A 56,673-nucleotide genomic window follows, 5' to 3' on the forward strand; every position below is an offset into this window, starting at 1 on the left:
CGAACCGGTTGACCCCGTGCCTGCCCGGGATGACGACGAAGACGCCTACGGGCCGGCCGGGTCAGCCGCGGCTGCCGAACAGTGAACGGCGCAACCGGCGCAGCGGCGCGAACAGCGACACCCGCGCACTCCGGCTGTTCTTCACGCGCGCGTGGTCGCGCGCGGTCAGCTCCTGCATCAGCACCGCCGCACTCTCCGCCTCCCGCTGCGGGACGGCAGGGCCGCCCATCACCGCGAGATGGCGCTCGAGGCGCGCACTGGACGCACCGCTTCCGCAGTTGATCGCAGGCACTCGTGGCCTGCTCCGTACCGTTATCTGCTCCATGACACTCCCCACCCGTACGAGGGCACCCGCCCCGGGCAGAGTAACCCTACCTCCCCGAGCCGTCACCCACGCATCCCAGGTTCCGGATTCACCACCACGTCAAGGGTGTTGACGATACCTATCACGCGCAAACAAATTTCCGGGCCGACCAATCCATTCGTCCGCCGGGTCCGAATAGCCGCATGAAGGACTGCTCCAACAAGCGTGCGAAGGACCTACAGGATGACCGCAATCACCAAGAGCTTGGCCACGCTGGTCAGCTGCGCACTGGCCGCCGGCGGGCTCACGGCCGCCGGAGTGGCCGTACTGCAGCCCGGGACGGCGCAGGCTTCGAGCCACCGCGAGGCGCCGCTGATCTCCGGTCAGCCGCAGTACGACGCCACGGACGTCTACGCGTTTGTCAGCCCGGACAAGCCGGACACGACCACCATGGTCGTCAATGTGCTGCCGTTCCAGGACCCCGCGGGCGGCCCCAACTTCTACAAGTTCGCCCATGACGCCCGCTACGACCTGCACGTCGACAACGACGGCGACGGCCAGGGCGATCTGCTCTTCCGGTGGACCTTCAAGGACCACCTCAAGAACGGCGACACGTTCCTCTACAACACCGGGCCGGTGAACTCGATCGAGGACGCCACCCTCAACTTCACCCAGACATACGACCTCGAAGTCATCAAGCTGAAGCATCAGAAGGCCGTCGCCCGCGCCAAGCTGGGCAGCGATCTGCCGGTCGCGCCGTCGAACGTCGGCAAGGCGTCCATGCCCGACTACTCCAAGCTCCGCGACCAGTCGGTGCAGAAGATCGGCTACAGCGGGGGCTCGACCGCCTTCGCCGGTCAGGCCGACGACCCGTTCTTCCTCGATCTGCGCGTCTTCGACCTGCTGTACGGCGGCGACATGTCCGAGGTGGGCAACGACACCCTCAAGGGCTACAACGTCCAGTCGATGGCCCTCCAGGTGCCGACGTCGGCGCTGACCGAGTCCAAGGACCAGCCGGTGATCGGCGTCTGGGCCACCACCCACCGGCAGACCGCCGACGGCGACTGGACCCAGGTCTCCCGGCTCGGCAGCCCGCTGGTCAACGAGGTGGTCATCCCGCGCAAGGACAAGGACAAGTTCAACGCCTCCTCGCCGTGGGACGACGGGCAGTTCCTGAAGTTCGTCCAGGACCCCGAACTCCCCAAGCTGGTCGAGCAGATCTACAAGATCAAGGCGCCGGACACCCCGCGCGACGACCTGGTGCAGGCGTTCCTCACCGGTGTGCCCAAGCTCAACCAGCCACCGAACGTCCGCCCCGCCGAGGAGCTCCGGCTCAACACCTCCATAGAACCCAACGGCAGCCCCAAGCGGCTGGGCGTCCTGGACGGCGACAACGCGGGCTTCCCCAACGGCCGCAGGCTCTCCGACGACGTCCTGGACATCGCGCTCCAGGCCATGGAGGGCGAGCTGCTCGGCAAGAAGAACGACTTGGGCGACGCGGTGGACGAGAACGACCAGAAGTTCGGCGGCTCCTTCCCGTATCTGGCGCTGCCCAGCTCCGGCTCGGACGCCAAGGCCGTCTCGAAGAGCGCCGGGCAGTCGCTGCTGAACGGCGGCTCGGGCGTCGGCTCCTCCTCCGACGACAACATGCTGCTGGCCGGGTCCGCGGCGGCCGGTGGCGGGGCCGTGTTGCTGCTGGGCCTCGGATTCCTCTGGATGCGGTCGCGCCGGCGGGCTCCGCGCGTGCGCCGGCACTGAACCGCGGGTGCCACCGGGCCCGTACCACCGGGCGCGGCCCCGCCGAAACCCGCGCGGCGGCCGCGCCCAGGCTCCTCCTCACCCGTTCGACCCTTCCGTCCGTCCGCCCGTCCGTCCGCCCGCCCTTCCGTCCGTCCGCCCGTCCGTTCCGCGCGTTCGTAGCTCAGCGAAAGGCAGCTGTCACCATGGCTCTACGGCCATCCCTCCCCCCCACGGCCCGGACCGCGGCCGTGGTGTTCGCGCTCGCGGCCGGGCTGACCGCCGCCTCGATCGTGATCGACGCCTCGGACGGGCCGGGCGGATCCGGCGGCGGCCCGGACGCCGCCCGCGCGGTGCACCCGGCCGCCGCGCGGTACGAGCAGCTCAGCGGCGACGGCCTCGCCCGGCAGATCGACGCGATGCAGACCCATCTGCGCGGTGAGCCGAAGGACGCGGAGAGCTGGGCCGGTCTCGGCTCGGCCTATGTCGAACAGGCCAGGACCAGCGGCGACCCCACCCGCTATCCGCAGGCGGACAAGGCGTTCGCCCGCTCCCTGTCCCTCGAGCCGCGCGACAACGACGTGGCGCTCGCCGGGCGCGCCTCGCTCGCCGCCGCCCGCCATGACTTCCGGGGCGCGCTGCGCGACGCCGACAAGGCCCTGAAGGTGAACTCCTACAGCCAGGGGGCGCTGGCCGTCCGGGTGGACGCCCTCGTCGAACTGGGCCGCTACAAGGACGCGTACACGGCCGCCAAGAAGGCCGACTCCCTGCGCCCCGGCATCCCCGTCTTCACCCGCCTCGCCTACGTCCACGAACTGCGCGGCGACCCGGCCGGGGCGCGCCGGGTGCTGCTGCGCGCCCAGGACTCCGCCACCTCGCCCAGCGATATCGCCTATGTGTCGACGGCGCTCGGCCAACTGGCCTGGAACCAGGGCGAGTACGGCACCGCGCGGCGCGCGTACGGCACCGCGTTGCGCGCCGTTCCCGGCTATCTCCCGGCGCTGGAGGGCCAGGGCCGCACCTCGGTCGCGGACGGCCGCCAGAAGGCGGGGATCCGCGATCTGGAGGCGGTCGTACGGCGCTATCCGCTGCCCGCCGAGCTCGCGGCCCTGGGCGAGGCGTACGAGGCGCGGGGCGACCGCTCCAAGGCGCGCGGGCAGTACTCGGTGGTCGACACCTGGATCGCGCTCGCACGGGCCAACGGGGTGGCGACCGACCTGGACAGCGCGCTGGTCGCGGCCGACCACGGCGATGTGAAGGAGGCGCTGAAGGCGGCCCGCGCCGAGTGGGACCGGCGGCGGACCGTACACACCGCCGACGCGCTGGCCTGGGCCCTGCACCGCAACGGCAAGGACGAGGAGGCCCTGAAGTACGCCAAGGACGCCGCCGAACCGGGCTACCGCAACGCGGCGTTCCTCTACCACCGGGGCGTCATCGAGAAGTCCCTGGGCGACGACGCATCGGCGCGCCGCCGCCTGAAGGCCGCACTCGACCTCAACCCGGGGTTCTCCCCCACGGGCGCGAGGGCGGCGAAGGCGGCGCTGAAGGAGCTGGAGGCCGCCCGATGACACTCCCCCACCCCGCCCCTTCCCGAACCGGGGACGACCAGCTCCCCGCCCCCCGCCCGGCGCTCCGCACCCGATACCCCGCCGACGAAACCGAGAGGCCCCGGCAGCGCGGCCGTGAAACCCAGAGCCCTGGGCAAGGGACCCATTGGCGGCTCGCGGCCGCATCTCCGACCCGGAGCCCTGGGCGGCGTGCCCGTTGGCGGCTGGGGGCGTTCGGGGTGCTGGTGGGGGCCGTGGCGATGGTGGTGTTGCCTGCGGGGAGTGCCGAGGCGCATCCGCTCGGGAACTTCACCGTCAACCGTTACGACGGGCTCGTGGTCACCCCCGGGACGCTGCGGGTCGACCATGTCGAGGACCTGGCCGAGATCCCCGCCGCCCAGGCGAAGCCGGAGATCGACCGCGACGGCGACGACGCGCTGTCCGGGCGGGAGTTGGGCGCGTGGGCGGCGCGGCGGTGCGCCGGTGCGGCGGAGGGGGCGCGGCTGACGGTCGACGGGCGCGAGGTGCCCGTACGCGCCGGGCGCGCGCAGGCCCGTCAGCGCCCCGGACAGGCCGGGTTGCCGACGCTGCGGGTGGAGTGCCGCCTCACGGCCGCGCTGGGCGACGGCGAACGGGCGACGGTCGCGTATCGCCCGCGCGACATCGGTACGGGCCCCGGCTGGCGGGAGGTGACGGCACAGGGCGACCGTATGACGCTCACCGATGCCAACGTCCCCAAGACCTCCGCCTCCCACCGGCTGGTCCGCTACCCGGCGGGGCAGCTCTCCTCGCCGCCCGACCAGCGGTCGGCCGCCCTCAAGGTCGAGGCGGGCGGCCCCGCGCTGGCGAGCGCGGCGGAGTCCGACCGGGACGAGGCGGTGGGCTCGTCGGTGCTGCCGCGCGGGGTGGACCGGTGGACGCAGGCGCTCACCTCGATGGTGGCGCGCCATGACATCACCTTCGGCTTCGCCCTTACGGCCTTCGCCACCGCCGTCCTGCTGGGCGCGATGCACGCCCTGGCCCCCGGCCACGGCAAGACGATGATGGCGGCGGCGGCCGCGGCGGGCGGGCGCAGCGCGCTGCGCGACATACTGACGCTGGGCGCGTCGGTGACGGTCACCCACACCTTGGGGGTGTTCGCGCTGGGCCTGCTGGTCACGGCGGGTTCGGCGGCCGCCCCCTCGGTGATCTCATGGCTGGGCATCGCGAGCGGTGTGCTGGTGGCGGTAGCCGGGGCGGGACTGCTCCGCAAGGCGCTGCGCCGCCGTCGGCACATGCGAGCCCACCACCACAGCCACGACCACGACCACGACCACGCGCATAAGGACGACCACGCCCACGCCCACGGGCATACGCACACCCATGACCACGGCGACGGTCACACCCACACCCACGAGGTGCGCCCCACCCTGCGCGGCACGCTGCTGCTCGGCTTCGCCGGGGGCATGGTGCCCAGCCCCTCCGCCGTCATCGTGCTCGTCGGCGCGGCCGCGCTGGGCCAGGCGTGGTTCGGCTTCGTCCTGGTGGTGGCGTACGGGCTCGGGCTGGCGCTGACGCTCACGCTGGCCGGGTTCACCGCGGTGCGCCTGGGTGTGCGGGCCACGGAGCGGCTGGCGGCGCGCAAGGGGTCCGGGGGCCGGATCGACCAGCTGCTGGGGGCGGTGCGCCGCGCCTCGCCCGTCGGAACCGCCGCCGTCGTCCTCGCGTTGGGGTGCGGATTGGTGCTCAGGGGGGCGGCAACCACGCTCGGTTGAGGTACATTCAGCCCGAATTGCTCGGTTGAGGGGGAGGGGCTCGGCCATGGGCGAAGAGGGTTTCGGGCGGCAGGGCGAGCGGGTGGGCGGCGGCCGCTATCGCCTGCTGGGCGAGCTGGGCCGGGGCGGCATGGGCATGGTGTGGCGCGCGTACGACGAGGCGCTGGGCCGCGAGGTCGCCATCAAGGAAGTGCGCGCCCCTGCCGGGCTCGGGGACCGCGACATCGACCGGCTGTACGCGCGGATGGAGCGCGAGGGCCGGGCGGCGGCGCGGGTGTCGCATCGCAATGTGGTCACCGTCCACGACGTGGCCATGGAGGGCCGCCCGTGGATCGTGATGGAGCTGGTGCGCGGGCTGTCGCTGGCCGATGTGCTCGACGCCGAGGGGCCGCTGCCGCCCGCGCGGGCCGCGCGCGTCGGCGCGGAGGTGCTGGCCGCGCTGCGTGCCGCGCATGCGGTGGGCGTGCTGCACCGGGACGTGAAGCCGGGCAATGTGCTGATGGCCAACGACGGCCGGGTGGTGCTCACGGACTTCGGGATCGCGGTGGTGGAGGGCGATGCGGCGCTGACGCTGACCGGGGAGCTGGTGGGCTCCCCGGAGTTCCTCGCCCCGGAGCGCGCCCTGGGGCGGTCGCCGGGGCCGGAGGCGGATCTGTGGTCGCTGGGCGTGCTGCTGTACGCGGCGGTGGAGGGGTTCTCGCCGTTCCGCCAGGACACCCCGCTGAGCACGCTGCGCGCCGTGGTGGACGAGTCGCTGCCCGAGCCGCGCCGGGCCGGACCGCTCACCTCCGTACTGGAGGGGCTGCTGGACAAGGATCCGCGGCGGCGGCTTCCGGCGGCGGAGGCGGAACGGCTGCTGCGGCTGGTGGCCGCGGGAGGCACACCGGCGGGCGGCTCGGTGTCGTCCTCGAACGCCTTCGGGCCTGTGGCCACGGCGGAGACGGAGCCCCTGGGCCGGTTACCGGAGCCCGGTGCGACGCCCGCGAATCCCCCGGCCCCGGACGGTCCGGCGGGGCCCGCCGATGAGCCACCGCCGCCACGGCGGCAGCGGGCCGCGGTGGCGGCCTTGGTCGCCGGGGCGCTGCTGGCCGTGCTGTCGCTGGGCGGGTTGGCCTGGGCGCTGCTGAACAACGGCGGCTAGGCGCGTCCAACGGACCGTGACGCCTGCGGCGGGCTGCTCCCCGCCCCTCCCCGCCCCTTCCCACAACTGGGGCTCCGCCCCAGACCCCGGGCCGGACGACCGCGATGTGCGCGGGCGCCCGCCCGGTCATCGGCCCCCGGGGTCCAGGGGCGAAGCCCTTGGTAGCGGGGGCCCGGGGTCTGGGGCGGGGGGCCACAGGCGCGGCGAAACCGCGTGCCCGCGACGGCGGAGGGGCCCGCGAGGAGGCCCCGGCGGACGGGGCCCCCTCCCCTGCGAGTGGTGGCGGCCGCGGGTCAGGCGGCTGAGCTGAAGACCGGGAGGTAGCCACCGGACTGGCCGGCGGCGGTGGGGTGGTAGGACTCGTCGATGGGGAAGGTGACGCTGTTCAGCCAGGCGCTGCCGGAGCAGATCTCATGCCCGGTGAAGGTCGCGGTGACGTCGCCGAAGCTGAAGCCGTGGTCGGCGGCGCGCTTGGCGGTGACGGAGTTCAGAACATCCGCGCCGCTGTTGATCGCGGCGCGCTCGGCCTCGCTGAGGCCCACGACGCAGGAGCCGCTGAGCTTGTAGAACCGCGGGTAGCCGAGGACGACGACATGCGCGGAGGGGGCCTTGGCGCTGATGGTGTTGTAGACCTGGTCCAGCTTGCCGGGCAGGGTGTTCTGGACGAAGTTCTTGGCGCTGTTGACCGCGTTGATGCAGGTGGACTCGGACTGCAGCACACAGGTCATCATGATGTCGGCGAAGCCCGCGTCATTGCCGCCGATGGAGATGGAGACGAGGCCGGTGCCGGAGTTCAGCGGACCGAGCTGGTTGTTCAGCACATCGCCGGTCTTGGCGCCGGAGCAGGCGGTGAAGTTGAAGCTCGAGGGGGCGTGCGAGGCGGCCCAGAGGGCGGGGTACGCCTTGGTGCTGCGCTTGCAGCTGCCGCTGGCGCCGTCGTAGCTGCCCGCGCCGACGCCGGATGAGTAGGAGTCGCCCAGCGCCACATAGGCGGGGCCCGCGCTGTTCTCGGTGGCCTGGGCCGTGCCGGTCCCGGTGAGGGCGAGGACGGCACCGACGGCGAACGCACCCATCGTCGCCGTGAATCTGGACAGTTTCATTCGATCTCCCTAGCAGGATCACTGCTGTGCCGATGTGAGGCGCGATAGCCCGAAAAATGGGTAATCGCGTTCGAAACCGTCAGTCACACCGCGGGGATCGATTGCGATGGTGTGACATGGATATGTCATCCCGCGCAACGGGCCGATCTATGCGGGTAGTTGGCAAAAATCTTTCGATACGCGGCTGATACATCCATAGGTCGGATGGAATCCGGATGAGTCACCATGTGACGCCCGAACACCCCACCCGAACACCCCGCCCGAACACCCCCCGGTCACCCCACTCGAACACCCCCGGCGCACGACCGGCGCACACGGCGCGACCAGCCCTGATGAGGGCTCAACCGTCCGCCCGTCTACGGCGCGTTCGCACACTTTCTCCGTCTTGACGGCATCCGTCGACTGCGCGACATTGAAGCCCGGCATCCGGCGCTTCGGGGGGCAAAGTCGCCAATGCATACCATCACTGACAACAGACCGGCGGGTGGGGATTCGCTGCCGGTGATCGTGGGCGCCGCGGTGGGCATCGCGGGCCTCGGCGCGGCACTCGCGCTGGCCGACGTCCACTCACCGCTGCGGGCGCCGTTCACGCTGTTCTTCCTGCTCGCGGCGCCCGCGCTGGCCATAGGCAGCGCGCTGCGCGGGCTGGACGCGCTGACCCGTCCGGTGCTGGCGGTGGCGGGTGCGCTCGCGCTGGATCTGCTGGTGGCGGAGGCGATGCTGGCGCTGCGGATGTGGTCGGCGCGCGGCGGGGTGGCGGCGGTGGGGGCCGTGAGCCTGCTGATCCTGGTGCCGACGCTCTTCACCCGCCTCGCACGGCGGCGACGCATGACACGAAGTCAGGACTGAAACAACGTGGACATCGGTGTGTATCGTCCGGGCGAGCTGACGGCGGCCGACCGGGCGGTGTGGACGGCCATGCAGTCGCAGGCGCATCTGCTGGGCGCGCCGGAGCTGGCGAACCCCTTTCTGTCACCGGAGTTCACGCTGGCCGTCGGCCGCTGCAGACGCGGGGTGCGGATCGCGGTGGTCCGCGAGGAGGGGGAGCCGGTGGCGTTCTTCCCCTTTCAGCGCACCCGGCTCGGGGTGGGGCGGGCGATCGGTCTCGGCCTGTCGGACGCCCAGGGCCTGGTGCACCGGCCCGGGTTCCAGTGGGACGCCCGGGAGCTGCTGCGCGCCTGCGGCCTCACCGTCTGGGAGTTCGACCATCTCGTGGAGGGGCAGAAGCCGTTCGAGGTGGGGGCCCGCGGCTCCTTCCCCTCCCCCGTGATCGATGTGGAGCGCGGCTACGAGGCGTATCTGACCCGGCTGCGCGACCGGTCGCCGAAGTTCACCCGCACCACGCTCGCCAAGGAGCGCAAACTGGGCCGGGACGCGGGCGAGGTGCGCTATGTGCACGACGAGCGCGATCCGGCCGTGCTGCGCACCCTGATCGGCTGGAAGTCCGCGCAGTACCGCAGGACCGGGCGCAGCGATCGGTTCGCCCGTCCCTGGATCATCCGGCTGGTGGAGCAGCTCTTCCACACCCGCGCCGCCTCCTGCCAGGGGCTGTTGTCGGTGCTGTACGCGGGCGGACGGCCGGTGGCCGCGCATTTCGGGCTGTGTTCGGAACGGGTGCTCGCCTGTTGGTTTCCGGCCTACGACCCGGCATATGCCAAATTCTCGCCCGGACTTGTGCTGCATCTGCGGATGGCGGAGGGGGCCGCCGCGCAGGGTATGGACTATCTCGATCTCGGGCGCGGTGAGAAGGAATACAAGGACTCTCTGAAAACACGCGATCTCAGCGTGTCGGAGGGGTGGGTGACGCGCCGCCATCCGGTGGCGCTCGGTCATCGGGCGCGGCGCGCCCCGGTGCGCGCACTGCGGAATACGGTGGTTTCCCGGCCGGAGCTCTTCGGGCCGGCCGACCGACTGCTCAAACGCATGGGCAGCCTTCGGGAAAGGGACCCACAAGACTGACGAACAAAATTACCAAGGGGGGTGTAGCCGCAACAGGCTTGCCATAGAGTTTACGACGTCAATACCGTCGTACTTCCACCCGTGCCGGAACCATCATTCCAGGCGGCTCCAGGGGAGGGGCTTCACAGCGTCGCGATGGTTCCCGGGGCGGGAAACGCGGTAGGGGGGTGCCGCGTCCGGCTGTCCCGGTGCTTTTCGGGGTGTGCCGTGCACGCGGGCCGCGAGGCCAGTAACACCAGCCAGCTCACTTTTCCTTGTGCGGTGGTCGATGCCGTCATGGGCGGGTGAGAACCCCCCTTTCGAACCGGATACACCAAAGGACCGTCCGTGGGGCGGACGGTCCACCGGACGAGAGGGAAAACAGACTCATGAGCTCCTTTCTGCGCCCGGCCGTGCCGGAAATTGGTCCGGCGGCCGGTACGCATCCGTACCGCCCGGTGTCCTCTCATCTCGCGATAGCGCCACCGGTGAGCGTCGTGATTCCGGCGATGAACGAGGCCGAGAATCTTCCGTACGTTTTCAAAACCCTTCCCGACTGGATCCATGAAGTGGTCCTGGTCGACGGCAATTCCACCGACGACACGGTCCGGGTGGCCCGGGAACTGTGGCCCGAGGTGAAAGTCGTCGCACAGTCCGGCAAGGGCAAGGGGGACGCGCTCATCACCGGATTCGCCGCCTGCACCGGCGAGATCGTGGTAATGATCGACGCGGATGGCTCCGCCGATGGTGCGGAGATCGTCAGCTATGTGTCGGCGCTGGTTTCGGGCGCCGATTTCGCCAAGGGCTCGCGCTTCGCCAACGGCGGTGGCACGGACGACATGACGACGATCCGCAGGCTCGGCAATCGCGCGCTCACCTCGATCGTCAACCGCAAGTTCGGCGCCCGCTACACCGATCTCTGCTACGGCTACAACGCCTTCTGGCGCCACTGCCTCGATGAGATCGCGCTGGACTGCGCCGGGTTCGAGGTGGAGACGCTGATGAACATCCGGGTGGTCAAGGCGGGGCTGCGGGTCCAGGAGATCCCCAGCCATGAGTACGAGCGCATCCACGGCGCGAGCAATCTGCGGGCCGTCCGCGACGGGCTGCGGGTGCTGAAGGTGATCCTGCGCGAGCGCGGCGCCCGGCGACCGCGCCGCCCCGCGGTGGCGCCCGCGGCGGTCCGGGGGGAGGCGTCTTGACGGTGCGCCCGGTCCCGGCGCCCGAGGAGGGGACGGCGCCGAGGGTGCGGATCTCCGTGGTGATCTGCGTCTACACCGAGGACCGCTGGGACGACATCCTCGCCGCGGTGGACTCGGTGCGGGCCCAGTCGCTGCCCGCCCACGAGACGCTCCTGGTGGTGGACCACAACGCCCGTCTGCTGCGGCGGCTGCTGGACCGCTACGAGGACGAACGGGGGGCCACGGCGGCGACGGGCCAGGCGGAGACGGATCAGGGGGAGACGGGCCAGGCGGAGACGGGTCAGGCAGAGACGGGTCAGGGGGTGCGGGTGCTCGCCAACGCGGGCCCCCGCGGCCTGTCCTCCGGCCGTAACACCGGCATCGCGGCCTCGCACGGCGAGGTGATCGCCTTCCTCGACGACGACGCGGTCGCAGAGCGGGACTGGCTGCGCCACTTCGCCGCCGCGTACGCCGACCCACGGGTCATGGCGGTCGGCGGGCGCACCGTCCCGGTGTGGGCGTCGCGCCGCCGCCCGGCATGGTTCCCCGATGAGTTCGACTGGGTGGTGGGGTGCACCTACCGGGGGCTGCCGCCGGGGCGGGTGCGGGTACGCAACGTCCTGGGCGGGAACGCCTCGTTCCGCAGGGAGGCGTTCGACGCCGCCGGGGGCTTCGCGAGCGGGATCGGCCGGGACGGCGACCGGCGCCCACTGGGCTGTGAGGAGACCGAGCTGTGCATCCGGCTCGCCCGCGCCCGGCCGGACGCGCTGCTGCTGATCGACGACCGTGCGGTGATCCACCACAAGGTGCCCGCCGCGCGCGAACGCTTCGCCTACTTCCGGTCGCGGGCGTACGCCGAGGGCCTCTCCAAGGCCCTGGTGACGCGCAGCGTGGGCGCCCAGGCGGGCCTGGAGACCGAGCGCCGCTACACCACCCGGGTGCTGCCCGCGGGAATCGCCCGCGGGCTGCGGGACGCCCTGCTCGGCCGCGCGGGCGGGGCCGGTCGGGCGGGCGCGATCGTGGCGGGCGTCGCGGCGGCGGCGGGCGGCTATGTGGTGGGCACCGCACGCGCCCGCCGCGGCGGCCCCCGCTTCACGATCGCGGCGGTGCCGGACCCATCGGTGCCAGGCCCTGCGGTGCCAACGGCGGTGCCGGACCCCTCAGCGCCAAGCGCCCGAGCCGACGACGGACCAGCCCGATCGGGACACGAGGGGGCGGCATGAGCGGAAGAGTCGGGCCCACCGGACCGCGAAGGGCCTCGGCGGGCGACGCACCGGGCGAAAGCCCGGTGGGCGGCACGCCCAGCCGGAGCCCGGCGAGGGCCACGCCCGGCGGGAAACCGGCGAGCGCCACACCCAGCCGGAAACCGGCGAGCGCCACACCCAGCCGGAAACCGGCGAGCGCCACACCCAGCGGGAAACCGGTGGGCGGCACGGTCGGCGGGAGCCCGGCGAGCGCCACACCCAGCGGGAAACCGGCGAGCGCCACACCCAGCGGGAAACCGGCGAGCGCCACACCCAGCGGGAAACCGGTGGGCGGCACACCCGGCGGGAGCCCGGTGGGCGGCACGGTCGGCGGGAAACCGGGCGGTGGCGCGCCGGGCGGTAGCCCGGTTGGCGGCCCGCCCGGCGCCCGCCCGGCATGCGTCACGGTCGGCGCCAGAGCGGCACGCGTCACGGTCGCGGCCGTGGGCCGTGGCGGCGTCGGTCGGGGAGGCTCCCCGTGACGACAGGGCCGGTGCCGATCCTGATGTACCACGCGGTGGCCCACACCCCCGCGCGGGCCACCCGTGCGCTGTCCGTCGCGCCGGGCGCGTTCGCCGAGCAGATGGCGCTGCTCGGCGAGCGCGGCTTCACCCCGGTCAGCTGCGCGCGGCTGGCCGACGCCTGGCGCGGCGGCTCCTCGCTGCCGCCCAGGCCCGTGGTGGTGACCTTCGACGACGGCTACGAAGGCGTGCACCGCCACGCCCTCCCCGTCCTCGACCGCCACGGCTTCGCGGCCACGCTCTTCGCGGCCACCGGCTGGCTGCGCGGTCCGCACCAGGCGGCCGGGGCCCTGGACCTGATGCTCGACTGGGGCCAGGTGCGCGAACTGGCCAAGGCGGGGGTAGAGATCGGCGGGCACAGCCACACCCACCCGCAGCTGGACCAGCTCTCCGACGCCCGGCTGTGGTTCGAGGTGGCCCATTGCCGGGATCTGCTCACCGCCGAACTGGGCCGTCCGCCCGTGTCGTTCGCGTACCCCTACGGCTACTCCAGCCGCCGGGTGCGCCGGGTGGTGCGCTCGGCCGGGTTCGGGGTGTCCCTCGCGGTGGGCAACGCGCTTGCCGCGCGCGGTCAGGGCCCGTACGCGCTGCGCCGGGTCACCGTGCGGCGCTCCACCGGCATCGAGGAGTTCGAGCGGCTGGTGTCCGGGCGGGCGCTGTGCCGCGACTTCGCCCGGGACCGGGCCCTCACCAAGGGGTACGCCCTGGTGCGCCGATCCCGTCAGCTCTCCCGGCTTCCACGGCAGGTTCTACGGAAGGTGACGTAAGCCCGTGTCCGACACGACCATCCGGACCGAGGAGCGGACGGCCGCCGAGCGGCCGTCCGGCGGCCGGAGCGGCGAGCACGCCCCGCTGTTCCGCAACGCCTACGCGCTGATGCTCAACACGGGCATCTCCGCGGTCCTCGGCCTCGGCTTCTGGCTGGCCGCCGCCCGCTACTACACGGAGGACGCGGTCGGCCAGGGCTCGGCGGCCATCGCCGCGATGAAGCTCCTCGCGGGGCTCACCGCGGTCACCCTCACGGGCGCGCTGGCCCGGTTCATCCCGGTCGCCGGGCGGACCACGGGCCGGCTGGTGTTCTCCACCTACGCGGCCAGTTCGGTGGTCGTGGCGCTGGCCGCGGTGGTCTTCCTGCTCACGCTGAACTCCTGGGGGCCGTCGTACCGCTTTCTGCACGGCACGGTGCACGGCCTCGGCTTCATCGTCGCGGTCGTCGGCTGGTCGCTGCTGACCCTCCAGGACGGGGTGCTGACCGGGCTGCGCAGCGCGGTCTGGGTGCCGGTGGGCAATACGGTGTTCTCCGCCGCCAAGCTGCTGCTGCTCATCGCGCTGGCCGCCGCGATCCCGACCGCCGGGGTGTTCGTGTCCTGGGTGGCCTCGATCGCGGTGTCCGTACTGCCGCTGGGCTGGCTGGTGTTCCGCCGTCTGGTGCCCCGGCATATCAGGGCGACGGAGGGGCGGGCCCGGCCCGCGGGTCCCCGGGAGATGGGCCGCTTCCTCGCCGGGGACTACACCGGGTCGCTGTTCTCGCTCGCGGTCGTCTACGCCGTGCCGGTGATCGTCGCCTCGCAGGTCAGCGCGGCCGACAACGCGTACTTCTACATCACGACCACCATCGGCGGCACCACGAATCTGCTGGCCGTCAACATGGGCTCCTCGCTGACCGTCGAGGGCTCGCACGACCCGGCCCGGCTCGCCGAGAACTGCCGCGCGGCGCTGCGCCGGATGGCCCGCATCATGGTCCCGGTCTGCCTCTTCCTCTTCGTCTTCGCACCCCAGATCCTCGGCGTCTTCGGCGACGGCTACGCGGAGGCGGCGGCGCCGCTGCTGCGCTGGCTCGCGGTGGGTGCGGCGCTGCGGGTGGTCATCGAGGTGTACTTCGCGGTGCTGCGCGCGCAGAGCCGTACCTCGGGTCTCGCGGTGCTCCAGGGGCTGCTGTGTGTGCTGGTGCTGGGGCTGACGTTGCTGCTGCTGCCGCGGATGGGGCTTACGGGGGCCGGGGTCGCGGAGATCTCCAGCCTGGCGGTGATCGCGACGATCGCGGCGGTAAGGCTGCGCCGCGTGCTCAAGGGGGAGGCGGGGGCGCCGGTCGCGGAGCCGCCATCGACTCCCTCGTCCCCGGCGCCGCTGCCGGAGCAGCGCACCGCGCCGGACGGCGATCTGGCGGACCTCGCGGTCGACGGCGACCGCCGCCGCAAGCACCACCACGCGGACCACTACGGCACCCGCTGGGCCCTCCGCGCCGCCCTCGACACGGACACCCTCGCGCTCGGCATCCGCATCCGCATGCGCTTGCCGTCCGCGGCCCCGCTGTCTGCCGACGGCACGGGCTCGGACTTGGACTCGGAGTCGGAGTCGGACTCGGGCTCGGGCTCGGGCTCGGAATCCGGCCCCCGGGCCCGCGCCGAGCGCACGGACCGCCCGACCGGCGAACGTCACACGGCACGAAACGGCCCGGCTCCCGGGCCCCTCGGCCCCGTCAACGGCCCCGTCAACGGCCCGGTCAAGGGCCCGGACGACGACGCGGGTCCCGCCGGGGCGTCCGCCGGGGACGCGGCCGGTGCGCCGCGCATCCCGGCCGCCGGGGGTACGGCCGGGCCCAAGGACCGGTGGCCGGTGCTGAAGCCGGGCCCCTTGGGGACGGCGGATGCGAAGCTCCGGCAACCCGGTGCGGAACGCGGCCCGGCCGAGCCTCCCGAGGCCAAGCGGAGGTGGTCGATCGCCGATTCGCCGCACGGCGAGCCGATCGGCCAGGGCAGTGCCAACGCGTCGCAGGCGCGGAGCGGGGCTGGTGGGGTGCTGTCGGGGGCCGGGGCCTCGGCTCTCGCCGGGGCCGGGCCGCAGGCGATGATGGCCTCGGCCGCACCGCCCGCCGCCGAACCCGCAGGACGGCAGCGGGGCCAGGGGCCCACGGGACCCACAGGACCCACGGGACCCGCGGGCCTACCCGCCGCCGGGTCCGCCGGACCCGCCGGACCCGCCGAGTCCGCCGGGCCACGAGCAGGGCGGAAAGGCGCGGCCGTCCTGTGGGCGGTCGCGGGCTCCGGGCTTGCGCTCTACTGGGTGCCGCTGTTGCGCCTGGACGACGGCGATCTCGACCGTATGGGTGGGCTCGGGCTTGTCTCGGTGCTGCCCAAGGCCACCCTGCTCGGGGCCGCGCTGCTGATCGCCGCCTTCGCGGGTGCGCTGCGGCTCGCGCGGCCGCGCCGCGCCCTGCTGACCGTCGTCCTCCTCGCGACCGTCGTCTCTCTGCACGCCGTGCCCGCCGTGCTGGAGGCGCAGCCGCGGTTCCCGACCGCGTGGCAGCATCTGGGGTTCCTGGACTACATCGGCCGGACCGGTCACGCCGTGCCGGATCTCGACGCGCGCTGGAGCTGGCCCGGATTCTTCGCCGGGGCCGCGTTCCTCGCCCAGGCGGCCGGGGTGCACGACCTCTCCGAGGTGCTGCGCTGGTGGCCGACGCTCCTCCAGTTGCTCTGTCTCGCCCCGCTGATGGTGCTGTTGCGCGCCCTGCGGGCGAGCTGGCGGGCGAAGTGGACGGCGGTGTGGCTGTTCGGCTTGAGTGGCTGGGTCGGTCAGGACTACTTCTCGCCGCAGGGGTTCACCTACCTTCTCTACCTCGTCTTCGTCGCCGTGCTCCTGGTGTGGTTCCGCGAACCCCGGGTGCTGCCCGGTAAGCGGTGGCCGGGCGAGGCCGAGGCCGCGCGGGCCACGCCCGCCCAGCGCACAGCCCTGCTCGGCCTGCTGATCGCGCTCTTCGCGGCGTCGGTGGCGGCCCATCAGCTGACCCCGTTCGTGATGCTGGGCGTGGTGACCGCGCTGGTGCTGCTGCGCCGGTCGAATCTGTACGGGCTGCCGCTGCTGTGCGGGGTGATGGTGGCCATGTGGGTGGGGTTCCTGGCCGAGCCGTACTGGTCGGGCCACTGGAACGAGCTGTTCGGCGGCGTCGGCGGGGTGGGCGGCAATGTGTCCTCGTCCGTCTCGGGCCGGATCGAGGGCGGCAGCAGCGTGCACAAGCTGGTGCTGTACGTCCGCGTGGCGCTGGCGGGCGGGGTGCTGGCGCTCGCCTGCTGGGGGGTGCTGCGGCGGCGCGCCGCCGGGTTCGCCGAGCGGTCGCTGCTGGTACTGACCTTCGTGCCGTTCCTGGGCTTCGGGATGCAGTCGTACGGCGGTGAGATGGCGCTGCGCGTCTTCATGTTCGCGCTGCCGGGCGCCTGCGTGCTCGGCGCGCTGGCGGTCTTCCCCGGCGTGGGCGCGAACCGTGGAGGTGCGAACCGTGGGGGCGCGAACCGTGGGGGCGCGAACCACATGGGCGCGGCTCCCACGGGGCTGGGCCCGCTGGCCGCGCTGCTGGCCGGGCTGACCCTGATGTCCGGGTTTCTGGTGGCGCGCTGGGGCAATGAGACGTTCGAGCGGGTGCGGCCGGGCGAGGTGGCGGCGATGGAGTACGTCTACGCCCACGACAAGCCGACCGTACGGGTGCTGTGGATGAGCGACGACCCCATCAACAACGTCACCCCCGCGATGCCGTGGGGCGCCCGCGACATGGAACGGGTCCGCTACGAGCCCACCCTGGCCCCGCGCGATCCGGTGCTGGTCGGCAGCCTGGTCACGGCGCTGCGCAAGGCCGGGCCGCACTCGTATCTGATGGTGGGCCGCGGCCAGTCCACCTATCTCACCCTCGACTCCGGCTATGACGAGCACTGGCAGGAGCGGCTGCGGCGCTCCCTGGACCAGCGCGCCGAGCTGCGCCGGGCGTTCGCGAACGGGGACGCCGCGCTGTACGAGCTGAAGCGGCAGCCGCGCGGGGCCGTGCCGGAGCCCGCGCCGGGGCCGACCGGTCCGCTGGTCACCTGGACCCCGTGGTCGGTGGTGGGGGCGCTGGCGGCGGTGGCGCTGATGCTGCTGCTGGCGGCGCGCGAGGTGGTGCGGGTGGCGGTGCGGCCGAGCGTACGGCGGCTGCACTGGCTACAGGGCTCGTTCTGGTTCGCGGTGCCGCTGCTGGTCGTGGTGGTGGCGTCGCTGGTGCAGCGCTTCGTGACGATGGCGTAGCCGAAGCCGTAGCCCTATCCCTATCCGTAGCCGTATCCCTAGCCCTAGCCGTACGGCGGGCGGCCGCGGGGTCACCGCTTCAGCCAGCGCACCTCGTATCCGTCCATCCCGAACGACCGGCCGTCGATCTTCGCCTTGATCGGCCGGTTGAGGGTGTTCACGACCAGCACCGCGTCATCGTCGGCGAGGACTTGGACGTTGGGCCGGTCGTCGGCGGCGATCTTCACGGAGCGGAAGGCGGTGCCGGGCGGGAACTCCTTGGCGAACCGGCTCAGCAGCTTCATCATCGGCAGCGCACGGCCGCCGTCGTCCAGTTCGGTGGGGCGCCACAGACAGCCGGGGCAGTCGGGGGCCGTCGTCTCCGGGTTCCAGTAGAAGGCGGCGGAGGTGCCGCCGCGGGCCAGCCGCGTCATCGCGGTGGCCTGGACGGCGATGCGGCGGTCCTCACTCCAGCGCGCCCGGCCGCCGTCCCCACCGTCCCCGCCGTCCCCATCATCCCCGTCATCCCCGTCGTCCGGTTCGACATACCACTCGGCCCACCACACCGGCAGCCCGGTGGTCGTACGCAGCCAGCGGGTGACGTCCTGGAACTTCCGCGTGGCCCCGAACGCGTCCGGGATGAGCCGGTCGTCCTCGCGGGTGTAGCTGGAGCCGTCCACGACGACGAAGTCCGCGCCCGCCTTGTGCTCGTTCCAGTACGTGATCGCGTCGGCGGACCGCTGATCGAGGGTGCCCCAGGGGCCGCTCACCTCGGCGTCGCCGTCGCCCTCGCCCTCGCCCGGGGCGTCGCTGTCGGCGACCACATACGGGCCGCCGACCTGGTTCTTGGGGTTCTGCTTCTTCAGCTCGCGGTAGACCAGGTTGTAGAGCCGGGTGTAGCCCTCGTAGTTCCAGCGCTTCTTGGCGTCGTCGTAGAAGCCCTTGAACTCGTTCCAGACGATGAAGTGGCGAACCTGCGGATAGCGCCGGGCGATCTTCCCCACGAGCGCGGCGAAGTCCTTGTAGTGCTTTGGGGTGGGCGCGGTCTCCAGGGACTTCTGCGACCAGTCCGTACGCCCCGGCTTGCCGCCCTTCATCCAGTCGGGCGCGCAGCACAGGGTGAGCACGGGCGCGGTGCCGGTCTTGCGCATCAGGGCGATACGGCGGTCGAGGTCCGCGAAGTCGTAGTCGCCCGGGGACGGCTCGGGGTTGCCCGCGCCCCAGCCCATGATGTGCTGGTTCTGCGGCATCGGGTGGCGGGACAGCAGGTCCGCCGCGGCCCTACGGCCGCCGTCCGTGCCCTGGTCGGCGCTGTACTGGGTATGGGTGAATCCCCAGCCCGGACCTCTGATGTCGGCCGTGCCGCGCGCCGACTCCGATCCGTGCCGCCCGCCGTCCCCGCCGGGCCGACTGGAGCAGGTGGTCACCAGCAGCGCCAGCGTGGTCATGCCGACGCCGAGCAACGCGCCGGTCCGCCGGCGCCTCTTTTGCCATAACCTGGCCAACCCGCCCCGTTCCCTTCCCTAAGGCCCCACAACGGGTAAGAGTATCCGTGAACGCCCCCATTCCGGTGGGCTTCCGTGGAACAGCTCGGTAAACGGCGACAAACCTTGGTGCGCCTTCGCCCTCCGTCCTGGATCATGGGGGCGGGTGCGCTGACCGACGCACCAGGCCCCCCGTTCTCAGGAGGCAGACCCTGCCTACGACACCCGCCGAAAAGTCCCTTCCCATCCGGCTGAACGTCGATGACAGCGATTCGCCGTCGGATGTCGTCGACGCGCTCTTCCTGGGGCGTTTCGCGACCGGCGAGCAGCCGTACGCCCGCAGTCACTCCGTCGACCGGGTGAGGTCGGGCGCCACGCTGCTGCCGCCGTCCGCGACCGTGCTGCGCGCGGCCCGTGACGACGACCGCAGCGCGACGCTCGCCGAGGGTGACGGCTGGACCCTGCTGATCTCCCGGTGGAACCGGGGGGCGGATGTGACCGTGACCGCCGTCGATGACGCCCTGGCCGAGAAGGTGCTGCACCAGGCCGTGGACGGCGCGGAGGACGAGCCGGAGCCGCAGCCGGAAAACGTGGCGATGGGATTCTGGTACGTCTCGCCGCGGCGCGGTCCGCACCGCACCACGCGGCAGATCTCGGCCGGGACCTGGGAGGAGATCCGCGACAATTACACGGCGCCGGTGGCCGAGGCCATGGACGGGCTGATGAAGGTCACCCCGGACGACATCGCCGGCCGCCTCCTGCTGCTGCACGGCCCGCCCGGCACCGGCAAGACCTCGGCGCTGCGCACCCTGGCCCGCTCCTGGCGGGACTGGTGCCAGGTGGACTGCGTCCTGGACCCGGAGCGGCTGTTCACCGACGTGGGCTATCTGATGGACATCGCGATCGGCGAGGACGACGGCACGGCCAAGGGACGCTGGCGGCTGCTGCTCCTGGAGGACTGCGACGAGCTGATCCGCGGCGAGGCCAAGCACACCGCGGGCCAGGCGCTGTCCCGGCTGCTGAACCTGACGGACGGTCTGCTCGGGCAGGGGCGCAATGTGCTGGTCGGGGTGACCACCAACGAGGATCTGGAGCGGCTGCACCCGGCGGTGGTCCGGCCCGGCCGGTGTCTGGCCCGGATCGAGGTCGGCAAGCTGACGCGGCCGGAAGCGGTCAACTGGCTCGGTGGGGAGATCGACGACCGGGAAGGTGTCATCGGGCGGGACGGGGCGACGCTCGCGGAGCTGTACGCGCTGCGGCGCGGCACCCGGCCGCCCGCCGTGCCGTCGCAGTCGGCGGAGTCCAACGCGGGGCTGTACCTCTGAGACGCCGTACGCCGAGGGGAGGGTACGCCGGGGGGCTGCCTGGTTGCCGAACTGCCCGGCTGCCCGGCTGCTCAGGCGTACGGCTGCCCGACTGCCCCGCTGCTCAGGCGTACGGCTGCCCGGCTGCTCAGCCGTACAGCTCCCGCAGCCGTACGGACAGACACGTCACACAGCCCTCCATCTTCTCGAACTCGCTGATGTCCACCGGCACCGGCTCATAGCCGAGGTCGGCGAACAGCTCGGCGCTGCGCGGCGCGCTCGCCGCCATCAGCAGCTTGCCGCCGCCGAGCAGCACCACATGGGCGCCGGACTCCTCGGGGACGGGGAGGAAGCGGGGGAACGCGGCCGGGTCGTCGACGAGGGGCGGGTAGCCGATGACGGTGCCGTCCGGCAGCGCGGTGACCGCCGACTTCAGGTGGAGCACCTTGCTGACCGGTACGGCCACCACCCGCGCGCCCAGCGGCTCCAGCGCGGCGCGCAGCTGGCGGATGCCGTCGCCGTTGGTGCGTCCGCCGCGTCCCACGTAGAGGGTGTCGCCGATCTTCAGGACGTCCCCGCCGTCCAGCGTCCCCGGCTCGCGGATCCGGTTCAGCGAGCAGCCGAGGCCGGTCACGGCCTCCTCGACGGTCGCGGTCTCGGGCCTGCGGGACTCGGCTCCGGGGCGGCCGATCACCGCGACGTTCCGGTGGACGACCATGGTGTCCTCGACGAACACCCCGTCCGGGCAGTCGTCCAGCGCGGGCAGCTCGACCGTCTCCCAGCCGTGCGCGCGCAGCGCCACGACGTAGACCTCCCACTGCCGCAGGGCCAGCCCGGGGTCGACCGGGGTGCGGTCGATATGGGTGACGAGCCCGTCGGCGAGGCGCGGGCTGGGGCGCCGGACGAGGGCTTTGCGGCTGGTCGTACGGCCGGTCATGGGGTTGGGCAGCGCGCTGGTCATGGGGGACAGCATGTCAGGCGGGGTCGCTGCCGGAGCTACCCGGCCGAGTCACTCGGAGTCGCCGTAGACCGCCCGCAGTGCGTCCTCGACGGTGGCGAGGGCGGCCGTGCGGTCCAGGCCCAGGCGCCGCGCCCGCTGGGCGTAGGTCTGGGCGGCCTCGGCGGCCCGGCGCAGGGTCGCGTCGCCCGCCGCCGCGATGAAGGTGCCGTGGCGGCCGCGGGTCTCGATCACACCGTCCGACTCCAGGGCCCGGTACGCCTTGGCGACGGTGTTCGCGGCCAGCCCCAGCTCCTCGGCGAAGCCGCGTACGGTGGGCAGCTTGTAGCCCACGGGAAGCGCGCCGGAGCGGGCCAGCTCGGCGATCCGCGCGCGGATCTGCTCGAAGGGGGCGGTCGCCGCGTCCTGGTCGACGGTGATCTGCAAGGCCACGTTGGGGCTCCTGGGGCGTGGGGGCGGGACGGTGTTTGTGGCACCCATTGTGTGCCAGGTCGAGGGGAGCCGCACGGCCCCGGTGATCTAGCCCACGAGCTGCGGAAATTGGGGGGCGGGCCGGGCTGACAGGCCGTAACCTGCGCAACCATGACCATGACTGTGCGCGATTTCCGGGCTACCGACGCGGAGGCCGTGGCGGCGGCGCGGCGCTCCGCCTTCCCCTATCTGGTGACCACGCCCCGGACGGTGGTCTGGGAGTCGGAGAGCGCGCCCGTCGAACAGCACTACCGGCTGCTGGTCGCCGAGGTGGACGGACAGGTGGTGGGCTCGAGCGGGGTGGGCGTCTTCCACGACAGTGACGAGCCTGGGCTGGCCTTCGCCAATACGACGGTGGGCGCGGGGGCGCGGGGGCGGGGCGCGGGTTCGGCGCTGGTGACCGCCGCGGAGGAGTATCTGTCCGGGCTGGGCACGGCGAAGATCTTCTCCTGGACGCTGGGCGAGCCGCGGTCGGTGACCTTCGCCGAGCGGCGCGGCTATCGGCGCGGCCGCTGCTCCCGTGTCCAGCGGCTGGACCTGACGGCGGCGGCGCTGCCGCCGCTGAGCTTGGGCGGCCTCCTGGACGGCGTGGAGCTGCGCACGGCGGCGGACTTCGCGGACGATCCGCGTCCGCTGTACGTGGCGGATGTGGAGTGCGCGGCGGACGAGCCGGGCGACGTGGACACGGCCGCGCCGCCGTACCCCGAGTGGCTGGCTCTGACCTGGGAGCATCCCGCGCTGGACCGCGAGCTGACGTCGGTGGCCGTGGTGGACGGCGCGGTGGCCGCCTACAGCGTGGCCCACACGGACGGCCGGGGCCGCTACTGGTCCGGTATGACCGGCACCCGCCGCGCCTTCCGCGGCCGCGGTCTGGCCAAGCTGGCCAAGAACGACTCGCTCCACCGCGCCCGCTCGGCGGGCTGCCGGGAGGCGTTCACCGGCAACGACTGCGACAACGGTCCGATGCTGGCGGTCAACAAGTGGTTCGGCTACGAACCGGCGGCCACGGAGTGGCGCTACGTACGGGAGCTCTCGGCGTAACCGCGTCAGCGCGCTCGGCGCAACCCCGAGATGAGCAGCCCGACGAGATGACGAGCGTCGTAGCGGGGGTTGCTGCCGGCGCCCGCGCAGAGGCTGCCGACGCCGCGCATCAGCTCGTAGGCATCCTGGCCGGAGCGGATCTCACCGGAGGCGACCGCGGCGTCGAGCAGCTGGGTGCAGACGGGCAGGAGCCGGTCGATGAAGTACGAGTGCAGGGGGTCGAAGCAGGGGTCGTCGGACTGGAGCACGGCGGCGAGGCCGTGCTTGGTGACCAGGAAGTCGACAAAGAGGTCGATCCACTGGCCCAGTGCGGTGTGCGGGGTCCCGCCGCTCGCCAGCAGCGCGGGAGCGGCCTCGGCGAGGGCCTCGACCTGGTGCCGGTAGACGGCGACGATGAGGTCGGCTCGGGTCGGGAAGTGGCGGTAGATCGTGGCCGTCCCGACACCGGCCTTGGCCGCGATATCGCGTATCGGCGCTTCCACGCCCGAGCTGACGAACACCGCGGCGGCGGCCTCGAGCAGCGCCTTCTCGTTGCGCCGCGCGTCCGCCCGCTTGGGCCGGGCCGCGCGCTCCGCGTCTCGATCGTTGTCGTTCACCGCATCCTCCCTTCGCGCTCGAGTCTAGCTAACCGGGACAACGTCCCAGAACCTCGCCCCAGAGCCTCGTCCCAGAACCTCGCCCCAGAACCTCCGTCCGTCAGAGCGGGGCCAGCCGGTCGGGCCCCTCGGGGGCGTACGCGATGGGGTCGTCCGGCTCATGCCAGTGGAGGGCGAAGCGGTGCCCCGCGCGATACGCCTCGAGGCCCGCGCGGCAGTACGCCACCATGTCGTCCGGCAACGCGTCCAGCGGGAACCAGCCCAGCTCGGAACACTTCTCCGGCTCCCGATTGACGGGCTCGAGCCCGCCCTCGCCCCTCTCCCCCAGCTCCGCCTCGAAGAACCACCCCGTACGGGCGCCCCCGGTCGGCGCCTTGTGCTGCAGCACGAGAACGGCCCGCACCTCGTCCGGGCCGAAGCTGATCCCGATCTCCTCGGCCGCCTCCCGAACCATCGCGGCCCGCACGTCCTCACCGTCCTCGACATGCCCGGACGGGGCGTGCAGCAGCCCATCCGCATAGCCCGTGTTCGCCCGGCGCGCGAGCAGGACGTCCCCGCCCCGGCGCAGGATCAGATGCACATCGACGATCTCCCGATGCCGCCGAACCGGCGCGAGGTCGGCCACCAGGGCATACCGCTCGTCGCGCACGACCCGCCCCCACAGCGCCGCATCCGGCGCGAGCTCCTCGACCGACAGCCGCTCCGTCAACGGCCCGACCAGCGCGGACAGCTCGGCGGCGGTCAGCCCGACGGGCTCGGACTCACCCCACCGCCCCTCGATCAGCACCAGCCGCCCACCCGGCCGCAGCAGCCGCACCCAACGCCGCAGCACCGCCCGCTGATCCGGCAGCATCCACAGCAGATGCCGCACCAGCACGACATCGAACCGCCCCTCCCCCACGGGCGGCTCCGCCGCGTCCCCGACGAGCACACCGGCCCCCGTCCCGGCCAGCTTCGCCCGCGCCAGCTCGACCATGCGCGGCGACCGATCGACCCCCGTCACCCGATGCCCCCACTCGGCCGCGAGCAACGCGAGGCTCCCCGTGCCGCACCCGAGGTCAAGCACGTCCGCGGCCCACCCGGGCAACCACCCCCGCAGCCGCCCGGCCCACGCCTCCCGCACGACCGGGTCCCGCAGCCCGTGATCCGGCTCATCGTCGAAGCCCGCGGCGGCGGCGTCCCAGTAGGCGGTGGTCGAGCTCTCTGCACGCATACCGCGATGGTCGCATCGACCACTGACAACGCCCGTGTCAGGGACTCCGCCGCAGCACGAGCGTGACGAAGCCCAGCGTGCCGCGGTAGCCGGACAGCCACTGGGACCGGTGCTCGGCGGCGGCCTTGTACGCGTCCAGGGCGTCGGGTTCCTCGCGGTGGTCCAGTGCCCAGCGGGAGAGGGAGCCGGTCCAGGACCACTCGTAGTCGTCCCACTCCCCGGCCGTGCTGACATGGCCGTAGACCGGCGTCCAGCCGTCCGCGACGACGCGGTCCACGGTCGTCGCGAGGTCCGCGTAGTCGTCCCACGTGGCGCCCAGCGCAGAGAGGGCGGCGGCGTCGGGTTCGCGCTCCCAGAAGCCGTCGCCCACGAGGACATGGCCGTCCGGGGCGAGGAGTTCGCGCGCCGCCGCGAGAGTGGGCGGCAGGCCGCCGAAGGCGTGCGCGGCGCCGACGCTCAGCACCACGTCGAAGCGGTGCGCCGAGGCGAAGACCGCGGCGTCCATCTCATGGAGGACCAGCCGGTCCGCGACCTCGGATTCCTCCGCGCCCTCGCGTGCCCGCTCCAGGGCCGCGGTGTGGATGTCCACCCCCTCGGCGCGCATCCACGGATAGCGGACCAGCAGCCGCCGCAGCCATTCGCCGCCCCCGCAGCCGAGGTCGAGGGCGCGGTCGGCCTCGTCCGCCACCGCCCGGTCGAGCAGCCGGGCCACCGACTCGTCGGCGATCGGGGCGGCGATCGGATGGTCGGCGTGCGCGAGATGGGATCTCCGTTGACGGTCCATCCGCACAGCGTGGCAAGGCCCGTCCCGCTCCGCAGCCCATTTCCCGGGCTTGGTTCCGTCTCCGGGGCGCCCAGGACTTCCCGCGGCATCTATCTGCGGCCCCGCCGCGTGGCGGGGCTCCGCTCCAGACGCGCGACGGTGGACCGCTGGCCACCCGCGAGTTGTGGCGGCGCACCCGCCGGCGCTCTTTTCGCGATCGCCGATGCCCGCCCCGACCTGCTGCGCGGTGAACCCACCACACTCGTCACCTGACGCGGCCACACCACCGGTAGGAGAACCTCTCGCCAGCGATCCCAAGTAGTCGGGTTCAGCGGTACTGATGGCTTCCTCAGTGAGCGGACCGCAACGGGTCCTGTCGGGTGAGGCAGACGAGAATGCCCACAAGGACAATGGCTGCCGTGATGAGCGGGGCGACCAGGGAGTTCGCCGGGTACAGGATCCAGGCCCAAGGCTCGGGGCGACCGCCGCTTCTCCAGCCGGCCGCCGCGCACAGTAGAGGCACGATGGCGACGGTGACAGCCGCGAAGCGGTGGCCGAGGAAGGGAAACAGAAGCAGCGCCAGGCCGACGTATCCGGCGATATTGCGCCCCAGCACCAAGGCGATGCTGTCGGCCCCCAGGGCGTAGCAGAGGGCTGCCACCCCCGCCCCGGTGGCGGCGGCCGCCGAGCCGAGTGCGGCGTCCCACCTCCGAACGGGACGGCAGGCGACGCCTTCGGTGCGCAGGTCGCCGCGTCCCATGCCGTGGAGCAGCATCACCGCCGGCAGCAGCGTGATGAGGTGGCCGACGAGGAAGTGCCCGGACTGGCCGGTCAGCACGGGCACGGGGAGTTCGGCGTTGCCCATGAGGAGCCCCACCGCATTGGTCACGACGACGGACACACTCAGCGCGGGAACGGCGCGGGCCTTCAGCCACCAGTTCATCCGTGGCTCCCGTCCATGCCCAAGTGGGGGCGTACGTCGCACGATCGCATGGCGCGGGTGTTGCGCTCGTACCAGTCGAGCTGGGCCTGTCGGGACTGTTTGAGGACGTGCTGGGCCAGGGCCAGTTCTGGCGGTGCGACCCGGTTCGTGAGGGTCCGGGGCGAGGCGCCGGCAGTGAGGGAAAGCCACGCTCCGACGGGGCCGTAGGCGTCAGCGGCCGGGTAGGGCTCTCCGCTGTCCGCGCAGGCGGGAGATTGTGGAAGGAGTCCCGCCGCCACGCCTGTGGGCACACCGAGGGCACTGATGCCGGGCCCGATGACGAGCTTGGTCTCGTCAGGGCCTGGCCGGTCGGCCATGGTCAGTGTGGCGGGCACCGCGAGGCCGGCCTGGCGGAGCCTTGCGACGGCCTTGCGTGACTCGGTGCGGACCATATCGGCCCGCTGGTCCATCTCGGGCCACAGGCAGATGCGGGGCCGACCGTGGTCGCACACCAGGTCGCCGGTCGGGCGGGAGGTCACCGGGTCGGCCCCCATCCCATGGGCGGAGGCGGCACCGCCCGCGAACCCTCCGACGAGCAGCGCGGCCGCGGTGACGACGGCGGGGGCGGCCTTCCGGTACTGGATCAGCACGGTGGCGGACAGACAGACCCCCGTACCGAATGCTCCCGCGCTCACCAACGCCCATACGTCCAGGCTCTGATCGAGCATGCAGCAGTCCTGCAGTCCCCCGCCCACCAGGTGGCGGATCCACAGGATGCTCCAGGAGACCGGGTAGGCGTTGGCGACGAAGCTCGCGATCAGCGTGACCGGCACCGCGACGATCGGAGCCCACAGACGGCCCAGAACGAAGCCGACCAGGGTGTTGGCCGCGAGAAGCACCGCTTCGACCGCGAGGATGCCTGGATTCGGCATGCCGAGACCGACGTCGGCGGCGGCCGCGGAGACGAGCAGGGCCGCGGTCATGCCGACCACACCCATCACGAAGACCGGCAGCAAGAAGGGGAAGGCTATGGCCAGTGGCGAGCGAACCGCGTTCTGGTCAGAGATACGTGCACGCCTGAGTCGGCTTCCCTCCCACGCACCGGCTCCGGCACACGCGGGGCCCACGAAGGACAGGGCCAGGCTCGCGGTGCCGGTGGCGGAGAGCCAGTAGCGGGGCGTGACCCACTCGGACAGATTGTCGCTGAGGGCGATGACGATGAAGCCGGCCAGAAACGGCAGGAGGCGAGTGCCGGACGAGACGCGGACGACGGTACGGAGCAGCACGGGTCAGATCTCCTCGCCTACGAGCTGGGTGTAGGCGGCTTCCGCGCGTTCGCGAGGGCCCTGGGCGTTGTCGGCCATGGCATGGAATTCGGCGGTGGTGCCGTGGAAGCGCACCGTGCCCCGGTCCAGGACGATCACGTGCTGGTAGAGGTCGGCGAGGTCTTCGGTCTGGTGGGTGGAGACGACGATGTGCACGTCGTCGGCGAGCTGTTCGAGTAAGGACCGGAAGACCTTGCGCTGGGTGGGATCCAGGCCCGCGGTCGGCTCGTCCATGAGGATGAGCTCACTGTGGTGGGTGAGGGCGCCGGCGATGCCCATCCGGCGCAGTTGGCCACCGGAGACCTGGTGGCTGCGGCGGTCGGCGAGCTTGTCCAGGCCGACACGGCCGAGAGTGGTGGCCGATGCCTTCCAGGCATCAGACCGGTTCATGCCTTTGAGCCACCCGGCGAAGGCGACTTGCTCCCGTACGGTCAGGCCCGGTACGGGCGTGATGTGCTGCGGCAGCCAGGCCACTGCCTTCCGGTACGCTCTCAGATCCTTGCGGGCCGCGGGGTCGAGGCCCTTCCAGGTGACAGTGCCGTCCAGGGGCTTGAGCTGGGAAGCGGCCAGCGCCATCAACGTGGACTTCCCCGCCCCGTTCGGGCCGAGCAGCACCGTTGCCGAGCTGCTGACGCGAAGGTCGAAGCTGTCGAGAACGGTCGTCTTCCGGTTGTACCGGAAGGAGACACCACGGAATTCCAAGGCCATGAGCCGCACAATCCGCCGCCAGGGTGACCCCGAGGAGGCTGTAGTGAGGAGCGGGAGGTGCCCCGGCGCACGCAGAGCCCGCCTCGCCGGGGCACCCGTGAAGACGTGCCGTACCGTCTTCGGGTTCTAGTAAGCGATGACCACCTTGTTGGCGCTCATGGTGCCGCCCGTGTTGAAACTAAAGAGCTCGAAGTAGTACTTACCAGACGACTGGTCGCCCCAGGCGGACTTGCCGCAACTGTTGGTGCGGGTGCCCTTGTCATCGTCAGGCAGCAGGTCGCGGTTCTTCCAGAGCTTCAGGTTGGCCTTCCTGAACCCATCGGCCCCGTCGGTGTGACAGCCACTGAGCTTCACCGAGGTGCTGACACCGTCGGTGTTGTTGTCATTCCAGCGGGAGGACTCGTTGCCGGGGTGCCAGCCGGTGAAGTACGTGGTGCGGCTGCCCTCGGCGTGGGCCGGGACCGCGCCAGCGAATCCCAGCAGTACGGCCCCGGCGACGAGACCAACGGCTTTCCGGTGCATGAGCATTCTCTCTCCTGTGTCCTGCGCATGACATGAGCCATGCAGGCATGACGGAGGAAGCACCCTTTCGCTTTCCCCCCGGGTGCAGCGCTGTCGTGCTTGCGATCGCCGAACGAACATATCTCCACATCGCCGATTCACGACGATGATCATGTCAAATAACGACCAAAAGCATGCGAGTGTCGCGCCATCTTTCACATCGTTCGAATCCGTCCACAAACGACCGCACTCCCCGCCCGGAGAAGTGGATGCCACATCAACCCAGGTCGGCACCGGATTGCGCATGAGCTCGCCCAACTCGAACATGGCACACCCGGCAGGAAACAAGGCGGCCGATAACCAGCGAGGATGACCGGATTTCATGGCGCGAAATTTAATGCTGAATTAAACAACTGGCTTCCAGGGCACTCGGCACCAGCACATGCCCGGCGCCCGGAATATCATGCCGATGAATTCCCAGTGGACACCGGTCGTGGCATGCCCCGAACGGGGGCCGTAGCTCACTGGCCAGCCACCCACCAAGCGCCCTTGACGGTCCGCATGTTAGCGGTAACACTCCCCCTCGTGGACTCCTTGGAGCAGCAACCAACGAGCACCCCCTCACCACCACCACCCCACCTCTTCAGCCGCGCCGCCGTGGCCGCCTCCTGCGTCGGCTTCGTTCTCATCGGCGCGCTCCAGGCGCTCTACGGGCCGTCGATCCCCGCCCTGCGCGACACCTACGGGCTGTCGCCTTCGGCGGCCGGGGTCGGTCTGAGCTCGCATTTCATCGGCGCGGTGGCGGGTGTCCTCGTCTTCGACCGGCTCTTCGGCCGGATCGGCAACCGTCGGCTGCTGGGCTGGTCCTACCTGCTCATGGCGGGCGGTGCGGCCGGGTTCGCGCTCGCGCCCACCTGGCCGCTCGCCCTGGGTCTTGCGCTCCTCGCGGGGCTGGGCTTCGGCGGGATCGACTACGGGCTGAACCAGCTCTTCGCCGTCGGCTTCGGGCACCGTAGCGCCGCCATGCTCAACATCCTCAACGCCCACTTCGGCATCGGCGCCGTCCTCGGCCCAGCCCTCATCGGCCTGGTCGGGTCCGCCCACTACCCCGCCGTCTTCCTCGGCTTCGCCGCGCTCACGCTGCCGCTGCTGCTGTGTCTGGCCGGGGTGCGCGACGAGGCCCCGCCGCGCGGCGGCGATCCTGAAACGGGCGCGGGCACCGGCACGGACACCGACGCGCGCCGCCGCGTCCGCGCCCGTAGCCTCGCCACCGTCCTGGGCGCCTTCGTCGTCCTCTACGTCCTCCACGTCGCCATCGAGTCCGGCGTCGGCGGCTGGGAGCCGACCCACCTGGAGACCATCGGCTACGGGGCGACCGCCTCCGCCTCCGCGACCTCCGCCTTCTGGCTGATGATGACGGTCGGCCGCTTCCTCGTCGCCCCGCTCGCCCTCCGCTGGTCCGCCCAGGCGATCATCGCGGTGAGCTGCGCGGGGATGACGGGGTGTCTGCTGCTGGCCGCGATCCCCGCCGCGGCCCCGTACGCGTACGCGGGCGCCGGGCTGTTCATCGCGCCGATCTTCCCCACCGGGCTGCCCTGGCTGCTCCGGGCGGCGCCGCGCGCCCACCGGGCCGGGGCACTGGTCATGGCGGCCTCGATGGTCGGCGGGGTCGCCGCGCCACCCGCGCTCGGCAAGGCGATCGAACTCGCGGGCGTCCGCGCCGTACCGCTGATCCTCTGCGCCGTCTCCGCGGTGTGCCTGATCACCACCGGATGGCTGATCCGCGCCGCGTCCCCGTCCGTACTCCCTACGTCATCACCCGCACCCGCACCCGTCGCCGCCCCCGCCGCCGAAAGGACCCCCTGACGCCCATGCCCGCCGTCCCGCCCGCCCTGACGCTCTCCGACGTCGGCTTTCTGCTGCACGGTGAGCCCTTCCGGATCCTCTCCGGCGCCCTCCACTACTTCCGCACCCACCCCGACCAGTGGGCGGACCGGCTGCGCAAGGCGCGGCTGCTGGGGCTCAACACCGTGGAGACCTATGTCCCGTGGAACCTCCACCAGCCCGCCCCCGGCACCCTGGACCTCGACGGCCTGCTCGACCTGCCCCGCTTCCTCGAGCTGGCCCACGCCGAGGGGCTGCGCGTACTGCTGCGCCCCGGTCCTTACATCTGCGCAGAGTGGGAGGGCGGCGGGCTGCCCTCCTGGCTGACCGCCCAGCCGGGCCTGCGCCCGCGCAGCCGCGACCCCCGCTTCACCGCCGCCGTGGACGCGTACCTCGATCTGCTGCTGCCGCCCCTGGCTCCCCATATGGCCGCGCGCGGCGGCCCGGTGATCGCCGTACAGGTGGAGAACGAGTACGGGGCGTACGGCGACGACACCGCCTATCTCGCGGGTCTGGCCGACGCGTTGCGCACCCGTGGCGTCGAGGAGCTGCTGTTCACCTGTGACCAGGCGGACAAGTCGAAGCTGGCGGCCGGGAGCCTGCCCGGAGTGCTCGCCACCGGCACCTTCGGCGGCCGGATCGGCGACTCGCTGGAGGTGTTGCGCACCCATCAGGAGAACGGGCCGCTGATGTGCGCGGAGTTCTGGATCGGCTGGTTCGACCACTGGGGCGAGCCACACCACATACGGGCGGCGGACGACGCGGCGGCGGACCTGGACACACTCCTGTCCGCGGGCGCGTCGGTGAACATCTACATGTTCCACGGCGGCACCAACTTCGGCTTCACGGCCGGCGCCAACCACGACCACGCCTACACCCCCGCCGTCACCTCCTACGACTACGACGCGGTGCTCACCGAATGCGGCGACCCGGGCCCCAAGTACGCCGCGTTCCGCGATGTCATCGCCCGCCACGCCGCCGTTCCCGACGAGCCCGTCCCGGAGCCCTCGCCCAAGCTGCCGCCGACGGACGTACGGCTCACAGACTCGGCCAACGCCCTTGTCTGCGCCGAATTCCTGGCCCCCGGCGAGCAGTTCACCGACCCGCCCACCATGGAGCGGCTGGGCCAGGCGTACGGCTTCGTCCTCTACGGCACGGAGCTGCCCGCGCTCGGCGACCGCGTCCTGCACTTCACGGGCGGGGTGGGCGACCGGGCGCAGGTCTTCGTCAACGGCGCCCCGGCGGGCGTCCTGGAGCGCGAGCGCCACGAGGACACGCTGCATGTGCGGAGCCCGGAGTACGGAGCCCGGCTGGACGTCCTGGTCGAGAACATGGGCCGGGCGAACTACGGCCCGCGCATCGGCGACCCCAAGGGCATCACCGGCCCGGTCACCCTCGACGGCGACCCCCTGGAGAACTGGACCTGCCACCCGCTCCCCCTGGACCACCTCCCCGAACTGCCCTTCCGTGCCACGGACACCCCCGTCGCCGGTCCGTCCTTCCACCGTGGCACCTTTACGGTGGGCACCCCCGCCGACGCGTTCCTCGCCCTGCCGGGCTGGACCAAGGGCGTGGCCTGGATCAACGGCTTCAACCTCGGCCGCTACTGGTCGCGCGGCCCGCAGCGCCGCCTCTATGTGCCCGCGCCGGTGCTGCGGCCGGGGGCGAACGAGCTGGTCCTGCTGGAGCTCCAAGCGGCGACGACGCGGACGGTACGGCTGACGGACGAGCCGGACCTGGGCTGGACGGACGAGGGCTGAGGCGTACGAGGGGAGACACAACGGACATGGGCGAGCCGGAGCCGGAGGCAGAAGCGGGCGGACCCCAGCGCGTCCGGCGGCGCCGGGCCACGGCGGGCGGCGGTGCGGTGATGGCCGACGTCGCCCGCCGCGCCGGGGTCTCCGGGCAGACCGTCTCCCGCGTCCTCAACGACCACCCCCGGGTCCGCCCCGAGACCCGCGAACGCGTCCGCGCCGCCATGCGCGAACTGGGCTACCGCCCGACCGCCAGCGCCCGCACCCTGGCCAGCGGCCGGAGCCGCACCCTCGGCGTGATCTCCTTCGACGCGGCCCGCTTCGGCCCGGCCGCCACCCTGGCGGGCATCAACGAGGCGGCGCAGGAGGCCGGTTACCTGGTCAGCACGATCGCGCTCACCGCCGCCGACCAGGCGGCGGTGCGGGGCGCGGTCGACCGGCTGCTCGGCCAGGGCGCGGACGGCATCATCGCGATCGCCCCGCAGCGCTCGGTGGGCGAGGCCCTGGTCGAGGCCGACCACGGCAGGCCCATGGTCACCCTGGACAAGAGCTTCGGCGCCCGCTTCCCCGTCGTCGCGGGCGACTCCACGTCCGGCGCCCGCCAGGCCACGGAACACCTGCTGCGCCTCGGCCACCGCACCGTCCGCCATATCGCGGGCCCGGTCGGCTGGATCGCCGCCGAGGCGCGGGTGGACGGCTGGCGGGCCGCCCTGAAGGACGCGGGCGCGGAGGCGTACGAGCCCCTGTTCGGCGACTGGAGCGCGGACTCGGGCCACGACCTGGGCCGCCGCCTCGCCCACGACCCGGACGCCACGGCGGTGTTCGTCTCCAACGACCAGATGGCGGTGGGTGTCCTGCGCGCCCTCCACGAGGCGGGCCGCCGGGTCCCCGAGGACGTCAGCGTGATCGGCTACGACGACATCCCCGAGGCCGCGCATCTGCTCCCGCCGCTCACCACGGTCCGTACGGACTTCACGGAAATCGGCCGCCGCTGTCTGAGCCTGATGCTGGACCAGCTGGAGCGCACCCCCGAACCGGGGGTGCGCGTGACCATCCCCACCGAGCTGGTCCTGCGCAAGAGCTGTGGCCACCTGTTGCGGGGCTCCGCCCGGCAGGCTCAGGGGTAGAGGCCGGCCCGGAAGGTGAACGAGACGAGTTGCGCCCGATCACGTGCGCCGACCTTCGTCATGGCCCGCACCGCATGCGTCTTCACGGTGAACGGCGACACGGACATCTGGGCCGCGATCTCGTCGTTGCCGAGACCGCTCGCGATGAGAACGACCACGTCCCGTTCCCTGGGTGTCAGAGCGCCGAAGCGTCGCAGCAGTTCCTGGTCGATCACCGGGGGCGGACTGTCGGTCATATGGCCGATGAGCGCGGCCGTCGCGGCGGCCGACAGCGCACCGCCACCGCCAACGACCTCATTGATTCCGGCGACGAGTTCGGCAGGGCTCACGGTCTTGCTCAGAAAACCGTTGGCGCCCGCGCGAAGGGCGGCCAGAACGATGTCGTCCTGGTCAAAAGTGGTCAGCACGATCACCCGCAGCTTTTCGGGTGGGTGCTCTTTGCGGATCCGGCGAGTGGCCTCGACACCGTCGATGCCGGGCATCCGGATGTCCATCAGGACCAGGTCGACGGGGTGGTCGCGGAGGAACGGGACGACCTGGAGTCCATCGGAGAGATCACCCGCGACAACGAGACTCGGATCGGGCAGAAGCATCGTTCGGATGCCCGCCCTCATGTCGTCCTGGTCGTCGACGATCAGAATCTGCGTCATCAGACGACGGCTCCCAGGGGGCTGAACTCCGCATGGACCCGGAATCGCCCGTCGTCACTGTCGATCGTCAGCCGCCCGCTGGAGGACTCGACGCGTTCGCGCATCCCCACGAGTCCGAGTCCGCTGCCCGCGTCGGAGCCGCGGAGTGAATGACCGACGCGGTTCTCCACGGTGACGCAGATCCTGCCGTCGCGCTCGCGCACATCCACCGTCGCCGCCCCCTCTCCATGCCGGTAGGCATTCGTGAGCGCTTCTTGAACGACCCGGTAGACCGTCACACCGACACTGGGCTCCACGAAACCGGCGGGGATGTCGATGGAGGGCTGGACGTCGAGGCCGATGCTCTCGAACGAGGCGATCAGCCCTTCCAGGCCACTGAGCGACGGGGTCGGCCGGAGCGCCTCGTCGCCGGAGGTGTCGTCTCCCAGACGGAGGAGCGCGAGGATCCGTTGCGTTTCGACGACGACCGTGCGGGCGCTGGACCTGGCCGAGACGAGGGCCTGCCGGGAGGCCTCGGCGCCTTCGGGCAGCCCGATCTCCGCCGCGCCGAGATGCAGGCTCAGCATCGCGACTTGGTGGCCGATGACGTCGTGGAGGTCCCGGGCGATACGGAGCCGTTCTTCGGTCACTCGCCGGATGGCTTCGATCTCGCGGGTGGCGATGGCGCTCTCGGCCCGTTCCTCCAGAATCCACCAGTGGTCTCGATGGATGCGGAGCGCGGCCCCTGTCGCACCTCCCGCTATCGCCGAGAAGAGGGCGGCGGCTCCCACGATCGCGCCGCCGCGGAATCCTCCCAGCGTCATGAACGCCCCCAGGAAGAACGCCGCCACGATGCCGGTTCCGGCCAGCGGCTGCTTTCCCCTGAGGGTGACCGAGAACAGCACGAGCACCGCCATCATCCACACCGACAGGGGGTCGTGACCCACCGCTGTGACGGCGAAGGATGCCGCGCTCGTCACGACCAGCCCTGCCCATGGCTTCCACCATGAGAGGGCGACACCGCCACCGGCGAGGAATACGGAGAGGGCCGTCGGCCAGTCCGACCCTCTCAGTATCGCTGCCACGATCTGGCCGGTGAACACCAGCGCGGCCACTGAATAGGCGACTCGGTGCAGCACCTCGGGGCGACGGACCCACAGGGGCGCCGCGGGCCCGTCCTGATTGTTCTGCGCCTTGACCATGGCCTGATTCTCGTTCCCGTATGCCGCGGCCGTGTACTTCGAACGAAGTAGACGGCGAACCTGCTTCGGCCGATGGAGACGGCAGAACTCATTCGATCGAAATGGATGGCAGAACTACTTCGATCGAAGTACGTGGCCCGTCCCGAGGCCACTGAGACTCGTCATCGAGGCGACCGCCTCACACCATCTCGATCACAACGGGACGCCCGATGACTCAGACCACGGTAACTCCGGCCACGACCACGACGACGCCCTCCGGGCTCCGATCGCTCTACCTGATCCGGATCGTCTTCTCCCTGATCTGGGTGGCGCTCGTCTTCACGACCTCCGCCTCGCTCGTGTCGACCGACACGCCCACAGTGATCGCGGCCGTGCTGCTCATCATCTACCCCCTGTGGGACGTCGTCGCCACGCTCCTAGAGCGTCGTATGGCCGGTACCGGCTCCACGGACCGCGTCAGCACCATCAACATGGCTCTCGGCCTCGCCACCACCACCGGAATGATCATCGCCGTCTTCTCCACCATCGGGACGGCCCTTCTCGTGTTCGGCACCTGGGCCCTCCTTTCCGGAGCGGTCCAGCTCGTCGTAGCGGTCCGGCGCCGACGCACCGTCGGCGCCCAGTGGCCCATGGTCATCAGCGGCGGACAGTCCGTACTCGCCGGTGCCACCATCGCCGCCACGTCCGCCTCGGCGACGAGCAGCCTGTCCACCGTCGCCGGATACTCAGCCTTCGGCGCCTTCTGGTTCCTTGTCTCCGTCGTCGCCCTGAGCATCCGCGGCCGACGCGTGGGGCTGGAGGCATGACGCCGCGCCCAGACGGAGCAATCGATGACGATCAACGGCCCGCCCTTGCGTCGTCGATCGCGGCCAGCACGTCCGATGCGCCCAGGCTGGTACTGGCCTCGGCTTCGGTCCGGGCCGCGACCTCGGCGAGCGTGGGCCTGGAGGCTCACAGGTCCGCGGTGCCGCGGTGGCGCGGACAGCGGCAGGGTGGGAACTGGCTGGACCGCAGGGGTTCGAGCTTGTCCTTGACCACGACGACCACCCTGCCGAGCTCCTGCGTGACGACCGCGCCGTCCGGCGAGACCCGGTAGACGCGCATCGTCATCCGTGGAGCGGTGGATTCGGTGTGTGAGAACACGTTGACCTGTCTTTCCGGTCGGCCAATTACGTTGAGTGCACATACCGTTGCGTTCCGGCGCGTAGGCTGGAAAGAGGCGACACGTCCCAGCCAAGATCGCGGGACAAGAGGGGATGCACAATGCCGTTCCAGCCACGCGAACTGTTTCCCGACCGCTCCGCACGCGACCTCTTCGGCGCGGAGATCCGCCGCCACCGGGAGAAGGCGGACATGTCGTTACGGCGGCTGTCCGAGGTGCTGAACTACAGCAAATCGCATCTGGCCCGGATCGAGGCGGCGGAGTCCCTGCCGTACGACGACCTTCCGGCCAAGTTGGATGCGTGCTTCGGGACGGACGGGATGTTCGCGCGGGTGTATGCGCTGGCGAAGAATGAGCCGTTCCCGGGCAAGTACCGGCGGGCCGTTGAGGTCGAGAGCCAGGCGATCGTGATTGAGGAGTACGCGTGCGCCACCATCCCCGGGCTGCTCCAGACCGCTGAACTCGCGAGGGAGTCGCTACGGATCGGACACCGCCATGCTCCGGACGCGGAAATCGAGGCGCTGGTCAAGGCCCGTCTAGATCGGCAAACACGGCTGGACCAGCCTCATCCGCCGGAGTGTTGGTTCATCGTGGACGAAGCGGCGTTGCGTCGCCCGCCGGGAGGGCCCGAGGTGATGCGGCGTCAGATGGAGTCCTTGCTTGAGCGCGGGACGCATCCTTACGTAACCCTTCAGGTGCTGCCGTTCAGCGCGGGCCACCATGTGGAAGCGGGCAACTCGCTCGTGCTCTACACGGTGCCCGATGCGCCGATGCTGGCCTACAGGGAAGGCAGTCGTTTCGGGACGATCATCGAAGATAAGGACGTAGTTGCGAAGCTCCGGAAGAACTACGATCTGCTACGGGCCATGGCCCTCTCGCCCCGGGGCTCCGAGGCGATGATCCGAGCCGTGATGAAGGAGTGGGCCTCATGCGGATCACCCCGGACCTGAGCACCGCCGCCTGGCGCAAGAGCAGCTACAGCAACAACGACGGTGGCATTTGCGTCGAGGTCGCCGACAACTTCCCCGGCATCGTCCCCGTACGCGACTCCAAGGACCCCGACGGGCCCGCCCTCATATTCCCGAACGGCTCGTGGAGCGAGTTCATAGCGAGCCTGAAGAAGAACGCAGACACGTGAGCCGCCTCCTCATCGTCCGCAACGCGGACCGCAGTGGGGCGGGGCGGTTGCGGCCGTGGTGGGAGGAGATGGGGCTGACGGTCGTCGAAACCGATGGCGCGTCGGCCCCCGCGTCCCCGGAAGGTTTCGACGCGGTGGTCCTGCTCGGTGGTGGCTTCCTGCCGGATGCCGACGCCTACGCGCCCTGGCTACCGGCCGAACGGGAACTCACCCGGCGCGCCATCGCCGAGGGTGTCCCGTTGCTGGGGATCTGCCTCGGGGCCCAGGTGCTCGCCGTCGCGGCGGGTGGGACAGTGCTCGGCGATCACGGTCGGCCGGAGCGGGGCTCGTGTGCCGTCCGGTTGCGGCCCGAGGCCGACACCGACGCGCTGTTCGCCGGGGTACCGCGTGAGTTCCGGGCCATTCAGAACCATCGTGACCAGATCACCGCGCTTCCCCCCGCCGCCGTCTGGCTCGCATCGAGCGACGCCTGTCCGGTGCAGGCGTTCCGGATGGGCGAGCGGGCGTGGGGCGTGCAGTTTCATCCGGAGGTGGGGGCGGACCGCCTCGACAGCTGGGACGAAGCCGCCCTGGCCGACGCGGGCCTGGATCTGCGCGCGCTCCGAGCCGAGGCCGAGCGGGTCGAGCCGGAATCCGTGCGTACGGCGCGGCGGCTGGCGGCGAACTTCGCCGATGTAGTCCTCAGCGCAGCAGCAGCTGAAGTCCGCCCAGCACCGTCGCCGCGATGACCAGTCGCTCGAAGAGCCGCTGGTTGATCCGGTCCACGCACGCCTTACCGATGTACGCACCGGGCAGCACGAAGAGCGCCAGCAGCGCGTCCAGGAGCAGGGAGCGGCCGTCGATCAGGCCGAGGCTGACGCTGAAGGGCACCTTGGCGACGTTGACGATCAGGAAGAACCAGGCCGAGGTGCCCAGGAAGCCCAGCTTCCGGAAACCGGCGGAGAGCAGGTAGAGCGACATCACGGGGCCGCCCGCGTTGGCCACCATCGTGGTGAAGCCGCCGAGCACCCCGTACGAACCGGCCTTGAGCCGTGCGCCCGCCCCGTCGGCGGCCGGGGCCTCCGGGGCCGCCGCGCGGGCGGCCGCACGGCGCCGCCATAGCGTGACCCCCGCCATCAGCAGCAGGATCGCCCCGATGGACGTCCGCACCTCCGCGTCCCCGGCCCACAGCATGAACACCGTCCCCACCACGACCCCGACCGCGACGGCTGGGAACAGCCGGAGCAGCGTCCCCCAGTGCGCGTGCCGCCGGTAGGTGCCCACGGCGAGCACATCGCCGACGATCAGCAGGGGCAGCAGCACACCGGTCGACTCCCGGGCCGGAAGCACGGCGGCGAAGATCGCGAGGCTGACGGTGTTGGCGCCGCTGACGGCGGTCTTCGAGAAGCCGACGAGTATGGAGGCGGCGGCGAGGGCGAGGAATTCCCAGAGGGCAAGGCTGTACATGCCAAGGAATTCTGCCTGGTACGGCAAACGCGGTGGGGAGTATGGTGACTGGTATGGCAACGAAAAAGGTGACAGTCACCATCCCAGAGGAGCTCCTAGACGAAATCCGGGCGGACGCGGCGGAGCGCGGGCTGTCCGCGTATGTCGCCGACGCGCTACGAGTCAAGCGCGACCGCGACCGGCTCGTGGAGCTGGTGGACTGGCTACAGGAAGAGTACGGACCGGTCTCCGAGGAGGAGAGCGCTGCCGCCTTGGCCGAACTGGATGAGATCGACGCCGAACATGACCGTCGTAGGGCGCAGCACGGCGGCGTCGGGGAAGCCGCGTGACGAAGCGGGTCCAGCAGCCCAAGCGGCTGCGCGTGTTCGTGCTCGACTCCGAAGCTCTCTCACAAGCGGTGCGCGGTGAGCGCCGCCTGATCGCTCTGCTGGATCTGGCGGCCAAGGGGGAGGTCGAGGTGGTCACCTCCCCCATGACCGTGATCGAAGCGCACGACGGCAGAATCACCGAGCGCCGGTGGGACTGGGTACTTTCTCGTCTGCAAGTAGCTGACCTGGGCAGAGATCAGGCCCGGGCCGCCCGTCGGTTGCTGGCCGACGCCGGGCTCCACGGCCACAAGTACGCCATCGACGCTGTGCTGGCCGTCGTGGCTAAGGAACAAAGGGGTCAGGTCACCGTTTTCACGTCGGACGTGGATGACTTGGAGCGGCTCCTCCCGCCAACGGTGCTCGTCCGCAAGGTCTAGCGGACGTCTGGCTCATCGAGTGCGACGCCGCCCGCGGGCGGGCCCGCTGTCAGAGGGGCGCGTGATACTGGGCCCATGAGCAGCCAGGAGTTCGTGCGGGCCGGGCTCGGGCGCGGGCTCGGGGGAATGGTGGTGTCCGCCGTCGGCTATCGCTCTCAGGGGATACCGCCCGCGCTGCACCGGGGGCTGCCGTCCCCCTACCTGACGCTGATCTTCTCCCTCGACGGCCCCGTCATCGGCGGCGTCACACCCGAGCAGGCGCAGGGGCCCGACGCCGCGCGGACCGAGATCGTCGTGGGCGGTCTGCACCAACGACCGGCGTATATCGTCCAGCCCGGGAGCGAGGCCGGGGTGCAGCTCGCGGTGCATCCGCTGGCGGCGCGCACCCTGCTGGGGCTTCCGGCCGGTGCGCTCACCTCCGATGACCTGGTCACCTCCGGGACGGCCGTGCTGGGCAAGCGGGCCGCCGACATTCACGAGCGGCTGTGTGAGCAGCGCTCGTGGGAGGACCGGTTCGCCATGCTCGGCGCATATCTACGGGAGCGCGCGGCCGAGGGCGAGGACGGGACGCCGGTGCGGAGCGAGGTCGCCGAGGCGTGGGCCTGGCTGGCCCGGCATCGGGGGGCCGGGACGCTGACGGGCCTCGCCGACCATGTGTCGCTCAGCCCGCGCCGCCTGACCAGCGTGTTCCAGGCAGAGACGGGGCTGAGCCCCAAGCAGGCGGCCCGGCTGATGCGCTTCCAGCACGCCAGGAACACGGTGGTCCGGGCCGTCGCGGCGGGCCGGGCGCCGGACCTGGCCCGGGTCGCCGCCGACTGCGGCTACTTCGACCACTCCCACCTGGTCCGCGACTTCCGTCAGTACACCGGGGTGAGCCCGACCGCCTGGCTGGCCGAAGAGTGCCGGAATATCCAAGCCGGGGGCCATCTCTACGGCGAAGAGTAGATCCCATGAACACCGCACCGAACCAACCGCAGAACCAGCAGCAGAACCAGCAGCAGACGCAATCCCGTGAACCCGCCATCTGGCCCACGCTCCAGGCCCATGACGCCCTCGCCCTGATCGACTTCCTGGTCGGCACGGTCGGCTTTCTGCGCACCGCCGTCTACCAGGACGGGGACCGCGTCGCCCACGCCCAGCTCGACTGGCCCGAGGGCGGCGGCATCATGCTCGGCTCGTACGACCCGGAGACCAAGACCTGGTGCCTGGAGCCGGGCACCTTCGGGGCGTACGTCGTCACCGACCACGTCGACGCGCTGCACGAGCGCCTCACGGCGGCCGGTGTGCGGGTGCTCCGGCCCATCGCGGACCAGCCGTACGGCAGCCGTGAGTTCGCCATCGCCGACCCGGAGGGCAACAAGTGGTCCTTCGGCACCTATCGGGGCGAGCCCCGGCCCGCCACCGGCTGAGCGCTTTCCGTCCTCATTCCTCCAGGTAGTGGAAGCCCGGCCGGGGGTGCATCAGGAAGTCGTGGTGCGAGATGTTCCACGCGTACGCGCCCGCCATCGCGAAGGCCACGCGGTCGCCCACCCGTAGCTCCGCGACCGGAATTCGGCCGGCCAGGACGTCCTTCGGGGTGCACAGCTGGCCGACCAGCGTGACCGGCTCGTCCCGTACGGCCGGGCGCGTCCAGGGCCGCGCCCAGACGGTATCTGTGGGGAGCACCTGGAAGGGCTGGTCGTGCTGTTTGGTGGCGGGGGTACGGATGTGGTGGGTGCCGCCGCGCACCACCGCGAACGCCTCGCCGCCGCTGTGCTTGATGTCCAGCACCTCGGTGACGTACCAGCCGCAGTAGACGGTCAGCGCCCGGCCTGGCTCGATCCGCAGGGTGGGACCGGGATGGCGCAGGGCGAGGTCCGCCATGCCCCGGCCGTAGGCGGCCCAGTCGAAGCGGCGGTCGGGATGGGCGTAGTCCACGCCCATCCCGCCGCCGACGTTCACCTCGCTGATCCCCAGACCGTGGCGTTCGGACAGCTTCCGCGCCCAGTCGGCGATCGCGGCGGCCACGGCCACCTGGGCGGGGGCGTCGAGGCCGCTGGCGAGGTGGGCATGGATGCCGCGCAGCCGGAGGGGGCCGCCCTCGCCGCCCGGGGAGAACTGGGAGAGGCAGCGCTCCACGGCCTCCGGGTCGAGCCCGAAGGGGCTGGGGCGGCCGCCCATGGCGAGCGCCGCGCCGTCCAGCGCCGCACCGCCCAGCGCCGCACCGCCCAGCGCCGCACCGCCCAGCGCCGCGCCGAGCGGCCCTTCGCCGTCCGCCCGCTCATCGGCCAGCGGGAGGTTGACGCGCAGGAGGACGTCCACGGTGTGGATCCCCGCGTCCTCCGCCCCCCCGGCCAGCAGCCGCAGCTCCTGCTCGCTCTCCACATGGAACCGTTCCACGCCCAGTGTCAGCGCCCGCCGCAGCTCCCCCTCGGTCTTGCCCGGCCCGCCGAAGGCCAGCGGCGCCCCGGGCACGGCCGCGCGGACATGCTCCACCTCACCGCCGGAGGCGACCTCGTAGCCGGTGACGTGGGGCGCGAGGGCCTGGAGGACGGCGGGCGCGGGGTTGGCCTTCGCGGCGTAGTACAGCTCCAGGCCCGACGGCAGCGCGTCCCGTACGGCCCGCGCGTGCGCGCGGAGCGCGGCCAGGTCGTAGACGTAGGCGGGAAGGTCGTCGCCGGTGAGCTCCGTGGCGAGGGTACGGACGGCGGGGGTGATCAACGGCTGCTCCCGGGGTGCATGACGTGGGCCGCCTCGGACAGCAGGGCGGACGCGAGCGGACTGGCGATACGGACATAGCCCGCGTGGCGGTCGGCCCGACGGCCCCAGCGGGTGAGGAGGTTGGCCTTCGCGGGCAGCGGCACGCCCGCCACCAGGGCGCGCAGCGCGGGCGGGTGGTCGTGGGCCGCCGAGCGCTCGCACAGCACCCGGCGGACCGCCGACCACAGCGCGGGCTCCAGACCCGGACTGCGGTCGGCGAGGGCGGCCACCATTTCGGCGATGTGGTTGACCAGCAGGCAGTACACCACCCGGTCCCAGCCGCGCTCCCGCTCGTACGTCAGTGGGCGGGCGACGGCCTCGGGAAGCGCGGCGAGCGCGGCGGTGTGGTGCTCGGGCACCAGCTTGGTGCCCTCCAGATCGCGGAACAGCACCTGGCGCGGGGTGCCGTCGGCCGGATCGACGCCGATGACGACGTTCTGGAGATGCGGTTCGAGGACCACGCCATGGTCGAAGTAGGCGGCCAGTACGGGCGGTACGAGCAGCTCCAGATACGCCTGCCACCAGGCCGAGAGCCGGTCGGGGTCGGCGTCGGGGAGGAGCCGGGAGATCTGGGCGCCGCTGGTCGGGTACTCATCGGCGACGGCCGCCGCCAGCAGCGCGGTCAGGCCGGGCCGCAGCCGGGCGGCCAGCCCTTCGCGGACGATCACCCCGAAGCCCTCGATGAGCTGACGGTCGCCGCCGTCGCCACCGTTTTCGCGGTCGCCGAGGTCCAGCGTCCGGTACGCGGGTTCGCGCAGCAGCTCACAGCCGGGGAAACGGGCGGCGAGATCGGCGGCGACCGGCTCCAGCAGCCGGGTCAGGGCGACGGCGCCGGACAGCTCGTAGTCGGCGTTCTTGCGCAGGCAGTTGGTGATCCGCACGTTCAGGCTGAACTTGAGGAAGTCCCGGCCGTCGTAGAGCGTGCGCACCGAAGCGGTCGGCGCGAACTCCGCACCGCCCGGCCCGAGGTCCAGCACCTCGCCCCGGGCGATGGCCGCCCGCAGCAGCCGGTGCTCGCGCAGCATCGCGTACTGCCAGGGGTGCGCGGGCAGCAGCCGGTAACCCTCGGGGACGGCGCCCTGCCGGTCCAGCGCGGCGAGCGCCCCGGGCCGCGCGGACTCCTCGCGCACGTACTCCTGGCGTACGGCGAGGTGGTGCAGCGGGAAGCGCGCCCCGGCCTCGGGGGCGAACCGCGACCAGGAGTCGGCGCTGCCGGTGCGGGCCTTGGGGGTGGGGTGGAAGCGGTGGCCGAAGAGGAGGGACTGCTCGGAGGCGAGGTAGAGATCCTGGGAGCTGTCGCGGTAGAGATCCCGGGCGCTGTCGCATTCGGCGCTCCGGCCCTCTGCGGCGCTCCGGGCCTCCAGGGCCTCCAGGGCCTCCAATGCCTCCAAGGCGGCCGTCATCCCCGCGTGGCTGGAGGCGACTTGGCCCAGGAACTCGTCGTTGTGCACCCCCGTGCGCAGCTGAAGCTCCCGGTGGATCCGCTCGGCCAGCCCGCGCCAGGACACCTCGGCCCATGTGCCGTCGCGCTCCTCGCTGACCGGCCCGGTGAAGCGATGCGCCCCGATGAGGGAGGTGCGCCGCAGCCCGACGCGCAGCAGCACCCCGCAACGCGGCAGCCTCAGCCGCAGCCATCCATCGGCCACGACGGTCTGGTGCTCCGGTCCCGACACCTCACGGAGCAGACAGTTGAGGAGGGTGTGGGCGGTGGCGTGGTCGGCGGAGGCCACGGTCGCGGCGGGCGAGGAGGTCATGGGCATGGGGCGGCTCCAACGGGTGCGGAGGAGAGGGGTGCGGAGGGAAGGGGGGGTTCGGGGGTTCGGGGGTTCGGTTCGAGGGCGGGGGCCGATCGGACGCCGCGGTCATCTGCCGCTTCCCCGCAGCAGATAGTTGGGCCCGGTGACGTAGTGCTTGTTGATGTCCGCGGCGCCCGAGCGCTCCTTGGTGAACAAGGTGCCGGCGGTGACCATCGCCTTGACCGGCAGCCGGTCCGCGCCCAGCACCCGTCTGCGCAGCAGCGCGGCGGCCGCGCCGGGCCGGGTGACGGCGAGCCGGTCGACGGCGTCGGTGAGCCGGTCGCGCAGCCGCCGCAGCAGGGTGTCGAGCGGGGCCCGGCCGAGCCGGGCGAGCTCGAAGAGGGGGGCGGCGGCGCAGAGGTGGACGGTGATGGTGGTGAACACGTCCGCCACCGACCCGTCGCCGGACGTCAGGATCCTGCGGTCGTCGAATCCGCACAGATCGGCGGCCGGTCCTCCGCCGATCACGGCGGCGAGGCGTACCGCGTGGACGCGGGGGCCGTCGTGGTCCTTGATGAGCAGCCGGAGCCGGGGCACCGCACCGCCGCTCTCGCTGCCGTCCTCAAAAACCAGCGACGTGTTCTGCTGATGGGACTCCAGCGCGATGCCGTACGCGAAAAGGGTGGTGTGGAAGTCGAACAGCAGCGTGAGGTAGTCGTCCAACAGGGCGAGGACGTCCCCGCCGTAGTGGCGTTCGGCGAGCCCGTCGATGACGAGCCCGCCGTCCGGGGCGGGGGCGAGCAGCCCGGCCAGCGGCACGATGGTGGCGTTCTCCAGGCCGGGTGGGTAGCGGCGGACGAGCGTGGCGAGCAGTTCGTGTCCGGCGTGGAGGTGGGTGGTCTCGTCGGCGAGCAGCACGGTGGCGCCGAACCTCGGCTCGCGCTCGATCACGGCCTCCACGAGCCGCTGCGCCACTTCGCCGTCGATCAGCGTGCCGGGTTTGACGGACCGCCGGTTGCGCAGGCCCAGGGTGGAGGTGGTGAGGGGCAGCTTGAGGTGGACGAGGGGGTCGTCGGCGAGGTCGTCGGCGACGGCCACGGTCCGCATGGAGAGGGTGGGCCGTACGTCCAGCAGAGGGCGCTCGGCGAGCCGGGCGGCGTCTTGGAGCCCGGCCGCGCGGAGGGCGTTCTCCAGCGGGGGCCCGAGGGTGAGCGGATGCACGGGGAGGGCAAGGTGACCCTCGCTCGGCCCTGACCCGAGGTCCCCGGGCACGGGCCACCAGCCGGGCAGCCGCGCCGGATCCCCGCACACCGCCTCGCGGGGCAGGACGAGCCAGCGCAGCGGAAAGGTGGGATGGAACTCGGGTGCGTGGGCGCGTAATTGCTCCTCGCTGAAGACGGACCGCCCCCGGCTGGTGGGATAGACCGGATGGTCGCGGAAGGCGGCCAGCGTGTCATACGCGAGGGTTCCGGCCATCCCGCGCCACCACTTCCCGTACCGCGCGCCCAACTCGGAGACGACGCGTGGCCGAACGCGGCTGTGCAGCCGCATGGCGTGGAGCGCCTGCCGACATTCGTCCACGAAGACGTCGTAGAGCTCCCGGTCCTCATCGGGCACGGCCCCCCGCAGCCGCCCGAGGACGGCATCGAGCCCGGTGAGCACGGTGAGCACGGTGGCGGCCGGTTCCCGCCCGCCGTGTGCGGGGACGCGGAGCAGCCGGGCTGGGCGGCGGGTGCGGATGTCGCATTGGAAGCCTTCGGGCTCCACCGGCAGCAGCACGCTCTCGCCCCCCTCGAACCCCTCGAACCCCTCGAAACCCTCGACCCCCTCGACCCCCTCGACCCCATCGAGCGCGATGCGCAGCCAGTCGCCGTCGGCACGCCGCACCGGGACGGCGTGGCTGCGCAGCTTGTAGGCGTCCTCCCGGAGGAGCGTGTCGAGCACCCGTCCGAGAAGCTCCTCTTCCTCTGTCACACGATCTCCCATCGGTGGGCCGCGAGGAACCGCGCCACCGCCGCGTCGATCCGCCCCTGGTCGGTGCCGGTGGCCCGGAGCACGCCGAGGAAGTCGCGGTTGGTGCGGTGGAGCGGGTGCTCCTCGCCGATCCCGCGCAGCGGCCGGTAGTCCAGCCGTACGCCGTCGCGCTCGGTCACACTGGCCGGAGGGGCGGAGGCGAGCCGCCCGGCGCGGTCGGCCGTGACGTACTCCATGCGAACCCTGCCGTCACTGCGCGCGCCGAGGTCGTCCGGCAGCGGCTCGCCCATGTGCGTACGGAGGATGTACTCGAAAAGGGGGATGCCGAGGAGTTCGGCGAGGACGAGGTCGCACTGGTCGCCTATGGCACGGTAGTTGACCTCGATGAGGCGCGCCCGGTCCCCCTGGACGACGTACTCGGTGTGGCACACGCCGAAGCCGACGCCCAGCGCGCGCAGCTGCGCCAGCACCTGATCGGTGTGCGGTTGCGGCGGCGGGGCGGGCAGCAGGTGCAGCCGTTCCTCGATGAAGTGAGGGGGCGGCGAGAGCTCGGTGCGGAAGGCGCCGAGGACGTGGAGGGTGCGGCCGTCGCCGAGGGTTTCGAGGGTGCGCAGCTCGCCGTCGAGGAACTCCTCGACGACCAGCGCCGCGCCCGGCCGCCGCGCCCGTATCTCGGCGCAGCGCCGGACGAGCTCGTCCGCGTCGGCGACGAGGACGACGTCCTCGCTGGCCACGCCCTCGCGCGGTTTGACCACACAGGGGTAGGGCGCGTCGAGCCCGGCGAGGGTGGCGGGGTCCTGTCCGGTGGCGAGTTCGGCGGACCAGACGGGGTCGGCGACGTCCGAGCCCGCGGCGGCGAGGGCGCGGCGCAGCTCGGCCTTGTTCTTGGTGCGCAGCGCGGCGCGCCAGTCCTTGCCCGGGAGGCCGAAGTACTGGGCGGCGAGGGCGGCCTGGGCCTGGAGGTGGTCGCTGTTGGTGAAGACGGCGCGGGGGCGGGTGCCGTCGGCGGCGATGCGGCTGATGACCTCGGCGAAGTCCCGTACGTCACAGGGGACGATGTCGAGGGCGGGGAAGCCGAGGGCGGGGAAGTCGAGGGCGGGGAAGTCGAGGGCAGGAAAGCCGAGGGGGGCGGGGAAGGGGTGCGCGGACCCCGCTTTCCCTTCCCGCCGACCGTAGGCGCGCTCATGGGCCTCGGGCTGGTCGGTGAGGAGGGTGACCGCCAGGCCGAGCCGGGCCGCCGCGGGGAGGAAGCCCTCGGTGACGGAGTCGGTGGGGTTGAGGGCGAGGAGGTGGAGCCGAGGCGGCCGCGGGGCGGGGGCGGCCGGGGCGGCCGGGGCCGCCGGGGAGCCACGGAGGGCAGGGGAGGAGAACGGCCGTGACGCCGCATCGAGATCATTCTCGTTCACGGCCCGAGATTAGGTTAGGCATGCCTAAGACCGCTAATTCGACGTTCCGGTCCGCCCGTTTGGCCCTGATTAGCCATCAAGATCGTCAACGCTCGGCGTCAATGGCGTCAACGGGGTAGCCCGATACGGCGATGGCGGACCCGGCGCGCGGCGAGCCGCTCGTCCGGGTCCTGGGCGCGGAGGGCGGCGAGTTCGGCGCCGAGGAGCTGCCCGAGGCGGCCGAGGAAGACATCGGGCGCCCCGGAGCCCTCCGCGTCCTCCCCATCCTCCCCCTCCCCATCCTCCTCGACGATGCGATCGACGATGCCCTGGGCGAGGAGGTCGGCGGAGCGCACGCCCTGGCGGGCGGCGACCTCGTACGCCCGCTCCGTGGTGCGGTGGAGGATCGCGGACGCGCCCTCGGGCGGCAGCGGCGACAGCCAGGCGTGGCGCGCCGCCACGACCCGGTCGGCGGGCAGCAGCGCGAGCGCGGCGCCACCGGCGCCCTGGCCGAGCAGCAGACAGAGGGTGGGCGCGGGCAGGGTCACCATGTCGGCGAGGCACCGCGCTATCTCCGCCGCGAGCCCGCCCTCCTCCGCCTCGCGGCTGAGCGCGGCGCCCGCGGTGTCGATGACGGTGAGCAGCGGCAGCCCGAGCTCGGCGGCGATCCGCATCCCGCGCCGCGCGGTCCGCAACCCGGCCGGCCCCAGCGCCTGCCCCTCCCCCGGCCCCTCGGCGGTCTCGCCCTTACGGGCACTGCGCCGGTTGTGCCCGAGAACGACGCAGGGCGTCCCCCCGACCCGGGCGAGCGCGAGCAACAACCCGGGATCGTGCTCCCCGGCCCCCGTACCACTGAGCGGACTCACATCGTCGGCGGCCACCCGCAACAAATCCCGCACCCCGGGCCGCTCCACCCGCCGCGAAGCCCGTATCGACGCTTCCGCGGACGGCACGACTGCCCCCGCGTCCCCAGGTACCCGACGCGGCGTGGCAGGTGCCCCCGCCGCCGAGGCGGGCACGGACACCGCATCGCCCGCGCAAAGCACCCTCAGCACTCGGGCCGCCACGCCCGACAGGCGGCTCAGCGGGAGGACCGCGTCGATCAGGCCGTGGTTCATCAGGTTCTCGGCGTTCTGGACGCCGGGCGGGAACTCCTCGCCGTACAGCGCCTCGTGCACCCGTGGGCCCATGAAGCCGATGAGGGCGCCCGGCTCGGCGGCGGTGACATGGCCCAGGGAGCCCCAGGAGGCGAGGACGCCGCCGGTGGTGGGGTGGCGGAGGTGGACGAGGTACGGCAGGCCCGCGGCCTTGTGGTCCGTGATCGCCGCGGCCACCTTCACCATCTGCAGGAACGCGACCGTACCCTCCTGCATCCGGGTGCCACCCGACGCCGGCGCCGCCAGCAGCGGCAGCCGCTCCGCCGTGGCCCACTCCACGGCCCGCACCAGCCGCTCCCCCGCGGCGACCCCTATCGAACCGGCCAGGAAGCGGAACTCGCAGGCGACCAGCGCCACCCTGCGCCCCTCGATACGGCCCTCACCGGTGATGACCGACTCGTCCAGCCCGGTGCGCTCCCGTGCCCGCTCCAGGTCGGCCCGGTACTCGGGGTCGTCCGTCGTGATCTCCACCGGTTCGTCCCAGCCGTGCCAGCTGCCGGGGTCGACGATGGCCTCGATCAGCTCACGGGCCGACGGGCGGGAGACGCGGGGGGCGCGGGAGGCGCGGGAGGCACCCGTGGCGCGGGGCGAGTTCGTACCGGTCATATGTGTCACCCTTCCACGCCACCGCCCCCTCGCAACCATCGGCGATCACCTCAGGTGGATCACCTCGGGTACCCCCGCGACCCGCCCAGTCTCAGCTGCGCCTGAGCTGCTCCTTAACGGCGCCATAAGACCGGCGGGGAGGCCCGTGGGCGGGGCTAGCGTGCTGCGCGTCACCCCCCACCGAAGGAGTCCCGACGATGACCGCTCGTGCGACCGTTCGCCGCAGAACCGCCCGCATCGCCGTGCTCGGCATGGTGCCGCTCGCCCTCACCGCGCTGAGCGCGGACCCGGCCTCCGCGCACGGTTCGATGACGAACCCGGTCAGCCGGGTGTCGGCGTGTTTCGCGGAGGGGCCGGAGAGCCCGGACTCGGCGGCCTGCAAGGCGGCCGTTCAGGCGGGCGGCACCCAGGCGCTCTACGACTGGAACGAGGTCAACATCCCGGACGCCGCCGGGCGCCACAAGGAGATCATCCCGGACGGAAAGCTGTGCAGCGCGGGCCGCGACAAGTACAAGGGCCTGGACCTGCCGCGCGCCGACTGGCCCGCCACCGCCATGACGGCCGGTGAGCACACCTTCACCTACCGGGCCACCGCGCCCCACCGGGGCAGCTTCGAGCTGTACATCACCAAGGACGGCTACGACCCGACGAAGCCCCTGACCTGGGCCGACCTGGAGGCGAAGCCGTTCGCCAAGGTCACCGACCCCACGCTGCGGGACGGGAGTTACGTCTTCTCGGGGAAGGTGCCCGGCAAGTCGGGCCGCCATCTGATCTACAGCGTCTGGCAGCGCTCGGACAGCCCGGAGGCGTTCTACACCTGCTCGGACGTGACCTTCGGCGGAGGGGCCGCCGCGGCCAAGGGAGCCGGGACGGAGGCGGATTCCGCACCCACCGCCGCCGCGCCCGACGACGCCCAGATAGCGAAGGGCGCCGAGAAGTCCACGGTCGATCACCACGGCCACGGTGGTGACAGCGGCGCCGAGGCCAACCATCAGCCGAAGGCGGCGGGGGCGGCGGACGAGAAGGGCACGGAGGGGAACCACCCCGAGGCCAAGAGCGCCGAGGTCATGGCCGCGAGCACCGGGCCGGAGGGCTCGCAGGACGGAAGCGCCGCCGACGGGCAGCACCTCGCCGAGACCGGGGGCGACGGGTCCACCGGCCCCATGGCCATCGGCGGCGCCGCGGTCCTCGCCACCGGCGCGGCCGTACTGTTCGCCGTCGCCAACCGCCGCAAGACCGTACGACGGGGCCGCGGCTGAGCCCCTGGGCCCCCGGCACACGACAGGGGCTTCGCCCCTGAACCGGGGCCCGGGGCCCGGGGCCCGGGACCCGGGACCCAACCCCAGCCGAAACCCTCGCCCCCGGGGCCCGGGGCCCGGGACCCAGCCCCAGCCGAAGCCCCGAACCCCGGGGTCTGGGGCGGAGCCCCAGTTGAGGGAAGGGGCGGGTAGGGGAAAGCAGCCCGCCGCAGGCGTACGCGTACCGCCGGACACCCCGCCGTCGCACACCCGCGTGGAGACGCCGAGCAGAAGGCCGTGGACCGGTTCACCGGAAGAGGCCCAGGTCGTCGGCGGCCCAGCGGCGGAACGAGCGGCCGGGACGGCCGGTCAGCCGCTCGGTGGAGCGGCCGCCTGAGCTCACTCGGGCTGATCGATCTGGCCGCCCTGCTGGGCCGCTTCCACCGCCGCTTCCACCGCCGCTTCCACCGCGATCACCCCGAGGTGTCCTTGCGCCTGGCGACGGCGGCGTCCTGCCGGGGGGGATCGCCGGAACTCATCGCGGCACTACACCCCTGATCACGCCTCCTCGGCCAGCGCCGCGTCCAGGGCCGCCGTCAGCCGCCGGACCCGCGCCTGCAGATCCACCGCCTCCTCCAGGCCGAGGCCGCTGGCCTCGATCGCCGCCAGGGGTACGCCCTGGGCGCGCTCCTTCAGCGCCGCCCCCTCCGCCGTGAGCCGGACCGTCACCGAACGCTCGTCGTGCGCGCTGCGCTCGCGCTGGACGAGTCCGGCCGACTGCATCCGCTTGAGCAGCGGCGAGAGGGTGCCGGAGTCCAGCCGCAGGTACTCCCCCAGCCGCTTGACCGGCATCTCCCCGTGCTCCCAGAGCACCAGCATGGCCAGGTACTGCGGATAGGTCAGCCCCGTGTCGCGCAGCACCCGGCGGTAGAGGCCGTCGAAGGCGCGGGAGGCGGCGTGCAGGCTGAAGCAGAGCTGCCGATCGAGCCGGAGCAGCTCATCGGAGGGCCGCGGCTCGGGGGTGGTGGTGCGGTCGGTGCCGCGGTCGGCAGTGCTGTCGGCAGTGCTGTCGGCGGTGCGGTCGGCGGTGCGGTCGGACTGGTGTGACATGCCTCCAGCGTACCCTTTAGTTGTACGCAACTTAATTGTGTGCTCTACTTCTACTCAGTGAGGCGGGGCACCCCGAGCCCCCACCTCCCTCCGACTGCCGGAACACGAAAGGGATGGTCTTCATGGACGCGCTCTACACCGCGGTGGCCACGGCCAACGGACGCGACGGCCGGGCCGTGAGCTCCGACGGACAGCTCGACCTGCCGCTCGCCATGCCGCCCGCCCTCGGCGGCAACGGCAAGGGCACCAACCCCGAGCAGCTGTTCGCCGCGGGCTACGCCGCCTGCTTCGCCTCCGCGCTCGGCCTCGTCGGCCGCCAGGCCAAGGTCGACACCAAGGACATCTCCGTCACCGCCGAGGTCGGCATCGGCAAGGACGCGGCGGACGACGGCTTCGGGCTCAAGGTGACGCTGCGCGTCGAGCTGCCGGGCGAGCTGGAGAACGAGACCGGTCGCAAGCTGGTCGAGCAGGCGCACCAGGTGTGCCCGTACTCCAAGGCGACGCGGGGCAACATCGAGGTCGAGCTCATCGCCGAGTAATCGGAGCCCGACCAGCCCGACGGGCGACGCGCCCTGCCCGTACGGACCGCGGCAGGGCGCGCCATGACGTGCGCTTCATCCACTTGGCGTCAAGCGTCAGTCGTCCGACGCACACGTCGTCGGCGTGGCGTGTTCCGGATCGAGGGCGTTGACGGCCTCATGGAAGGCCAGGCCGTCGGTCAGCCCGATGGTCACATGCTCGGAGATATCGGTCGCGCACAGGTCCTGGATCACCACGTTCTTGACGTTCGGACCCGAGAGGAACTGCGCCCGGTAGGGCGTGGCCACCTCGTCGTACTTGGTCGAGATGACGGTGTAGCGCACTCCGGGGACGGTGTCGCCGCCCTCGTTGAGCCGCCGCAGGAAGTCCGAGCCGACCACCTGGTCCATCAGCCCCGGGGCGCCCTTGGCGATGATGTCGCCGACCCCGGGGAAGTAGTCCAGCAGCTTCGTCAGCCCGGACAGAGTGGTTCCGTGGTTGGTGGGGGCGATGCCGACCAGGGCGTTCACCTTCGGCGCGCCACCAAGGAACTTGAGGTAGTAGCGGGGCATCATCCCGCCCTGCGAATGCCCGACCATGTCGACCTTGGCGGCGCCGGTGGCGGCGAGCACCCGGTCCACATAGGCGGACAGCTGCTTGGCCGACCGGTCGATCGGCCCCAGACCGTGGAACAGCGGGACGAGGGGCAGTTGGCCGTAGTCGAGGGAGAAGACGCAGTAACCGCGCTGGACCAGGTAGGGGGCGAAGCCCAGCCAGTTGTCGACGGAGTTGCCGAAGGTGCCGTGCACCAGGACGACGGGGCGGGGGTGTTGGGCCGATGGCTTGCAGGAGTAGTTGTTCCAGCCGCCGCTCACCGCCTCCGACGCGGTGTCCGTGGCGAGCGCGGCGGTGGGGGTCGCCGCGGTCGCCGCGACCGCGAGGGCCAGGGCGGGTAGTAAGGTGCGGGTCTTGGCCTTCCGGAATCGCCGGATACGCCTCCAGGGCAGCATCATATGAACTCCTCGCTGGTGGGGGAGAGAGTCGCGCTGACGGTGCGCTTGCGCTGCGCCCTGCGATCCGGATCACAAGAGTGGTGCGCTCACTCGAAATTACGCGCGAGTAGCAAAGCCATCCAGCCATTCGTCAGTGAAGGAACGTTTACGCGATTTTCACGTGACGTCCAGGAATGCACCGGGTTACGCGAAGTGGGGAAAACCAGTGGGACTGGTGGGACCTGCGGCTTACGCGACGTCGAGGAACTTACGCGACGTCGAGGAACCCGGCGGGCCGGACCGCGGAGACGCCGAAGCGCGCGCGGGCCCGGTCGGCGGCGGCCTCCAGCCGGCGTGACTTCTCGTCCGCGGGGTCGAACGTCAGCTGATGGGAGGCGAGTCCGGCGTCCGTCAGCCCCTCGACGCGCAGCGCCACGGACCGCACCCGGGCCCGCTGCAGTCCGAGCGCGTCATGCAGCGCGTACGCGGCGGCGGTCAGCGCCGGGGTGTGGGCGGTCGGTTCGGTCAGGGTGCGGGTGCGGGTGGTCGTGGAGCGGTCGGCGTAGCGGACGGTGAGGCTGATCGCGGCCGCCACCTGCCCGCTGGTCCGCAGCCGGACACCGAGCCCGTCGGCGAGGGTGAGCAGCGCGCGGCGACGGCGGACGGGGTCCAACTCGTCGCGGCGGAAGCGGTGTTCGGCGCCCATCGCACGGGCGGGGGCGTTCGGGGTGACCGGCGCCGGGTCGATACCGCGCGCCCAGGCGTGGACGCGGCGCGCGGTCGCCGCGCCGAGGATCCGCTGGAGGGTGGACAGCGGCGCGGCGGCGATCCGCGCGGCGCTGTCCAGCCCGTACGCGCTCAGGGTGCGCGCGGTCGCGGGCCCCACCCCGGGCAGGGCGATAGGCGGCTTACCGGCCAGGAACGCGGCGACGGCGTCCGGATCGCCGGGAACGGTACGGACGGCGCCGGACTCCTGAGCCCCCTGGGCCTCATGCACCTCGCGGGCCTCGTGGGCCTCGTGGGCCTCGTGGGCGGCCATGCGCGCGAGCAGGGGGTTGGCGGCGACGCCGACGGTGCAGTCCACGCCGTACCGGGCCAGCGCCCGGACCCGTACGATCTCGGCCAGCCCCGCCGCGTCCCGCCCGAAGTACCGCAGCGCGCCCCGCACATCCGCGAGCGCGGCATCGGGCGGCAGCGCCTCGACGACGGGCGTCAGCTCGCCGAGCAGGGTGAGCAGCCCCTGGTAGACGTCCTCCCCGGGCGCGGGGTGGAACCGCACGTACAGCACATGCGGCACCTCGCCCGCCCGCTCCGGGCCCACGGCCCGGCCGCCGCCCGGCAGGGCCATGTCCATCAGACGGGTCGGGAAGGGGTGCCGGCCGGCGGTCATCCCGCGCTCCCCGGGCTGGCGTGCCACAGTTTGCGGCCGGTGGCGGCCTGGTCGCCCGCGGGCCGGAGGTCGGCCCAGGGGTGCATGGCGTAGCCGGTGGGCATCTCGATGCGACGGCCGGAGTCGGCTTCGCCCGTCTCCGGGCCCGCCCCCGCCAGTTCGGCGGCGACCGCCCCGAGGCCGCCCTCCTCCCTGAGCCGGGCCAGCTCGGCGAGGTTCCACACGGCCGAGCCGACGATGCTGAGGCTGCGCGGGCCGCGCCGCTGGACCACGCCGCGGACGAGCAGCAGCCAGGAGTGGAAGACGGTGTGCGCGCACGCCGCGTGGCTGTCGTCGAAGAAGGCGCAGTCGACCAGCCCCGTACCGTCGTCGAGCGTGGTGAAGATGACCCGGCGCCCGGAGCGGATCGGCGGGGTCTGGGTGGCGGCCTTGGCGCCGGCGACGAGCACGACCTCCCCGTGCGGCGCGTCGCGCAGCCGCTTCGCGGGGATCGCGCCCAGCTCCTCCAGGAAGTCCCGGTGGTCGCCCATCAGATGGCGGGAGACGTCCATGCCGAGGATGCCGAGTTCGGCGCCGAGGCGTTCGTTCGCGTCGAGGTCGGGGAGCCCGGCGGGGGCGGCGGGGCCGGTTTCGGCCAACGGAAGCTGGCCCTCCGCGTTATGCCGGGCGGCGGCGCCCCGCTGCTGCCGGTGCAGTTCGGCGATCTGCAGCAGCAGATCGCGGCGGCTCGCGCCGAACGCGTCCAACGCGCCGACCTGGGCCAGCCGCTCGGCGACCGGCCGCCCGGGGTGGGCGCGCAGCCACAGGTCCTGGAGCGAGGAGTACGGCTGTCCGGCCGCGATCCGCTCGGTCTCGGCCTCGCTGATGCCGTGGACGTCGCTCAGCGCCAGCCGGACACCGGCATCCGATTTATGACGGCTGTCACGTTCACTACCGCTGTCACGTTCACTACCGCTGTCACGTTCACTACCGCTGTCATGAGAATCACCAGACGTCAGTTCGATTCGATAGGCGGCCCCCGACCGGTTCACATCCAGCGGCAGGATCGGCACCCCGCGCCGCCGCGCGTCCGCCAGCAGCAGCCGCTTCGGGTACATCCCGGGGTCATGGGTGAGCAGCCCGGCGTAGAAGGCGGCCGGATGGTGGGCCTTGAGCCAGGCGGACTGATACGTCGGGACCGCGAAGGCGACGGCATGCGCCTTGCAGAAGCCGTACGAGCCGAACGCCTCGACGATCTCCCAGGTGCGCGTCAGCACCTCCGGCGCGTAGCCCCGCTTCTCCGCCTCCGCGTGGAACCAGGCCCGCACCCGCCCCCGCCGTTCGGGGTCGGACAGCGCGCGCCGCGCCTCGTCGGCGAGGTCCCGTTCACATCCGGTCATGATCGACACGATCTTGATGATCTGTTCATGGAAGACCACGACCCCGTATGTCTCGCGCAGCGCGTCCTCCAGATCCGGGTGCGGATAGCGCGGGGGCTTGCGGCCGTGCCGGGCATCGATGAAGGGCCGGACCATGTCGGCGGCGACCGGGCCGGGCCGGAAAAGCGATATGTCGACCACGAGATCGTGGAAGGAGGTGGGCTGCAGACGGCCGAGGAGATCGCGCTGACCGGGCGATTCGATCTGGAAGCAGCCGAGGGTCTCGGTGGAGCGGATCAGGTCGTAGGTGGCCGAATCGCCGGGCCGCACCTGTTCGGGGTCGTCGATGTCCACGACACGCCCGGTGGCCCGCCGGATCTCGGCGACCGCGTGCGCCATCGCGGACTGCATCCGCACCCCGAGGACATCCAGCTTGAGCAGTCCGAGCTCCTCCACGTCGTCCTTGTCGAACTGCGACATGGGGAAGCCCTCGCCACTGGTCGGCACGATGGGCGTACGGGCCAGCAGCCCGGCGTCCGAGAGCAGCACCCCGCAGGGGTGCATGGCGATGCCACGGGGCAGCCCGTCGAGCGCCTCG

49 protein-coding genes and 1 pseudogene (1 of these 50 running past the window's edge) are annotated in these 56,673 nt (G+C 72.0%); 25 read left to right on the forward strand and 25 right to left on the reverse strand.

From position 1 onward, the window contains the following. Positions 1-61: 61 nt before the first annotated feature. The gene (locus J2Z30_RS28280; protein ID WP_044577647.1) at positions 62-325 is read right to left on the reverse strand and encodes a hypothetical protein; all 264 of its coding nucleotides are present in this window, start codon (positions 323-325) and stop codon (positions 62-64) included. Positions 326-547: 222 nt separating this feature from the next. Between J2Z30_RS28280 and J2Z30_RS28285 the strand changes: the two genes are divergently transcribed. From J2Z30_RS28285 to J2Z30_RS28300, 4 genes and pseudogenes are all read left to right on the forward strand, one after another. Further along, complete coding sequence (locus tag J2Z30_RS28285; RefSeq protein ID WP_020872466.1) at positions 548-2,062, forward strand: DUF4331 domain-containing protein; 1,515 nt, start codon at positions 548-550, stop codon at positions 2,060-2,062. Between the two features lie 185 nt (positions 2,063-2,247). Further along, positions 2,248-3,609 carry a tetratricopeptide repeat protein gene (locus J2Z30_RS28290; protein WP_044577640.1) on the forward strand — a complete coding sequence of 454 codons (1,362 nt, stop codon included), beginning with the start codon at positions 2,248-2,250 and terminating at the stop codon, positions 3,607-3,609. Between the two features lie 239 nt (positions 3,610-3,848). Beyond that, on the forward strand, positions 3,849-5,342 hold the full coding sequence (locus tag J2Z30_RS28295; RefSeq protein ID WP_044582134.1) for a HoxN/HupN/NixA family nickel/cobalt transporter: 1,494 nt from the start codon (positions 3,849-3,851) through the stop codon (positions 5,340-5,342). A 17-nt stretch (positions 5,343-5,359) separates the two neighbouring features. Next, a pseudogene (locus tag J2Z30_RS28300) lies at positions 5,360-6,480 on the forward strand (serine/threonine-protein kinase); the annotation flags it as partial. A gap of 296 nt (positions 6,481-6,776) precedes the next feature. Here J2Z30_RS28300 and J2Z30_RS28305 read toward each other — a convergent pair. After that, the gene (locus tag J2Z30_RS28305; RefSeq protein ID WP_044577638.1) at positions 6,777-7,583 is read right to left on the reverse strand and encodes an SGNH/GDSL hydrolase family protein; all 807 of its coding nucleotides are present in this window, start codon (positions 7,581-7,583) and stop codon (positions 6,777-6,779) included. Positions 7,584-8,036: 453 nt separating this feature from the next. On the opposite strand from J2Z30_RS28305, the gene J2Z30_RS28310 reads away from it, so the two are divergent. From J2Z30_RS28310 to J2Z30_RS28335, 6 genes are all read left to right on the forward strand, one after another. Beyond that, on the forward strand, positions 8,037-8,432 hold the full coding sequence (locus J2Z30_RS28310; protein ID WP_044577636.1) for a hypothetical protein: 396 nt from the start codon (positions 8,037-8,039) through the stop codon (positions 8,430-8,432). Between the two features lie 6 nt (positions 8,433-8,438). After that, positions 8,439-9,542 carry a GNAT family N-acetyltransferase gene (locus tag J2Z30_RS28315; protein ID WP_044577635.1) on the forward strand — a complete coding sequence of 368 codons (1,104 nt, stop codon included), beginning with the start codon at positions 8,439-8,441 and terminating at the stop codon, positions 9,540-9,542. Positions 9,543-9,910: 368 nt separating this feature from the next. Further along, positions 9,911-10,723 (forward strand): glycosyltransferase family 2 protein, encoded by an 813-nt coding sequence (locus J2Z30_RS28320; RefSeq protein WP_044577633.1) that lies wholly within the window; start codon positions 9,911-9,913, stop codon positions 10,721-10,723. Between the two features lie 2 nt (positions 10,724-10,725). Beyond that, positions 10,726-11,925 (forward strand): glycosyltransferase family 2 protein, encoded by a 1,200-nt coding sequence (locus J2Z30_RS28325; protein ID WP_308280102.1) that lies wholly within the window; start codon positions 10,726-10,728, stop codon positions 11,923-11,925. A gap of 526 nt (positions 11,926-12,451) precedes the next feature. Then, positions 12,452-13,234 (forward strand): polysaccharide deacetylase family protein, encoded by a 783-nt coding sequence (locus tag J2Z30_RS28330; protein WP_245388549.1) that lies wholly within the window; start codon positions 12,452-12,454, stop codon positions 13,232-13,234. Between the two features lie 4 nt (positions 13,235-13,238). Continuing rightward, complete coding sequence (locus tag J2Z30_RS28335) at positions 13,239-17,519, forward strand: lipopolysaccharide biosynthesis protein (RefSeq protein ID WP_052701649.1); 4,281 nt, start codon at positions 13,239-13,241, stop codon at positions 17,517-17,519. Positions 17,520-17,590: 71 nt separating this feature from the next. On the opposite strand, the gene J2Z30_RS28340 is transcribed toward J2Z30_RS28335, so the two are convergent. Next, entirely contained in the window at positions 17,591-18,946 is a 1,356-nt protein-coding gene (locus J2Z30_RS28340; RefSeq protein WP_107073577.1) for a GH39 family glycosyl hydrolase, read from the reverse strand. A gap of 248 nt (positions 18,947-19,194) precedes the next feature. Between J2Z30_RS28340 and J2Z30_RS28345 the strand changes: the two genes are divergently transcribed. Continuing rightward, positions 19,195-20,307 carry a DUF5925 domain-containing protein gene (locus J2Z30_RS28345; RefSeq protein ID WP_044577628.1) on the forward strand — a complete coding sequence of 371 codons (1,113 nt, stop codon included), beginning with the start codon at positions 19,195-19,197 and terminating at the stop codon, positions 20,305-20,307. A 127-nt stretch (positions 20,308-20,434) separates the two neighbouring features. On the opposite strand, the gene ddaH is transcribed toward J2Z30_RS28345, so the two are convergent. Further along, a complete protein-coding gene (gene ddaH / locus J2Z30_RS28350) occupies positions 20,435-21,223 on the reverse strand; it encodes a dimethylargininase (protein ID WP_044582130.1) in 789 nt (262 codons plus the stop codon). Positions 21,224-21,295: 72 nt separating this feature from the next. Continuing rightward, complete coding sequence (locus J2Z30_RS28355) at positions 21,296-21,676, reverse strand: GntR family transcriptional regulator (RefSeq protein WP_044577626.1); 381 nt, start codon at positions 21,674-21,676, stop codon at positions 21,296-21,298. A 150-nt stretch (positions 21,677-21,826) separates the two neighbouring features. On the opposite strand from J2Z30_RS28355, the gene J2Z30_RS28360 reads away from it, so the two are divergent. Then, complete coding sequence (locus J2Z30_RS28360; protein ID WP_044577625.1) at positions 21,827-22,756, forward strand: GNAT family N-acetyltransferase; 930 nt, start codon at positions 21,827-21,829, stop codon at positions 22,754-22,756. Between the two features lie 5 nt (positions 22,757-22,761). Here J2Z30_RS28360 and J2Z30_RS28365 read toward each other — a convergent pair whose 3' ends face one another. The 7 genes from J2Z30_RS28365 to J2Z30_RS28395 form a co-directional block, all read right to left on the reverse strand. Next, a complete protein-coding gene (locus J2Z30_RS28365; RefSeq protein ID WP_044577622.1) occupies positions 22,762-23,352 on the reverse strand; it encodes a TetR/AcrR family transcriptional regulator in 591 nt (196 codons plus the stop codon). Positions 23,353-23,452: 100 nt separating this feature from the next. Further along, entirely contained in the window at positions 23,453-24,565 is a 1,113-nt protein-coding gene (locus J2Z30_RS28370) for a methyltransferase domain-containing protein (RefSeq protein WP_044577621.1), read from the reverse strand. A gap of 37 nt (positions 24,566-24,602) precedes the next feature. Next, positions 24,603-25,349 carry an SAM-dependent methyltransferase gene (locus tag J2Z30_RS28375; RefSeq protein WP_044577620.1) on the reverse strand — a complete coding sequence of 249 codons (747 nt, stop codon included), beginning with the start codon at positions 25,347-25,349 and terminating at the stop codon, positions 24,603-24,605. A 328-nt stretch (positions 25,350-25,677) separates the two neighbouring features. Then, the gene (locus J2Z30_RS28380; protein ID WP_044577619.1) at positions 25,678-26,271 is read right to left on the reverse strand and encodes a hypothetical protein; all 594 of its coding nucleotides are present in this window, start codon (positions 26,269-26,271) and stop codon (positions 25,678-25,680) included. Continuing rightward, positions 26,268-27,536 (reverse strand): DUF7224 domain-containing protein, encoded by a 1,269-nt coding sequence (locus J2Z30_RS28385; protein WP_044577616.1) that lies wholly within the window; start codon positions 27,534-27,536, stop codon positions 26,268-26,270. The genes J2Z30_RS28380 and J2Z30_RS28385 overlap by 4 nt, the downstream gene beginning before the upstream one ends. Positions 27,537-27,539: 3 nt before the next feature. Then, positions 27,540-28,283, reverse strand: a complete 744-nt coding sequence (locus J2Z30_RS28390) for an ATP-binding cassette domain-containing protein (protein WP_044577615.1) — start codon at positions 28,281-28,283, stop codon at positions 27,540-27,542. Between the two features lie 126 nt (positions 28,284-28,409). Further along, positions 28,410-28,811, reverse strand: coding sequence for a hypothetical protein (locus J2Z30_RS28395; protein WP_052701648.1), 402 nt, complete (start codon positions 28,809-28,811; stop codon positions 28,410-28,412). 567 nt (positions 28,812-29,378) lie between these two features. Here J2Z30_RS28395 and J2Z30_RS28400 point away from each other — a divergent pair. Genes J2Z30_RS28400 through J2Z30_RS28410 form a run of 3 tightly spaced genes read left to right on the forward strand, consistent with a single transcriptional unit; the run spans position 29,379 to position 33,549 of the window. After that, a complete protein-coding gene (locus J2Z30_RS28400; RefSeq protein ID WP_044582128.1) occupies positions 29,379-30,650 on the forward strand; it encodes an MFS transporter in 1,272 nt (423 codons plus the stop codon). A 5-nt stretch (positions 30,651-30,655) separates the two neighbouring features. Further along, the gene (locus J2Z30_RS28405) at positions 30,656-32,428 is read left to right on the forward strand and encodes a glycoside hydrolase family 35 protein (protein ID WP_044577614.1); all 1,773 of its coding nucleotides are present in this window, start codon (positions 30,656-30,658) and stop codon (positions 32,426-32,428) included. Between the two features lie 26 nt (positions 32,429-32,454). Beyond that, a complete protein-coding gene (locus J2Z30_RS28410; RefSeq protein ID WP_044577612.1) occupies positions 32,455-33,549 on the forward strand; it encodes a LacI family DNA-binding transcriptional regulator in 1,095 nt (364 codons plus the stop codon). Here the strand turns inward: J2Z30_RS28410 and J2Z30_RS28415 are convergent. Continuing rightward, positions 33,540-34,199: a response regulator transcription factor gene (locus J2Z30_RS28415; protein WP_044577611.1), complete on the reverse strand. Its 660-nt coding sequence runs from the start codon at positions 34,197-34,199 to the stop codon at positions 33,540-33,542. The genes J2Z30_RS28410 and J2Z30_RS28415 overlap by 10 nt on opposite strands. Beyond that, positions 34,199-35,380: a sensor histidine kinase gene (locus tag J2Z30_RS28420; protein ID WP_044577608.1), complete on the reverse strand. Its 1,182-nt coding sequence runs from the start codon at positions 35,378-35,380 to the stop codon at positions 34,199-34,201. The genes J2Z30_RS28415 and J2Z30_RS28420 overlap by 1 nt, the downstream gene beginning before the upstream one ends. 209 nt (positions 35,381-35,589) lie before the next feature. Here J2Z30_RS28420 and J2Z30_RS28425 point away from each other — a divergent pair, with 209 nt between their 5' ends. Beyond that, positions 35,590-36,186, forward strand: a complete 597-nt coding sequence (locus J2Z30_RS28425) for a DUF308 domain-containing protein (protein ID WP_044577606.1) — start codon at positions 35,590-35,592, stop codon at positions 36,184-36,186. A 145-nt stretch (positions 36,187-36,331) separates the two neighbouring features. On the opposite strand, the gene J2Z30_RS28430 is transcribed toward J2Z30_RS28425, so the two are convergent. Continuing rightward, positions 36,332-36,490: a hypothetical protein gene (locus tag J2Z30_RS28430; RefSeq protein ID WP_209468876.1), complete on the reverse strand. Its 159-nt coding sequence runs from the start codon at positions 36,488-36,490 to the stop codon at positions 36,332-36,334. A 153-nt stretch (positions 36,491-36,643) separates the two neighbouring features. Here J2Z30_RS28430 and J2Z30_RS28435 point away from each other — a divergent pair, with 153 nt between their 5' ends. From J2Z30_RS28435 to J2Z30_RS28445, 3 genes are read left to right on the forward strand one after another with little or no spacing between them, the layout of a single operon-like run. Next, the gene (locus J2Z30_RS28435; protein WP_044577603.1) at positions 36,644-37,492 is read left to right on the forward strand and encodes a helix-turn-helix domain-containing protein; all 849 of its coding nucleotides are present in this window, start codon (positions 36,644-36,646) and stop codon (positions 37,490-37,492) included. Further along, on the forward strand, positions 37,471-37,680 hold the full coding sequence (locus tag J2Z30_RS28440) for a DUF397 domain-containing protein (RefSeq protein ID WP_044577600.1): 210 nt from the start codon (positions 37,471-37,473) through the stop codon (positions 37,678-37,680). The genes J2Z30_RS28435 and J2Z30_RS28440 overlap by 22 nt, the downstream gene beginning before the upstream one ends. Next, positions 37,677-38,408 carry a type 1 glutamine amidotransferase gene (locus J2Z30_RS28445; RefSeq protein ID WP_044577599.1) on the forward strand — a complete coding sequence of 244 codons (732 nt, stop codon included), beginning with the start codon at positions 37,677-37,679 and terminating at the stop codon, positions 38,406-38,408. Before J2Z30_RS28440 ends, J2Z30_RS28445 begins: the two co-directional genes overlap by 4 nt. On the opposite strand, the gene J2Z30_RS28450 is transcribed toward J2Z30_RS28445, so the two are convergent. Continuing rightward, the gene (locus J2Z30_RS28450; protein ID WP_044577598.1) at positions 38,362-39,126 is read right to left on the reverse strand and encodes a sulfite exporter TauE/SafE family protein; all 765 of its coding nucleotides are present in this window, start codon (positions 39,124-39,126) and stop codon (positions 38,362-38,364) included. The two genes, J2Z30_RS28445 and J2Z30_RS28450, sit on opposite strands and share 47 nt — an antisense overlap. A gap of 53 nt (positions 39,127-39,179) precedes the next feature. Here J2Z30_RS28450 and J2Z30_RS28455 point away from each other — a divergent pair, with 53 nt between their 5' ends. The 4 genes from J2Z30_RS28455 (at position 39,180) to J2Z30_RS28470 (ending at position 41,280) form a co-directional block, all read left to right on the forward strand. Further along, entirely contained in the window at positions 39,180-39,455 is a 276-nt protein-coding gene (locus J2Z30_RS28455) for a ribbon-helix-helix domain-containing protein (protein ID WP_044582127.1), read from the forward strand. Continuing rightward, a complete protein-coding gene (locus tag J2Z30_RS28460) occupies positions 39,452-39,871 on the forward strand; it encodes a PIN domain-containing protein (protein ID WP_044577596.1) in 420 nt (139 codons plus the stop codon). The genes J2Z30_RS28455 and J2Z30_RS28460 overlap by 4 nt, the downstream gene beginning before the upstream one ends. A 75-nt stretch (positions 39,872-39,946) precedes the next feature. Then, a complete protein-coding gene (locus J2Z30_RS28465; protein ID WP_052701647.1) occupies positions 39,947-40,816 on the forward strand; it encodes an AraC family transcriptional regulator in 870 nt (289 codons plus the stop codon). Positions 40,817-40,821: 5 nt separating this feature from the next. After that, positions 40,822-41,280, forward strand: coding sequence for a VOC family protein (locus tag J2Z30_RS28470; RefSeq protein ID WP_044577593.1), 459 nt, complete (start codon positions 40,822-40,824; stop codon positions 41,278-41,280). A gap of 13 nt (positions 41,281-41,293) precedes the next feature. On the opposite strand, the gene J2Z30_RS28475 is transcribed toward J2Z30_RS28470, so the two are convergent. From J2Z30_RS28475 to J2Z30_RS28495, 5 genes are all read right to left on the reverse strand, one after another. After that, positions 41,294-42,571 carry a type III PLP-dependent enzyme gene (locus tag J2Z30_RS28475; RefSeq protein ID WP_044577590.1) on the reverse strand — a complete coding sequence of 426 codons (1,278 nt, stop codon included), beginning with the start codon at positions 42,569-42,571 and terminating at the stop codon, positions 41,294-41,296. After that, positions 42,568-44,370, reverse strand: coding sequence for an IucA/IucC family protein (locus tag J2Z30_RS28480; protein WP_044577584.1), 1,803 nt, complete (start codon positions 44,368-44,370; stop codon positions 42,568-42,570). Before J2Z30_RS28480 ends, J2Z30_RS28475 begins: the two co-directional genes overlap by 4 nt. 102 nt (positions 44,371-44,472) lie before the next feature. Beyond that, positions 44,473-46,332 (reverse strand): IucA/IucC family protein, encoded by a 1,860-nt coding sequence (locus J2Z30_RS28485; protein WP_044577582.1) that lies wholly within the window; start codon positions 46,330-46,332, stop codon positions 44,473-44,475. Next, positions 46,317-47,726, reverse strand: coding sequence for an ATP-grasp domain-containing protein (locus J2Z30_RS28490; RefSeq protein ID WP_044577580.1), 1,410 nt, complete (start codon positions 47,724-47,726; stop codon positions 46,317-46,319). The genes J2Z30_RS28485 and J2Z30_RS28490 overlap by 16 nt, the downstream gene beginning before the upstream one ends. A 107-nt stretch (positions 47,727-47,833) precedes the next feature. Further along, the gene (locus J2Z30_RS28495) at positions 47,834-49,468 is read right to left on the reverse strand and encodes a carboxyl transferase domain-containing protein (protein ID WP_078956976.1); all 1,635 of its coding nucleotides are present in this window, start codon (positions 49,466-49,468) and stop codon (positions 47,834-47,836) included. A 197-nt stretch (positions 49,469-49,665) separates the two neighbouring features. Between J2Z30_RS28495 and J2Z30_RS28500 the strand changes: the two genes are divergently transcribed. Continuing rightward, positions 49,666-50,727 (forward strand): lytic polysaccharide monooxygenase, encoded by a 1,062-nt coding sequence (locus J2Z30_RS28500; RefSeq protein ID WP_044577577.1) that lies wholly within the window; start codon positions 49,666-49,668, stop codon positions 50,725-50,727. Between the two features lie 537 nt (positions 50,728-51,264). Here the strand turns inward: J2Z30_RS28500 and J2Z30_RS28505 are convergent. Further along, a complete protein-coding gene (locus J2Z30_RS28505) occupies positions 51,265-51,816 on the reverse strand; it encodes a MarR family winged helix-turn-helix transcriptional regulator (RefSeq protein WP_078956975.1) in 552 nt (183 codons plus the stop codon). 122 nt (positions 51,817-51,938) lie between these two features. Here J2Z30_RS28505 and J2Z30_RS28510 point away from each other — a divergent pair, with 122 nt between their 5' ends. Beyond that, positions 51,939-52,355, forward strand: coding sequence for an organic hydroperoxide resistance protein (locus tag J2Z30_RS28510; RefSeq protein ID WP_078559105.1), 417 nt, complete (start codon positions 51,939-51,941; stop codon positions 52,353-52,355). Positions 52,356-52,451: 96 nt separating this feature from the next. Here J2Z30_RS28510 and J2Z30_RS28515 read toward each other — a convergent pair whose 3' ends face one another. From J2Z30_RS28515 to J2Z30_RS28525, 3 genes are all read right to left on the reverse strand, one after another. Then, positions 52,452-53,345: an esterase/lipase family protein gene (locus J2Z30_RS28515; protein ID WP_044582123.1), complete on the reverse strand. Its 894-nt coding sequence runs from the start codon at positions 53,343-53,345 to the stop codon at positions 52,452-52,454. 250 nt (positions 53,346-53,595) lie between these two features. Continuing rightward, positions 53,596-54,675 carry a DNA polymerase Y family protein gene (locus tag J2Z30_RS28520; RefSeq protein ID WP_044582122.1) on the reverse strand — a complete coding sequence of 360 codons (1,080 nt, stop codon included), beginning with the start codon at positions 54,673-54,675 and terminating at the stop codon, positions 53,596-53,598. Between the two features lie 38 nt (positions 54,676-54,713). Beyond that, positions 54,714-56,673, reverse strand: partial view of a DNA polymerase III subunit alpha gene (locus tag J2Z30_RS28525; RefSeq protein WP_044577574.1) — the 3' portion only. It continues 1,616 nt past the right edge of the window; 1,960 of the gene's 3,576 nt are visible here — the last part of the coding sequence; the start codon falls outside the window, past its right edge — the gene reads right to left on this strand; the stop codon is at positions 54,714-54,716.

Origin of the sequence: Streptomyces iranensis, from assembly GCF_017874715.1 — a bacterium.
Taxonomy (GTDB): domain Bacteria; phylum Actinomycetota; class Actinomycetes; order Streptomycetales; family Streptomycetaceae; genus Streptomyces; species Streptomyces iranensis.

Bases quoted from the DNA above. Each gene is read 5' to 3' on its own strand.
- J2Z30_RS28480 (WP_044577584.1), bottom strand. From the start codon at position 44,370: ATGCCCATGACCTCCTCGCCCGCCGCGACCGTGGCCTCCGCCGACCAC.
- J2Z30_RS28290 (WP_044577640.1), top strand. From the start codon at position 2,248: ATGGCTCTACGGCCATCCCTCCCCCCCACGGCCCGGACCGCGGCCGTG.
- J2Z30_RS28390 (WP_044577615.1), bottom strand. From the start codon at position 28,283: ATGGCCTTGGAATTCCGTGGTGTCTCCTTCCGGTACAACCGGAAGACG.
- J2Z30_RS28375 (WP_044577620.1), bottom strand. From the start codon at position 25,349: ATGGACCGTCAACGGAGATCCCATCTCGCGCACGCCGACCATCCGATC.
- J2Z30_RS28455 (WP_044582127.1), top strand. From the start codon at position 39,180: ATGGCAACGAAAAAGGTGACAGTCACCATCCCAGAGGAGCTCCTAGAC.
- J2Z30_RS28340 (WP_107073577.1), bottom strand. From the start codon at position 18,946: ATGACCACGCTGGCGCTGCTGGTGACCACCTGCTCCAGTCGGCCCGGC.
- J2Z30_RS28410 (WP_044577612.1), top strand. From the start codon at position 32,455: ATGGGCGAGCCGGAGCCGGAGGCAGAAGCGGGCGGACCCCAGCGCGTC.
- J2Z30_RS28515 (WP_044582123.1), bottom strand. From the start codon at position 53,345: ATGCTGCCCTGGAGGCGTATCCGGCGATTCCGGAAGGCCAAGACCCGC.
- J2Z30_RS28505 (WP_078956975.1), bottom strand. From the start codon at position 51,816: ATGTCACACCAGTCCGACCGCACCGCCGACCGCACCGCCGACAGCACT.
- J2Z30_RS28395 (WP_052701648.1), bottom strand. From the start codon at position 28,811: ATGCTCATGCACCGGAAAGCCGTTGGTCTCGTCGCCGGGGCCGTACTG.
- J2Z30_RS28435 (WP_044577603.1), top strand. From the start codon at position 36,644: ATGCCGTTCCAGCCACGCGAACTGTTTCCCGACCGCTCCGCACGCGAC.
- J2Z30_RS28495 (WP_078956976.1), bottom strand. From the start codon at position 49,468: ATGACCGGTACGAACTCGCCCCGCGCCACGGGTGCCTCCCGCGCCTCC.
- J2Z30_RS28510 (WP_078559105.1), top strand. From the start codon at position 51,939: ATGGACGCGCTCTACACCGCGGTGGCCACGGCCAACGGACGCGACGGC.
- J2Z30_RS28425 (WP_044577606.1), top strand. From the start codon at position 35,590: ATGACTCAGACCACGGTAACTCCGGCCACGACCACGACGACGCCCTCC.
- J2Z30_RS28310 (WP_044577636.1), top strand. From the start codon at position 8,037: ATGCATACCATCACTGACAACAGACCGGCGGGTGGGGATTCGCTGCCG.
- J2Z30_RS28430 (WP_209468876.1), bottom strand. From the start codon at position 36,490: ATGACGATGCGCGTCTACCGGGTCTCGCCGGACGGCGCGGTCGTCACG.
- J2Z30_RS28485 (WP_044577582.1), bottom strand. From the start codon at position 46,332: ATGGGAGATCGTGTGACAGAGGAAGAGGAGCTTCTCGGACGGGTGCTC.
- J2Z30_RS28520 (WP_044582122.1), bottom strand. From the start codon at position 54,675: ATGGCCCTGCCGGGCGGCGGCCGGGCCGTGGGCCCGGAGCGGGCGGGC.
- J2Z30_RS28440 (WP_044577600.1), top strand. From the start codon at position 37,471: ATGCGGATCACCCCGGACCTGAGCACCGCCGCCTGGCGCAAGAGCAGC.
- J2Z30_RS28465 (WP_052701647.1), top strand. From the start codon at position 39,947: ATGAGCAGCCAGGAGTTCGTGCGGGCCGGGCTCGGGCGCGGGCTCGGG.
- J2Z30_RS28415 (WP_044577611.1), bottom strand. From the start codon at position 34,199: ATGACGCAGATTCTGATCGTCGACGACCAGGACGACATGAGGGCGGGC.
- J2Z30_RS28370 (WP_044577621.1), bottom strand. From the start codon at position 24,565: ATGCGTGCAGAGAGCTCGACCACCGCCTACTGGGACGCCGCCGCCGCG.
- J2Z30_RS28360 (WP_044577625.1), top strand. From the start codon at position 21,827: ATGACCATGACTGTGCGCGATTTCCGGGCTACCGACGCGGAGGCCGTG.
- J2Z30_RS28295 (WP_044582134.1), top strand. From the start codon at position 3,849: ATGGTGGTGTTGCCTGCGGGGAGTGCCGAGGCGCATCCGCTCGGGAAC.
- J2Z30_RS28330 (WP_245388549.1), top strand. From the start codon at position 12,452: ATGTACCACGCGGTGGCCCACACCCCCGCGCGGGCCACCCGTGCGCTG.
- J2Z30_RS28305 (WP_044577638.1), bottom strand. From the start codon at position 7,583: ATGAAACTGTCCAGATTCACGGCGACGATGGGTGCGTTCGCCGTCGGT.
- J2Z30_RS28320 (WP_044577633.1), top strand. From the start codon at position 9,911: ATGAGCTCCTTTCTGCGCCCGGCCGTGCCGGAAATTGGTCCGGCGGCC.
- J2Z30_RS28470 (WP_044577593.1), top strand. From the start codon at position 40,822: ATGAACACCGCACCGAACCAACCGCAGAACCAGCAGCAGAACCAGCAG.
- J2Z30_RS28405 (WP_044577614.1), top strand. From the start codon at position 30,656: ATGCCCGCCGTCCCGCCCGCCCTGACGCTCTCCGACGTCGGCTTTCTG.
- J2Z30_RS28285 (WP_020872466.1), top strand. From the start codon at position 548: ATGACCGCAATCACCAAGAGCTTGGCCACGCTGGTCAGCTGCGCACTG.
- ddaH (WP_044582130.1), bottom strand. From the start codon at position 21,223: ATGACCGGCCGTACGACCAGCCGCAAAGCCCTCGTCCGGCGCCCCAGC.
- J2Z30_RS28380 (WP_044577619.1), bottom strand. From the start codon at position 26,271: ATGAACTGGTGGCTGAAGGCCCGCGCCGTTCCCGCGCTGAGTGTGTCC.
- J2Z30_RS28500 (WP_044577577.1), top strand. From the start codon at position 49,666: ATGACCGCTCGTGCGACCGTTCGCCGCAGAACCGCCCGCATCGCCGTG.
- J2Z30_RS28450 (WP_044577598.1), bottom strand. From the start codon at position 39,126: ATGTACAGCCTTGCCCTCTGGGAATTCCTCGCCCTCGCCGCCGCCTCC.
- J2Z30_RS28420 (WP_044577608.1), bottom strand. From the start codon at position 35,380: ATGGTCAAGGCGCAGAACAATCAGGACGGGCCCGCGGCGCCCCTGTGG.
- J2Z30_RS28280 (WP_044577647.1), bottom strand. From the start codon at position 325: ATGGAGCAGATAACGGTACGGAGCAGGCCACGAGTGCCTGCGATCAAC.